42 protein-coding genes (1 of these 42 running past the window's edge) are annotated in these 57,671 nt (G+C 42.9%); 24 read left to right on the forward strand and 18 right to left on the reverse strand.

What is annotated here, in order from left to right:
• Nucleotides 1–257: 257 nt before the first annotated feature.
• Together FQ608_RS12105 and FQ608_RS12110 are read left to right on the forward strand one after the other, a co-directional pair.
• On the forward strand, nucleotides 258–569 hold the full coding sequence (locus FQ608_RS12105) for a hypothetical protein (RefSeq protein ID WP_158858502.1): 312 nt from the start codon (nucleotides 258–260) through the stop codon (nucleotides 567–569).
• A 113-nt stretch (nucleotides 570–682) separates the two neighbouring features.
• Nucleotides 683–2,581 (forward strand): ABC-F family ATP-binding cassette domain-containing protein, encoded by a 1,899-nt coding sequence (locus tag FQ608_RS12110; RefSeq protein WP_158858503.1) that lies wholly within the window; start codon nucleotides 683–685, stop codon nucleotides 2,579–2,581.
• Here FQ608_RS12110 and FQ608_RS12115 read toward each other — a convergent pair whose 3' ends face one another.
• The 11 genes from FQ608_RS12115 to FQ608_RS12165 form a co-directional block, all read right to left on the reverse strand.
• On the reverse strand, nucleotides 2,582–5,008 hold the full coding sequence (locus tag FQ608_RS12115) for a TonB-dependent receptor domain-containing protein (protein WP_158858504.1): 2,427 nt from the start codon (nucleotides 5,006–5,008) through the stop codon (nucleotides 2,582–2,584).
• Nucleotides 5,009–5,290: 282 nt separating this feature from the next.
• Nucleotides 5,291–6,151 (reverse strand): nucleoside phosphorylase, encoded by an 861-nt coding sequence (locus FQ608_RS12120; protein ID WP_158858505.1) that lies wholly within the window; start codon nucleotides 6,149–6,151, stop codon nucleotides 5,291–5,293.
• Nucleotides 6,132–7,127 (reverse strand): oxygen-dependent tRNA uridine(34) hydroxylase TrhO, encoded by a 996-nt coding sequence (trhO, locus tag FQ608_RS12125; protein WP_158858506.1) that lies wholly within the window; start codon nucleotides 7,125–7,127, stop codon nucleotides 6,132–6,134. Before trhO ends, FQ608_RS12120 begins: the two co-directional genes overlap by 20 nt.
• Nucleotides 7,128–7,183: 56 nt before the next feature.
• On the reverse strand, nucleotides 7,184–7,822 hold the full coding sequence (locus tag FQ608_RS12130; RefSeq protein ID WP_158858507.1) for an acetyltransferase: 639 nt from the start codon (nucleotides 7,820–7,822) through the stop codon (nucleotides 7,184–7,186).
• Nucleotides 7,823–7,873: 51 nt separating this feature from the next.
• Nucleotides 7,874–9,196, reverse strand: a complete 1,323-nt coding sequence (locus FQ608_RS12135) for a DUF2851 family protein (protein WP_158858508.1) — start codon at nucleotides 9,194–9,196, stop codon at nucleotides 7,874–7,876.
• A gap of 112 nt (nucleotides 9,197–9,308) precedes the next feature.
• Complete coding sequence (gene pyrF / locus FQ608_RS12140) at nucleotides 9,309–10,127, reverse strand: orotidine-5'-phosphate decarboxylase (RefSeq protein WP_158858509.1); 819 nt, start codon at nucleotides 10,125–10,127, stop codon at nucleotides 9,309–9,311.
• Between the two features lie 38 nt (nucleotides 10,128–10,165).
• Nucleotides 10,166–10,822, reverse strand: coding sequence for a LolA family protein (locus tag FQ608_RS12145; protein ID WP_158858510.1), 657 nt, complete (start codon nucleotides 10,820–10,822; stop codon nucleotides 10,166–10,168).
• A 19-nt stretch (nucleotides 10,823–10,841) separates the two neighbouring features.
• Nucleotides 10,842–13,316, reverse strand: coding sequence for an FtsK/SpoIIIE family DNA translocase (locus tag FQ608_RS12150; protein WP_158858511.1), 2,475 nt, complete (start codon nucleotides 13,314–13,316; stop codon nucleotides 10,842–10,844).
• A gap of 60 nt (nucleotides 13,317–13,376) precedes the next feature.
• Complete coding sequence (locus tag FQ608_RS12155) at nucleotides 13,377–14,417, reverse strand: quinone-dependent dihydroorotate dehydrogenase (RefSeq protein ID WP_158858512.1); 1,041 nt, start codon at nucleotides 14,415–14,417, stop codon at nucleotides 13,377–13,379.
• Nucleotides 14,418–14,567: 150 nt separating this feature from the next.
• Nucleotides 14,568–15,467, reverse strand: coding sequence for a site-specific tyrosine recombinase XerD (xerD, locus tag FQ608_RS12160; RefSeq protein ID WP_158858513.1), 900 nt, complete (start codon nucleotides 15,465–15,467; stop codon nucleotides 14,568–14,570).
• Between the two features lie 67 nt (nucleotides 15,468–15,534).
• Nucleotides 15,535–16,671, reverse strand: coding sequence for a Gfo/Idh/MocA family protein (locus FQ608_RS12165; protein ID WP_158858514.1), 1,137 nt, complete (start codon nucleotides 16,669–16,671; stop codon nucleotides 15,535–15,537).
• Between the two features lie 192 nt (nucleotides 16,672–16,863).
• Here FQ608_RS12165 and FQ608_RS12170 point away from each other — a divergent pair, with 192 nt between their 5' ends.
• Both FQ608_RS12170 and FQ608_RS12175 read left to right on the forward strand, forming a co-directional pair.
• On the forward strand, nucleotides 16,864–17,805 hold the full coding sequence (locus FQ608_RS12170; RefSeq protein ID WP_158858680.1) for a glycosyltransferase family 2 protein: 942 nt from the start codon (nucleotides 16,864–16,866) through the stop codon (nucleotides 17,803–17,805).
• On the forward strand, nucleotides 17,798–18,652 hold the full coding sequence (locus FQ608_RS12175; protein ID WP_158858515.1) for a lysylphosphatidylglycerol synthase transmembrane domain-containing protein: 855 nt from the start codon (nucleotides 17,798–17,800) through the stop codon (nucleotides 18,650–18,652). The genes FQ608_RS12170 and FQ608_RS12175 overlap by 8 nt, the downstream gene beginning before the upstream one ends.
• Nucleotides 18,653–19,300: 648 nt before the next feature.
• Here FQ608_RS12175 and chrA read toward each other — a convergent pair.
• Nucleotides 19,301–20,518, reverse strand: coding sequence for a chromate efflux transporter (gene chrA / locus FQ608_RS12180; RefSeq protein ID WP_158858516.1), 1,218 nt, complete (start codon nucleotides 20,516–20,518; stop codon nucleotides 19,301–19,303).
• Nucleotides 20,519–20,661: 143 nt separating this feature from the next.
• Nucleotides 20,662–21,642: an isopenicillin N synthase family dioxygenase gene (locus tag FQ608_RS12185; protein WP_158858517.1), complete on the reverse strand. Its 981-nt coding sequence runs from the start codon at nucleotides 21,640–21,642 to the stop codon at nucleotides 20,662–20,664.
• A 79-nt stretch (nucleotides 21,643–21,721) separates the two neighbouring features.
• Between FQ608_RS12185 and FQ608_RS12190 the strand changes: the two genes are divergently transcribed.
• Nucleotides 21,722–22,468, forward strand: a complete 747-nt coding sequence (locus FQ608_RS12190; RefSeq protein WP_234364181.1) for a hypothetical protein — start codon at nucleotides 21,722–21,724, stop codon at nucleotides 22,466–22,468.
• A gap of 262 nt (nucleotides 22,469–22,730) precedes the next feature.
• On the opposite strand, the gene recO is transcribed toward FQ608_RS12190, so the two are convergent.
• The 3 genes from recO to FQ608_RS12205 are packed head-to-tail and all read right to left on the reverse strand — an operon-like array spanning nucleotide 22,731 to nucleotide 26,159.
• Nucleotides 22,731–23,417, reverse strand: a complete 687-nt coding sequence (recO, locus tag FQ608_RS12195; protein ID WP_158858518.1) for a DNA repair protein RecO — start codon at nucleotides 23,415–23,417, stop codon at nucleotides 22,731–22,733.
• Nucleotides 23,417–25,618 (reverse strand): PorZ beta-propeller-like domain-containing protein, encoded by a 2,202-nt coding sequence (locus FQ608_RS12200; protein ID WP_158858519.1) that lies wholly within the window; start codon nucleotides 25,616–25,618, stop codon nucleotides 23,417–23,419. The genes recO and FQ608_RS12200 overlap by 1 nt, the downstream gene beginning before the upstream one ends.
• Nucleotides 25,575–26,159 (reverse strand): thymidine kinase, encoded by a 585-nt coding sequence (locus FQ608_RS12205; protein WP_158858520.1) that lies wholly within the window; start codon nucleotides 26,157–26,159, stop codon nucleotides 25,575–25,577. The genes FQ608_RS12200 and FQ608_RS12205 overlap by 44 nt, the downstream gene beginning before the upstream one ends.
• Nucleotides 26,160–26,305: 146 nt before the next feature.
• On the opposite strand from FQ608_RS12205, the gene FQ608_RS12210 reads away from it, so the two are divergent.
• The gene (locus FQ608_RS12210) at nucleotides 26,306–27,364 is read left to right on the forward strand and encodes a hypothetical protein (protein WP_158858521.1); all 1,059 of its coding nucleotides are present in this window, start codon (nucleotides 26,306–26,308) and stop codon (nucleotides 27,362–27,364) included.
• Nucleotides 27,365–27,374: 10 nt separating this feature from the next.
• The gene (locus FQ608_RS12215) at nucleotides 27,375–28,052 is read left to right on the forward strand and encodes a 2'-5' RNA ligase family protein (protein WP_158858522.1); all 678 of its coding nucleotides are present in this window, start codon (nucleotides 27,375–27,377) and stop codon (nucleotides 28,050–28,052) included.
• A 310-nt stretch (nucleotides 28,053–28,362) separates the two neighbouring features.
• Here the strand turns inward: FQ608_RS12215 and FQ608_RS12220 are convergent, their stop codons facing one another.
• Together FQ608_RS12220 and FQ608_RS12225 are read right to left on the reverse strand one after the other, a co-directional pair.
• A complete protein-coding gene (locus tag FQ608_RS12220) occupies nucleotides 28,363–30,243 on the reverse strand; it encodes a hypothetical protein (RefSeq protein WP_234364182.1) in 1,881 nt (626 codons plus the stop codon).
• A 10-nt stretch (nucleotides 30,244–30,253) separates the two neighbouring features.
• Entirely contained in the window at nucleotides 30,254–31,348 is a 1,095-nt protein-coding gene (locus tag FQ608_RS12225; RefSeq protein ID WP_158858523.1) for an acyltransferase family protein, read from the reverse strand.
• A gap of 77 nt (nucleotides 31,349–31,425) precedes the next feature.
• Between FQ608_RS12225 and FQ608_RS12230 the strand changes: the two genes are divergently transcribed.
• From FQ608_RS12230 to FQ608_RS12310, 17 genes are all read left to right on the forward strand, one after another.
• The gene (locus tag FQ608_RS12230) at nucleotides 31,426–34,020 is read left to right on the forward strand and encodes a family 20 glycosylhydrolase (RefSeq protein ID WP_158858524.1); all 2,595 of its coding nucleotides are present in this window, start codon (nucleotides 31,426–31,428) and stop codon (nucleotides 34,018–34,020) included.
• A gap of 534 nt (nucleotides 34,021–34,554) precedes the next feature.
• Nucleotides 34,555–35,082, forward strand: a complete 528-nt coding sequence (locus tag FQ608_RS12235) for an RNA polymerase sigma factor (protein ID WP_158858525.1) — start codon at nucleotides 34,555–34,557, stop codon at nucleotides 35,080–35,082.
• Between the two features lie 459 nt (nucleotides 35,083–35,541).
• Entirely contained in the window at nucleotides 35,542–37,185 is a 1,644-nt protein-coding gene (locus FQ608_RS12240) for a neutral/alkaline non-lysosomal ceramidase N-terminal domain-containing protein (RefSeq protein WP_158858526.1), read from the forward strand.
• 1,057 nt (nucleotides 37,186–38,242) lie between these two features.
• Nucleotides 38,243–41,305, forward strand: a complete 3,063-nt coding sequence (locus FQ608_RS12245; RefSeq protein WP_158858527.1) for a SusC/RagA family TonB-linked outer membrane protein — start codon at nucleotides 38,243–38,245, stop codon at nucleotides 41,303–41,305.
• 14 nt (nucleotides 41,306–41,319) lie between these two features.
• Complete coding sequence (locus FQ608_RS12250; protein ID WP_158858528.1) at nucleotides 41,320–42,951, forward strand: RagB/SusD family nutrient uptake outer membrane protein; 1,632 nt, start codon at nucleotides 41,320–41,322, stop codon at nucleotides 42,949–42,951.
• 106 nt (nucleotides 42,952–43,057) lie between these two features.
• Nucleotides 43,058–44,116: a Gfo/Idh/MocA family protein gene (locus FQ608_RS12255; RefSeq protein ID WP_158858529.1), complete on the forward strand. Its 1,059-nt coding sequence runs from the start codon at nucleotides 43,058–43,060 to the stop codon at nucleotides 44,114–44,116.
• A 33-nt stretch (nucleotides 44,117–44,149) separates the two neighbouring features.
• The gene (locus FQ608_RS12260) at nucleotides 44,150–45,172 is read left to right on the forward strand and encodes a Gfo/Idh/MocA family protein (RefSeq protein WP_158858530.1); all 1,023 of its coding nucleotides are present in this window, start codon (nucleotides 44,150–44,152) and stop codon (nucleotides 45,170–45,172) included.
• A gap of 4 nt (nucleotides 45,173–45,176) precedes the next feature.
• Entirely contained in the window at nucleotides 45,177–45,971 is a 795-nt protein-coding gene (locus FQ608_RS12265; RefSeq protein WP_158858531.1) for a PIG-L deacetylase family protein, read from the forward strand.
• A gap of 26 nt (nucleotides 45,972–45,997) precedes the next feature.
• Nucleotides 45,998–46,930 (forward strand): sugar phosphate isomerase family, encoded by a 933-nt coding sequence (locus FQ608_RS12270; RefSeq protein ID WP_158858532.1) that lies wholly within the window; start codon nucleotides 45,998–46,000, stop codon nucleotides 46,928–46,930.
• Between the two features lie 63 nt (nucleotides 46,931–46,993).
• The gene (locus FQ608_RS12275) at nucleotides 46,994–50,017 is read left to right on the forward strand and encodes a PVC-type heme-binding CxxCH protein (RefSeq protein WP_158858533.1); all 3,024 of its coding nucleotides are present in this window, start codon (nucleotides 46,994–46,996) and stop codon (nucleotides 50,015–50,017) included.
• Between the two features lie 60 nt (nucleotides 50,018–50,077).
• Entirely contained in the window at nucleotides 50,078–51,001 is a 924-nt protein-coding gene (locus tag FQ608_RS12280; RefSeq protein WP_158858534.1) for a Gfo/Idh/MocA family protein, read from the forward strand.
• A 33-nt stretch (nucleotides 51,002–51,034) separates the two neighbouring features.
• Complete coding sequence (locus FQ608_RS12285) at nucleotides 51,035–51,874, forward strand: class I fructose-bisphosphate aldolase (RefSeq protein ID WP_158858535.1); 840 nt, start codon at nucleotides 51,035–51,037, stop codon at nucleotides 51,872–51,874.
• A gap of 1 nt (nucleotide 51,875) precedes the next feature.
• Nucleotides 51,876–53,000 (forward strand): Gfo/Idh/MocA family protein, encoded by a 1,125-nt coding sequence (locus FQ608_RS12290; protein ID WP_158858536.1) that lies wholly within the window; start codon nucleotides 51,876–51,878, stop codon nucleotides 52,998–53,000.
• A gap of 45 nt (nucleotides 53,001–53,045) precedes the next feature.
• The gene (locus tag FQ608_RS12295) at nucleotides 53,046–54,095 is read left to right on the forward strand and encodes a carbohydrate kinase family protein (protein WP_158858537.1); all 1,050 of its coding nucleotides are present in this window, start codon (nucleotides 53,046–53,048) and stop codon (nucleotides 54,093–54,095) included.
• A gap of 36 nt (nucleotides 54,096–54,131) precedes the next feature.
• Nucleotides 54,132–55,487: a purine-cytosine permease family protein gene (locus tag FQ608_RS12300; protein ID WP_158858538.1), complete on the forward strand. Its 1,356-nt coding sequence runs from the start codon at nucleotides 54,132–54,134 to the stop codon at nucleotides 55,485–55,487.
• The gene (locus FQ608_RS12305) at nucleotides 55,484–56,989 is read left to right on the forward strand and encodes a neutral/alkaline non-lysosomal ceramidase N-terminal domain-containing protein (protein ID WP_234364183.1); all 1,506 of its coding nucleotides are present in this window, start codon (nucleotides 55,484–55,486) and stop codon (nucleotides 56,987–56,989) included. Before FQ608_RS12300 ends, FQ608_RS12305 begins: the two co-directional genes overlap by 4 nt.
• A 106-nt stretch (nucleotides 56,990–57,095) precedes the next feature.
• Nucleotides 57,096–57,671, forward strand: the beginning of a protein-coding gene (locus FQ608_RS12310; RefSeq protein WP_158858539.1) for a neutral/alkaline non-lysosomal ceramidase N-terminal domain-containing protein. It continues 1,713 nt past the right edge of the window; the window shows 576 of its 2,289 coding nt (coding positions 1–576); its start codon is at nucleotides 57,096–57,098; the stop codon falls past the right edge of the window.

Consider the following 57,671-nt stretch of genomic DNA (forward strand, 5'->3'; position numbering starts at 1 on the left):
CTGGGGTTACACCCGGGAGAGTAGGTCGCCGCCTTACCTATCACAAGCCCCGAACTTACGTTCGGGGCTTTTTTGCGTTTATATCGCATGCTATACAGGTTCTATTTTTCCCCTGGATGAACGGATCTTCATGATTTTTGCTATTTTTAATTTACCATTAGTAAATTATACATCCTGATATTCGGATCTTTCTAAAAGCTTGTTCAAATTGTAAGGTATTTTTTCTATATTACATATTCTATTATACAAATTTCACCATGACTAAAAAGGCCAACGCATTCGATGATATTGAAAAGATTTTGCAGGATATTGGGAGCAAAATTGAAGAGCTGATAGAAACTGGAGCTGAGGCTTCCGTTGAATTGAGGGATGATATCGAAAAGAAAATACAGCAGTTAAAGATTGAAAAGGAAAAACTCGAAAAAGAATTTGAAGAGAAGAAATCAAACTTTGAAGAAAAATATAAGGGCAAGAAAGAAAAAATGGAGCCTAAATTTAAAGAGTCCATGAAACATGTTAAAGAAGCAATTCAATCATTAGCCAATGCAATTAATGCATTGATGAAATAGTTTCTTCCCTTAATTTATTATCTAATAGTAACACTTTTATATTGGGATACATTTTTTGCAGTTGCTTTTTTTTATATGACTGATTCCTGATAAAGTTTTGGTAATTTTGCGGCATGAATTACTTATCCGTAGAAAACCTCAGTAAATCCTTTGGGGAGCGAAAACTTTTTGAAAAAATTTCCTTTGGTATAGATCAAGGCCAGAAAGTTGCTTTAGTGGGCATCAATGGTGCTGGAAAATCTACCTTGATGAAAATTATCATGGGATTGGAGGTTCCCGATGAGGGAAAAGTTGCCATCAACCAGGCGGTCAAAATCACGTATGTTCATCAAAATCCAGTTTTTGAAGGACATCTGTCTATTTTCCAAACGATTTTTGAAGATTCAACCAATGAAACCCTTCAGGTAATTAAAGAATACCAAAAGGCTATGTTGGATTCCCAGCAGGGTAAGGATAATGGAAACTTGCTTCAGCAAGTTTTTGAGAGAATGGATCAGCTTCAGGCCTGGGATTTTGAGTATCAGGTCAACGAGGTGATGGGAAGACTTGGACTGGACGATACAAGCATACCAGTTGGAGAACTGAGTGGTGGCCAACGTAAAAGGGTGGCGTTGGCTAAGGCAATTCTCGAAAAACCCGATTTGATGTTATTGGATGAACCTACCAATCATTTGGACTTGGAAACAATAGAATGGTTGGAGGACTATTTATCTAAAGCAAACCTTTCATTACTAATGGTCACCCACGACAGGTATTTTCTAGAGAAGGTTACCAACCAAATTATAGAATTGGACGATTGCCAGATCTTCCGCTATCAGGGAAATTATGGGTATTTTTTGGAGAAGAAAGCTGAGCGGAAAATTATAGAAGCTACGGAACAGGACAAGGCCAAAAGCCTTTATAAAAAAGAGCTAGACTGGATTAGGCGGCAACCTAAAGCAAGGGGAACAAAAGCAAAATATAGGGTAGAAGCCTTTGAGGATACAAAGGATAAAGCCTTAAAGAAGAAAGAAGAAAGGGAAATAACCCTGGAAGTTAAAACTCAACGGCTTGGTAACAAAATAATAGAAATAGACGGTCTCTATAAAGCTTTTGACGATAAGGAACTGGTCAAGAATTTCTCATATACGTTTAAAAAAGGGGATAAAATCGGGATTGTAGGGCCTAACGGAGCTGGAAAAACAACGCTTCTTAAAATGATTACAGGCGAACTAGAACCAGACAAGGGAACAGTGGTAGCTGGGTCGACTACCGCTTTTGGATATTACAGACAGGAAGAAAGCGGGTTCGATGAGACAAAAAAGCTTATCGACATTGTCAAAGACGTTGCAGAAGTAGTTACCGTCGCCGGTGGAACTGTCCTTACAGTCAGTCAATTCTTGACGCAGTTTGGATTTCCTCCAAAACAACAACATACGCCAGTAGCCAAATTAAGTGGTGGAGAAAGGAGAAGGCTTCAGCTCTTAATGGTTTTGATAAAAAGCCCGAATTTTCTGATCCTGGATGAGCCAACCAATGATTTGGATATTGTTACTCTGAATACGCTGGAAGAGTTTCTAGATGTATTTCCTGGCTGTCTAATCATTGTATCCCACGACCGATATTTTATGGATAGATTGGTGGAGCATCTTTTTGTTTTTGAAGGAAACGGTCAAATCAAAGATTTTCCGGGAAACTATACTGATCTACGGGAATGGGAAAAAACCCAAAAATCGACTGAAAAAGAGTTGAAACCCACGCCAACTCCCAAGCCTAAGGAAGAGGTTGATTTGTCGGACCCAGCTATAAAAACTAAAGCTTCGTTCAAAGAAAAACAAGAGTTTGAAGACTTGAATAGAAAGCTTTCCAAGCTGGCTAGTGAAAAGGAATCACTGGTTTCCAAGATTAATGCAGGCACAGACAATCATGAAAAACTGACCGAATGGTCCTTAAAAATTCAAGCGCTTGATGCGGACATCGAAGCGCTTGAGTTGCGTTGGTTGGAACTAAGTGAATTGGATGGTATTGGATAATTAATCCCCGTCGTCATCAAAATCCATATCATCACCATCATTTCGGCCATTATTTCTGTCAGTAAACCCGCCAAACCGGTAAGTAAAAGCGATTGTACCTATTCTGGTTTCCCGATTAAATACTCGGTCCTGTACAAAACGGGTATCCTCGTTTCTGATCCGAAATATCCGGGTGTTGAAAATATCACTGACATTCAAGCTTATCGTGGCATTGTCATTCATGATGTTTTTTCTGATACCAGCATTGATCCCCCAGAAGGGTTCGATCTCACCTTGGGGAAAAACTATTGGCCCCCTATAGTTACCCTGTACCTGAAAGGTAAATAAGTTGGGTATGGCCATGTTTGACAAGAGGCTAACAGTCCAACTGTAATTGCTGTTGTTGAATCCTTCTTCGATATTGTCTCCAATGATTTCAGAGTAAAAGAAATTTCCTGAGACTGTGGCATCCCACCAGTTGTTGACCTGTACTTGGTTGATAAGTTCTAGTCCGGTGCTGTTTCTCCTTGCCGCATTTTCCCTGGTTTGAATAGCTACGTTGTTTTCTGCAAGCCGGATTACACGGGTATGCACGTTGGTAGACGCCCGATGGTATACGGTTGCGTTAAAAAGAAATCTTTCCCAACCTTTCATATATCCTACTTCGTAGCTGTCAGTAAACTCCGGCTGGAGGAATGGGTTTCCCACACTCAAATTTAAGAGGTCTCTTACGCGATATAAGGGTGATAGGGACCACATATTAGGTCTTGATATCCTTCGGCTATAGTTGGCGGTGAACTCATGTTCCACCCCCAAATCATAGGATAAATACATACTGGGAAAAAGGTTGAAGTAGTTATTTATGACAGGATTGTCATTACTCGCCAATTGGCCAATTGTTTCGGTATATTCCGCTCGTAATCCGCCCTGGTAGCCAATTTTCCCGACTCGGTTTCTATAGCTCATATAAGCAGCATAGACATCTTCTTTAAAAATAAAGTTATCACTTATGGAATCGATGGGAACCGGATTAAAATTATTACCTAAATCACCCTGGGAAAATTCCTGACTTCTGTCCCATATCGAATAGGTCCCTTTCAAGCCGCTTTCCAAGCTGCCTCCGTTCGCAAATGGTTTTGTATAATCCAATTGAAAAACGTACATATCACTTGTCTGTGGGACTGTATTCAGTTGAATTAAATTGTTATCGGGAACCGCTTCATTTGCTTCGTTAAAAAAGAACTGCTCATAATTCTCCAATTGGGTTCTTTCATCTCTTGAGTAGGAAAGGGACGTAAATAATTGTTGACCTAAGGTATCTATTTCCCAATTGTAATTTAACCCCGTTTCCGCATTGAAACTTTCCCTGGTATCATTTTGATTTCTTACATATAAACTGTCTTGGTTTCTGAACGAATCAAGACTTCGCTGGTTGAGATCGGTGAACCCTTCTCTGTCCCTAAAATTACCTTGCGCGTAAAAGCCGAAAGTTTGATTTTCCGTGATGTTATAGTCAAAGCCACCACGAATTAGATGGGTTATATCTGTCCGTTCTCCATAAGAATCCTGATCCAAAAATGGGGAAGAATTACCAATTCGGTTTTCTCTGAAAACATCTGATTCCCGAAAAAGTCTTCTATTCTGGTAATTATAAGATGCGTAATAATTGACTTTTCCCGCACCGTAATTTAAATTTACACCCGCATTATATTTGTCTCTAGTACCCACAGAGACATTTGCCTGGCCATTAAAACCTGTTTTCTCGTTTTTCTTCAAAATAATATTGATAATGCCACCAACTCCTGCAGCGTCGTAGCGGGAAGAAGGATTCGTTATCAGTTCTACACTTTTAATACTATTTGCCGGAAACTGGGATAGAATCGATTCCGCATCATCCCCGGATAGGTTGGATGGTCTACCATTAATGTAAATAAGTATTTCCCCGCTTCCACGCATGGTAATTCCCCCTTCATCATCCATCTGAATGGATGGAAGTGTTTCGAGCAATTCACTTGCTGTGGCCCCTTCCGCTACGACGCTATTTTCCACATCATATCTTCGTTTGTCTATGTCCGATTCAAAGATGGAGGTTACTCCCTCCACTACGACTTCCTGAAGATTGGCCGCATCCAATGCTAAAGCTATTGTTCCCAAATTTAAATTTCTGCGATCACCCAAGTCAAGGTCTCTGAAATAACTTTCATAGCCTATAAATCCTACCCTTAAAATGTATTTTCCGGGCTGTGCGATGAAATCAAAACCTCCATCTAATCCGGTCATGCCACCTCCTACTACGGAGGAATCACTTATTGAAAGCAGGGCTACATTGGCAAATTCTAGTGTCTTTTCACTACCTCTTTCTTTCACCTTACCCTTGATACTGACGTCTTGGGCAAATCCCTGAGCGGTGACAAAAAGTAAAATCAGAATGGTTGATAGATGTTTCATACGTTGGTTCAAATCAAAATTACTATTCAATGAGCAAATGGGTTTTTCTAAACGGTGGAGATGTAGAAGTATCCCAATCATTCAAAATAATATCCTATAAAAGGACACTATCAAATCTAAAATGATATAGTTTATGATAAAACTGGCTCATTATCAAAATGTTTCACGGTATATGTATATACAATTAATATACCTAACTGCCTAAACCATTCGGTTTTTATGTGAGCTAAACAGACATTGGATGAATGGTGAATAAGGAAAAAGAAAGGTTGATCTTGGGTTTTAAAAATTATTTAATGCGTGAAGAATTAAATTTTCCACAATCAAATCGGGATTTTTTGAAAAAGTTTGGGAAATTCGATTCCCTATAATGGCATTAAGGCTAAGAACCTCATGTCCCAACAACCGACCCATCGCATAATACCCGGCTGTTTCCATTTCAAAATTGGAAAGGCGGTTTCCATCTGCCTGAATACTGCTTAAAGTATGGATAATTCCGGGAATGGCAGGTTCAAGGCGTACCTTTCGGCCCTGTGGAGCGAAAAAACCAGGACAGGTAACTGTGATACCGGACATTAACTCTTTCCCCAACTTTTTTATTAATCGAGCGGAACCGGTTACACAATATGGTGTAAATGGGAGCTTCAGTTCGTTCCTCACCTGTTCCATCAGATTGGTTTCGAATAAAGTATGGTCTAAGGAGTAAAAAGTCATTAGGCTATCCAACCCTACGGCATGAGTGGAAGCCAAAAGTGAATCTATAGGGATATCTTCTTGCATACTTCCGGAAGTGCCTACACGGACTATTTCCAAAACGGTATGCGTTTTTTTTGGTATTCTAGTTTCAAGGTCGACATTGACCAAAGCATCAAGTTCGGTCATGAAAATTTCAATATTGTCGGTTCCCATACCTGTGCTGATCACACTGATTCTTTTGCCTCTGAAAGTACCGGTATGGGTTATGAATTCTCTTTTTCCGCCTTGGTATTCAATTTTATCAAAATGCTTTGAAATTTTTGCTACTCTATCGGGGTCCCCAACAGCAAGGATAGAGCCAGCCAAATGCTCCGGCTTTAAATTGAGGTGGTAGATACTTCCATCGGGGTTTATTATCAGTTCGGACTCAGGAATCACTTGACTCATATCGGACTGGGTCGGGTTTAGCTTGATCAGACTTTCTGTAAAACCCTTTATAGGGATTATATCCGTTGCTATTCTTTTGATAGTACCCGGTGCCGTCATAGGGGCGCTTTTCAGGATGTCCTTTACATTCATCTGAGCAAGCCCCTTCAAATTCCCAACCACAGGAACCGCAAATGGGAACGTGAATGTTGCATTCTGAATTGGCACAGTTAACCATACGGTCAGATTTTGTACCGCAGATGTAACATTCGGAAACCACCGTTGGGTTAATCTGATTTACATCAATGGCCACACGGTTGTCGAACACATAGCATTTGCCCTCGAAGTCTTCTCCTCCGGCTTCCAGCCCGTATTTGATAATACCCCCGTGAAGTTGATATACGTCTTTGAATCCCTGATCCAGCAAAAAAGCTGACGCTTTCTCGCATTTGATGCCCCCGGTGCAATAGGTTAAAACCTTTTTGTCCCTCAGGTGATCGAGCTCTTTCACCTTATCTGGGAAATCCCTGAAATTTTCAATGTCTAACCTCAGCGCATTTTTGAAATGACCCAGTTTGTGCTCATAGTCGGATCTTACATCTAGAATAACCACATCATCTTGATCTTTAAGGGCCTTAAATGCAGAAGGCTCGAGATGTTTACCTGTTTTTTCTCTAGGGTTGATATGGCGAAGGCCAGAATGGACAATTTCTTCTTTAGCCCGTACATTTATTTTGGCGAATGCATGGGTATGGTGAGTGTCGATTTTAAATTCGGTATCTTCGAACCTGGCATCACTTTTCACATAGGCCATGTATCTTTCGCAGTCTTCAACGAGACCGGAAACCGTGCCGTTTAGTCCTTCGGACGATACTATAATCCTTCCACGGATATTGTTTTCGATACAAAAAAGGTGATGCTCTTCCCGATAAGCCTCGGGGTCTTCAATTGCCGCATAACAGTAGTACAGCAAGATTTGGTATTTTTCGTTTTCCATGACGTAAGCCCTGTTTCAAGCAGGGTGTTTGGTGAATCGATTTATACTGCGTAAACTTATTTATTTATAACTTGGGCGGGATTTCCAAAGACAGTGGTGTTTTTCTCTACATCACTTATCACTAGAGAACCTGCTCCAATTCGTGCATTTTTCCCAATACTCACTCCAGATACAATGTTTGCACCTGATCCAATGAAGGCACCTTCGCCAATTTTAACTCCTGAATTAATTATGGCACCCGCGCCTATCTGAACATAATCCCCAACCTCGACCAAATGCTCCAGAATAGCGCTGCTATGGAAAATCCCGTGATTACCCACACTTGCACCGGCGCCAATGGATACGTTCGCATTGATGAAGTTTCCATGCCCTATTGCCGCATCTGTAGATAGGTAGGCTGTACTGTGAACGGCATTAATAGGTTGAATTTTACGGCGGTCATTCAGCATTTCTACCAAATATTTGCGGTAGGTGGGATCATCAACGGCTACGAAAGCCTCACATTTTTTACCGATTAATTTCAGAAATCCCTCATCTTCCGTACTTCCCAATACCACTACGTGGTTGATTTCCTTCTGGTGCAGCGTTTGGTCATCATCCAGTAAGCCATAAACAATGACATTATGACTGTTAAAGATTTCAAGCGCTGGGTGGGCGATGCCTTTCGCTCCTAGGATGATTACCGGTTTTTCCATTTATTCGTAATTAGGTTGCAAAATTACGCAAAATACCCGTGAATGCAATATTCATCGCGAACTCGGCCGCAGGAGGTTTTGCCCTATTTTACACGTAAGACATTTTCGGGGCTTGCAATAATTGTTAAAAAGGCCGATCATGGCCTGACTTTCGAATGCTTGGGCTGGTTTCCAATCTACAGCCTCAAATTTGCCGAGAATGTTGTTTGACTCAGGGGGGATTTGCTGCAGGAAATCAAAGCACTTTTCCTGCCACACCATGGAGTCTATAAACGTACCATAAGCATACCATATTGGTATTACATAATTGATGCCCAATAGATCCAATGTTCCTGTACTGACCTTCCTATTCGAAAACTTCTCCGATGGCTTGCCAAACTGGTAATGGCGGTGCCAGTACGGACTTACCTTCACTTCAAAAAATTTATTAAATTGTTCCCTGGAGTTCATATCATAGAGTACGGAGGAAAGAAAGTTGGGACTTTTCGCAAGTATTGCAGCCGCCTGAGATAAACGTATCGTGGGATAATTTGAGGGTCTTACCCCCATGAACTTCCATTCGGAGAGATAAATTTGAGGTTTCAACTGATATTTTTTTTCAAAAAACAGGTACTCATCCAGAAGCTGTTTCACGTACGGTTCTGATGAAGTAGGTTCAAAAAGGCCATGAATGAGTTTATCCAAAAAGCCTGCTTGACCAAAAATTAGGCTTTCCTGTGAGATCCGCTGGTTTCCATGCTTTTTGAGCAGTCGATAGGGCAGGCTTTTAGCCAGCTTTAGCATGACTTGGCTATTTACTTTAAATCCAAGACTATAAAAAAGCCACTGATATGCGGTCTCCTCCCAATCTTGGTTGTTTCCCTCCAACAGTTGCAGCACAAGTTTACTTTTCTCGTATAAGCGCTCTATCAGAGACTTTTCAAGCATGGAAAACTTTAGAATTTCTGATGTATTCGAAAGCTCGTTTCCACAAAGGATTTGACTTGATGAGGAAATTAACCGCTCATAATTGCGCACTACTTCCAAAAACACCTTTCCTTTCAGTTCCAAGGTTGGAATTACAGTCCCGTCCATGCGTTGGATAAGCTGATCATGTTCCCATACTACGTGTAGAACAACGGTGTTGTAAGCTGGATCTGATTGATGGTTGTGTGCATTCCAGTCAGACGATTTGAGATGAATTTCCACATGGCCTATATGGTCTATCTCATCCAGCCGAATATGAGCTTCTTTGAAATCTGGCCCTTCGTGATGATTATGGTAGCCAATTTTCACCACTTGCAGTGGTCGATCTTCGGTGGTGATAGCTTGCTTTTTGTCGTAGTACTGATATTTCCAGACTAGATGCAGAAAATTTTCCTGAAAACTTATCATAAAAAATGGGATAAAAGTGAGCCATTAAAATAAAAAAAGAAAAGCAGAAAAAAAAGATACTTCTGAAATATTTACACGTTAGGGAATTTGCAAGCTGTTGGCAGCAAATAGCTTATTTCAAATACCTATACAGCAGGTGAGACATTTCCAGTTGAAGTTTCTTCGCTTCAGTGGCAGCAGCATCTGCAAAGTTCCTGTCGCTTGACGCATATATTATACCTCTCGATGAATTTACCAAAAGACCACAGCTGGAATTCATACCGTATTTTGCCACATCCTCCAGATTACCTCCCTGTGCCCCCACACCTGGAACTAGGAGAAAGTGTTCCGGTACGATGGTTCTAACTTCCGAGATTTTTTCTCCACGGGTGGCACCTACCACATACATAAGGTTATCCAATGATCCCCACTGTTGACTATTTTCCAAAACTTCCTTATATAACTCCTTTCCATCAGCATTACTAAAAAGCTGGAAATCATGACTTCCCTCATTGGAAGTCAGAGCCAATAAAATCACCCATTTGTCCTTGAATGCTAAAAATGGAGTGACACTATCCTTGCCCATGTACGGTGCTACAGTGACGGCATCAGCGGATAAGTTTTCAAAAAAAGCTTTGGCATATAGTGTTGACGTATTACCAATATCTCCACGTTTTGCATCAGCTATGGTAAATATGCCCTCCGGAATATAGGCAAGTGTTTTCTCCAAAGATTCCCACCCTTTAGCTCCCAATGCCTCATAGAAAGCCACATTGGGTTTGTAAGCTACGGCATAATCAGCGGTGCTATCGATAATTGCCCGATTAAAAGCAAATATAGGGTCTGGCTCATTCTTCAAATGAGATGGTATCTTGTCAAGTGATGGATCTAAACCAACACAAAGAAAAGATTCCTTTTGCTTAATAAGAGAAAACAATTCTTGTCTGTTCATAAAACAATGGGATACTCAAATCAGGAAAAAGTGATTAATTATCTAAGGTCTATAATTTCAATATTTTTATGCTCGCTCGTATTGAACACAAAATAGTTGTCCAGAATTGGCTCATTTTTTTTGACTTCTTTGAATTTATACTGAAAAATACCTCCTACATCATCTTGAATTTCCCAAGCGACAAGGTCTTTTTGTGTTTTTTCGACAAAAAGTTTTATTTCTTTAAACTGGGCTGATTTTTTATCCGTGGTTAGAATAATCTCGTACACCGTCTTACCGTCCATCTTCTTTTCGCCGTTCAATTTAGAGTTGTACCCCCTTTGGTAGATGTTATAAATATTGGAAGGGGTAAGTTCGTCACTTTCGGGATCAACGCTGTTGATGGTAACTTCTTCGTATCGGGATGATTTGATATAGGTCCAAACTGTACTTCCGTCATTGAAGATTTCCTGATCATCCAATACCAACCGATATCGGTCACCCTTGACGGCAACTTCGCCAGTATTAGTCTGTATTACGCCCTCGGTATCGGTCGAATAGGTATATTCAAAGGTAGCTTTGAATCCGTCTAATTGCTTATAGCGGTCACTAACTTCAGTTAATATGGCCTGGGCGGTCAGTCCTGCTTGTGCAAAGGAAATACTATCTATTCCCACTATAAGGAATGTTGCTATCAAAACTCTCTTTAAGATCATGGTATGTGTACTGAATTTTTTAGAGATTATTCAATAATTGTTCCAAATTTGTTTCGTCTTGAATTAAAACTTCCCGGGCCTTACTTCCTTCAAAAGGCCCTACGATTCCGGCGGCTTCCAGCTGATCAATTATCCTGCCTGATCGGTTGTAACCTAACTTTAGCTTTCTCTGGATTAAGGAAGTACTGCCCTGTTGATGGCGGACAATAAGCCTAGCAGCGTCATCGAACAGGGGATCCCGGTCAGCCAGATCAACACCTCCAATTCCACTGTCACCCTCTTCTCCTACAAATTCCGGTAAAAGATACGCATCGCTATATCCCCGCTGTTCACCAATCCAATCACAGACAGCATCCACCTCGGGTGTGTCTAAAAAGGCGCATTGGAGTCGAATTACATCGGATCCCATAGAAAGAAGCATATCACCCATTCCGATTAGCTGCTCTGCCCCGCCGGCATCCAAGATCGTACGGCTGTCAATTTTAGAAGTAACCCGAAAGGAGAGCCTTGCAGGGAAGTTGGCTTTGATTATCCCCGTGATTACGTTGACAGATGGACGCTGTGTAGCTACCACTAAGTGGATACCAATTGCCCTTGCCAACTGGGCAAGCCGGGCGATTGGTGCCTCGATTTCCTTTCCGGCAGTCATCATCAAGTCGGCCAATTCATCTATCACTAGAACAATGTATGGCATAAATTTATGGCCATTTTCAGGATTGAGCTTTCTGGCAACAAACTTTGCGTTGTATTCTTTTAAGTTTCTACAGCCGGCATCTTTTAGCAGGTCATACCTGTTGTCCATTTCTATACACAGAGAGTTGAGTGTATAGATTACTTTTTTGGTGTCCGTGATGATCGCCTCTTCGGAATTGGGAAGCTTGGCTAGAAAATGTCTTTCTATTTTGTTGAAAAGGGTTAGTTCCACTTTTTTTGGATCCACCAACACCAATTTAAGCTGTGAAGGGTGCTTTTTGTAGATCAGGGAAGCCAAAATCATATTGAGACCCACCGACTTTCCCTGACCTGTTGCGCCCGCCATCAAGAGGTGAGGCATTTTGGCCAGGTCCATTACAAAGACTTCATTGGAAATTGTTTTACCCAAGGCCACGGGTAGGTCCTTGTCACTACGCATAAACTTTTCCGTTCCTAGCACAGAACGTGCGGCTACCAGCTCCCGGTTTTTGTTAGGAACTTCAATGCCGATTGTACCCTTACCGGGAATTGGGGCAATGATACGAATGCCCAAAGCAGCAAGGCTAAGCGCAATATCATCTTCCAAATTCTTTATTTTGCTGATCTTAACTCCTGGATCAGGAATAATCTCATATAAAGTGACGGTAGGGCCGATCGTGGCCTTTATTTCCTGTATGCCGATTTTAAAATTGACAAGCGTTTCGACGATTTTGTTTTTGTTTTCCTCCAGTTCTTGCCTGCTAACTGTCACCCGCTGCTGATCGTATTCATTCAAAAGATCCAAAGTGGGGTATTTGTAATGAGGAAGATCCAGGGTCGGGTCATAAGGATCTAAATTTTCAACTTTATCCGCTGTTTTTTCTTCTCCTGGACCCGTGCTAACTTCAAAACTTTTCCGATCTGGAATGGCAACATTCGGGATTTCATCTCTGGCAACAGTATTGTCTTCTATCGTGAATTCCGGTTCGGAAGTTTCTTTTTTAGAGGTTGTTGGAGGGTTATTGATACGCCAACTTGAACCATCCTCTTCGTTATCTTCTTCATCCAGAGTCTCTTCCGTATCAGCTATAACTGCCCGACTTTTGTTGGATATTCTGCTGGATTCTTCATCAAGTGGGTATGGTGAAGTTTCGTCCTCCAGTTCATCCTCGGAATTGGATTTCTCTGAAAACCAGCTTAGCTGCTCGATATTGAAGAAAAATACTACAAAGATAAAAAGCGAGGCGAAAATGAGGATTATGGTCCCCCATCCAATGAAATTACTTGCCAAGACAGCAAGCTCGTAGCCCAGCCCACCGCTTAAGAAACCCAGATAATGGAAGGTGTCAAGTTGCAGCACCACATATCCGAGGATTAGTCCCAGCCAGATCATGAAGAAAACAGCAAAGCTGCTAAACCGGGTAATGGAGACCAGGGATTTTTTAAATGAAAGTCGGAATCCTATAATAAACAGAAAAGGAGGAATAAAAAGGGCTCCAATCCCAAACCATCGGAAGATAAAATATTGGGATAATAATGCGCCGGAATAACCTAGCCAGTTTTCAACTTCACTCGCCTTTTTTGTCAATGGACCTGCGGAAGGGTCTACTACTAGACTTTGATCTGCCTGACCTGAAAAAAGGTAGCTTAAAAAAGCCAAAAAGAGAAAGACGGCAGCCATCATTAGGAAAATCCCAAAGGAAAGACCCCAACGCTTATCTTTTAAAAAAGCAAACGAGAATTTCCTTCGCTGCCTTGTTGGAGCTTCCGGTGCTTTACTGGTTTTTTTGAAAGTACTCTTTTTATATGTATTGGCAGCCATTTTTACTTTTTCGATTGCAATGTCCGGTCAAGATAAGTGTTTTGGATAATATTGAAAAACTCAAACCCTGTAAAACCGGGCCAAACCCTTATTCAGGCGTTTTACTAAACTGGGACCCTCATAAATCATTCCAGTATAGACCTGAACCAAACTGGCTCCAGCTTCCAACTTTTCGATGGCGTCTTTGACGGTGAAAACTCCCCCGACACCGATAATGGGAAAGCTGTTCTGGGACTTTTTGGCCAAGTAACGGATTACCCCAGTGCTCTTGTCTTTCACAGGTTTTCCACTGAGGCCACCAGCTCCTATTTCACTAACCTCCTGTTCAGAAGTAACTAGATTACCTCTATCCAAAGTAGTATTAGTGGCGATGATTCCGGAAATACCTGTCTCCAAAACAATATCAACAATATCATCCAACTGGCCCTCGGTGAGATCGGGGGCTATCTTTAAAAGAATCGGCTTTGGAGTAGCCTTAGCGTCATTTGCTTCCTTTACTGCGGTGAGGAGTTTTTTAAGCGGTTCCTTTTCCTGCAGTTCCCGAAGATTTGGTGTGTTAGGGGAACTAACATTCAGTACGAAATAGTCTACATAAGGATGCAAAGCTTCTAGGCAAAAGAGGTAATCTCCTACGGCCTCTTCATTGGGTGTATCCTTGTTTTTGCCGATATTTCCTCCAATTATAACAGTTGATTTTCGGTTTTTCAAACGTTCCACAGCTGCCAGAACCCCCCCGTTGTTGAATCCCATGCGGTTGATTAGGCCCTGGTCTTGGGGTAGCCTAAAAAGTCTTGGCTGGGGGTTTCCAATTTGAGGTTTGGGGGTAAGGGTTCCTATCTCAATAAAACCAAAACCCAAACTAGCCATTTCGTCTATAAGTTTCGCGTCTTTGTCGAACCCAGCAGCCAATCCAACCGGATTTTTGAAAGTAAGTCCGAAAACTTCCTGTACGAGGCTCGGATCGTCAAATTTGAAATTATAATGAATGGCGGCGCCTAGGAGAGGGAGATTAAAGGTTCTCTTTATCCAAGAAAAAGTGAAATCGTGTGCCTTTTCAGGGTTCTGACGAAATAATATGGGTTTTAATAAGGACTTATACACGGGGAGCGGGGTAAATTTCGATCTGCTAAATTATGCTTTTAATATGAAAAATGAATAGATAACTGTTCAAAATAAAAAGAATCCGCAAACCTTAACCTCCTAATAATTCACCTTATACGTTTGGTAATCTTTATGTTGAAGGAAAAGTTTTTACTTTCTAGGATGGTATTCGGTCAGCACCTGCCGCAGGTAATCCCGGTCAAGGTGGGTATAGATCTCTGTAGTAGTGATACTCTCATGTCCCAACATTTCCTGCACCGCCCTGAGGTCCGCTCCCCCTTCGATAAGATGGGTGGCAAAACTGTGTCGGAAGGTATGGGGACTGATGTTCTTAGTGATTCCAGCTTCAGTTGCAAGATTTTTTATAATTATAAAGACCATCACCCGGGATAGTTTTTTACCTCGTCTGTTCAAGAAAACTATATCTTCGTGACCCGGAGCAATCACCTGTTGATTTCGGACATGTTCCAAATAAAGTCGAAGGTACTTGAGCGCATCGGAACCAATGGGAACAAGACGTTCTTTATTCCCTTTTCCCAAGACTCGAAGAAAGCCAATTTCCATAAAAACATGACTAATCTTCAGATTAATCAATTCAGATACTCTTAGCCCGCTACTGTATAGAATCTCCAACATGGCCCGGTTGCGGTGACCTTCGGGGCTCCCTAGTGAGATAGTCTCCAGTAGTTTTTCAATTTCAGGAAAACTCAACGTGTCAGGAAGCTTTCGGGTAAGCTTTGGAGCTTCCAATAGTTGGGCTGGGTTTTGAAATATTTTATCCTCATATAACAGATACTTAAAGAATGCCCTTATGCCAGACACAATCCTTGCCTGGGTGAATTCGGAAATTTCCAGCGAGGAAAGGTCAGTGATAAATTTTCGCAAATGACCGAATTCCACCGCCTCGGGAGCTAGTTCTGGAAAGGCCCTTTTTAGATAGTTGCTAAGTTTTTCAATATCTTGGGTGTAGGCCAAAATGGAATTTTGGCTCAGTGAACGCTCGATTTTTAGGTGGTAGGCAAAGGCTTTGATTTCTTTTTCCCAAGACATGGTAGTTGGAAATTTCCAAGATATAATGAAAACGAACAGAACTTATGTCCTGTTCGTTTAAAGGTATTTATAGTGCTACCCTTTCGCCAGTTTCGGCACTTTTCAGGATGGCTTCCACAATTCGGATATCTCTCAACCCTTCCTCCCCGGGAACCAGGACAGGTTTATCTTCCAAGATTGCCAGAGCATCGTTGTCCATTTGCATGGCCTGCTGCATCGGAACTTCGTAAGGATGGTTGATTTCGCCGAGAGGGCTTTTGCCTTTTACTCCCGCATAGGCTGAAAAAGGTTGCATTTCCAACTTACCATCTGCGCAGTCAACCGTGAGGAAGTTGATGTTTTCTGCAAAGGAGGTCTTGATTTCGGCCATCACACCTCCTGGAAATTCTAAAGTCGCCTCTACCACATCAGCAAGACCGTCCTTGTAGATGTCTGGACGGGTAGAGGTAGTCTTGGCGGAAACCACGGCAATAGGCTCCATGCCAGAACCACATCTGGCACCTTGTATGGAGTACACTCCCATATCATAGATGACTCCGCCTCCCATTTCTTTTTTCTGTTTCCAATGGTCGGTCCGGTTTTCCTGATAGCCTGCGGCACATTGAAGCCCTTTAATCTCTCCGAGTTTTTTCTCATCAATAATACTTCGGTATTCCTGGGTGTTTGGTTCATGGTGAAGCCGATAACCAATAGATAGTTTAACCCCGTTTCTATTGCAGGCATCAATCATATTTTGGCATTCTTGTTCTGTAACTGCCATTGGCTTTTCACACCAGACATGTTTGCCGGCGTTTGCAGCCCGGATCACATACTCCTCATGCATGGATGGCGGGAGCACAATATATATCGCATCGATATTCGGGTTGTCTTTTATGGAATCAAAGTTCTCGTAGTTGTATACGTTTTCTTCAGGAATGGAGTATTTTTCTTTCCAGGTATCGGCTTTGGAGGGAGTGCCTGTTACGATGCCTGCCAGGTAGCAGTTGGTGGTATGCTGTAATGCAGGGGCTAGCAAATCGGTACTGTAGTAGCCCAATCCAACAAGGGCTACCCCGATTTTGTCTTTTTTGACATCTTGGGTTTCAGCCAGCTGTTCCTGATTTCCCTTTTGGGAGCAGGCAAGCAAGGTAGTGGGGGCAATAAGCGCCAAGCCACTACCTAGGGCCATGTTTTTTAATGCATCTCTTCTGGAGTTTGAGTTCATTTTGGTGGAGTTTTTATGGTTTATAAAAGGTTTGATTGAATGGATTGTAAAGGCAGGTGGCCTGAATACAAACTTGAAGATAGGGAAATTATCTTTCTTTTCAATGGGCAACCAAATTCAGAGGAATTGAATCTTTCGGTAAGGGATTTGTCAAGTGGGGTAAAATGGCGTATTTTTGGCCAAATTATTCTTATGCCAACGCCGGAACTGTCAGTAGTCATTACCGTTTTCAACGAAGAAAAAAACATTCAACCCTTGCTTGCAGCCATTTATGATTCGCTGCAACATTTAAATTATGAGGTTGTTTTGGTGGATGACGGCTCTACCGACCTGACTGTGGAAGAAATCAGACAACATGCCAACCATCGGACCAGCGTTCTAATTTTCAACAAAAACTACGGACAAACTACAGCCCTATCGGCTGGAATCGACAATGCAAAAGGCGAATTTATCGCCACCATGGACGGTGACCTTCAGAATGATCCCTCTGACATTCCCATGATGCTGGAAAAAGCAAAACTGGAAAATTGGGATGTTGTGGCCGGAAGGCGGGCGAACAGGCAGGATGGGTTTGTATTGCGCAAAGTGCCCAGCAAAATCGCCAATTGGGTGATACGAAATACTACGAAGGTTTATATGTCAGATTATGGATGTAGCCTCAGAGTTTACAAAGCCCACATTGCGCAAAATCTAGGTCTATACGGTGAGCTTCACCGCTTCATTCCTGTGCTGGCGAAGCAGGAGGGTGCTAAGATGACCGAGGTGGATGTCAAGCATCATCCCCGTATTCACGGTGTTTCAAAATATGGCATCAACAGGACCTTCAAAGTGATTGCTGACCTGATTTTGATGCTGTTTTTCCAAAAATATTTTCAGCGCCCAATACATATCTTCGGTACGGCAGGTTTGTTGGCCTTTGGTGCCGGTGTGATAATTAATATTTATATGCTTATCCTAAAGATAATGGGTGAGGACATTTGGGGTCGACCTATTTTATTGGTCGGTTTTATTTTCCTTTTGGGAGGGATTCAACTAATCACTACCGGCATTGTGGCGGAAATCATTGTGAGGACCTATTACGAGTCCCAAAATAAAAAAACATACCGCATCAAAGAAATCCATCGAGGTGAATAGCAAAGCCCTTAAGCTGGCACTGAAAATCATTCTGACTGTAGGAGCCTTATATTTGGTATTCAGCAAAATCGAAGTCGACACCACCTGGAGGGTCATCCGAAACTCCCATCTTGGTTGGCTGGCATTGGCCTTGGTTTTGTACGTTGCTTCCAAAGTATTTTGTTCCTATCGGTTAAACGGCTATTTCAGGAATATAGGTATTTTTTTAAAAGACAAAGAGCACCTGCGATTATACGCAATCGGAATGTTTTATAATCTTTTTCTTCCCGGCGGGATTGGTGGTGATGGGTATAAGGTGTATTTGCTTCGCAAAACCCATCAAATCTCAGCCAAAAAACTAATTCGGGCAGTTGTATTGGATAGAGGTAACGGGCTCGCCGTCTTGCTTTTTCTAATGTTTGCCCTTGCAATTTTTATGCATGTGGATTGGCCCTTGCCGATCAACATAACGTGGATAGGAATTATTGGATTGATATTGATCCTTCCTGGTTTCTATCTGGTAATGATTCTTTTCTTCAAAGACTTCCTTGGGTCACTCCTGCCGACAACAGGATTTTCATTTTTGAATCAGGTTCTTCAGGTTATCAGTGCGTATTTTATTCTGCTGGCCTTGGGGGTGACGGACCATTTTATTGCTTATTTATTTGTCTTTTTGGTGTCCAGTGTAGTTTCTGTATTGCCCTTGACAATTGGCGGCGTGGGGGCGAGGGAACTAGTTTTTGTATATGCTTATGAATATGTTGCCATTGACAAAAACACCGCCGTGGCATTCAGTCTGATGTTTTTTGTTTTTACGGCGTTGACTTCTTTAAGCGGGGTATTTGTGAAATTTGAACCAAACAGATAACGGATAGGGAAATTCAGATGTAAGTCAGCCAATCGCCGACTTCGCTTAAGTCCGCCAATAACGAGTGCCAAAGACAGACGTGTTTGGGATTAATTTCACAAATGTTTTTAAGTTGAAAATTTTTCTATAAAGTCACACAAATATATTAAAGTGACAAAATCTAGTGGCGTAGCCCTGGCTTCCGAATTCAGGAATAAAGCTTTTTTGGTTTTTTATTTTGTATCCACCGTAGAAAGATTTCAGGCTACGCCCCTCTGTTTCCCACCCACAATTTTTTTCTATTAGGGAATCAGGCTAATGTCCCTATGGTTCGTGATTTAATTTTCGGTCTGAGAGGATGCAGGTCCGAGGCTTTTACGGATTATTGTTCAGTAGTTGCAGCAAAAAGATTTCAGGGCTAACGCCCCTCGGTTTCCTGAACCTATTTCGTTTCTAATAAGATATCAGGGCTACGCCCCTACGTTTCCTAACCACGATTCTGTACTATTAAGGTATCAGGGCTTACGCCACTTTGATTTCTGAATTAATTTGGGACTTATAGTGCCATGCCGTTCTTTAGATCTTTATTATTCATACGCCTGATGACACCTTGAATTATTGTTCCGTATCATTGATAGGGTTTATGGCTAGATTTGCGATAAATGCGAGTTAAAAAAACCAATCAATATGCCGGATTATCCAATGATAACCGATACCCGCCACTACACCAATTACTATGATTAACGGGGATGGTATGCGGCTGAACTGTAGCAAAAGGTAAGTGCCGATTATTGCCAAAATATTGAAAAGATTACTTTCCATTGGCTCAAACAGCAAATAGGCCGCAGCCATAAGCATCCCACAGCTAACTGCGTTGATTCCTTCCAAGGCAGCCCTTACTGGGCGGTACTTTTTTAGCTCGTCCCAAAACCGGATTACAAAGAATATTAGGAATGTGCCGGGAAGGAATATACCGGCAGCGGCAATGGATCCTCCAAGTATAAATCCCGGGATACCCCATTCCCGCATGGATAAAGCACCGATGTAGGAACTTATGCTAAAAGTTGGACCCGGGATGCTTTGGGAAATGGCATAACCGGTCAAGAATTCCTCCGTACTTAGGTATTTTTTATATTCCACAAATTCTGTAAACAAGTACGGGACTAAGACCTGTCCTCCACCGAAGATAAGACTGCCGTTTCTGTAAAAATTTTCAAAAAGCCGAATTGGTAAAAGCCTTGTGTAATGTCCAAGTACTGCCGCTCCGACCAATACTCCTCCCCAAAGGATAAAATTTCTCCATTGTATTTTTATGCCTATTTTTTCATCGATAATAGGTTGCTTTTTATAGTTGTGGGTGGTAATAAGTCCGCCTACAAGAAGCATAACTGGGAAGATAAATGGAGAATTGTAAAAGAAAGCCACAAAGGCCGCAATCATCATCAGGATCGCAGCTTCGGCGGTATGAATCATTTTACGGATAGTAATCTGTGCCGCATAGATGATGTAGCCGATCGCCATGGGTTGGATAAATTTGGCGAAATTAAGCGAACCCGGGGTGTTTTCCTGTAGGTATTCTATAAGAATGGCCGTGCCTATCATCAAGATCGTCGCCGGTAAAATCCAAACTAAAAGTGAAAGATAGGCAAGGAAAGGGCCCCCGATACGGTACCCGATGGCAGAGATGGTCTGGGTCGAGGTAGGTCCCGGAAGTACCTGACAAAGGGCGTTTAACTCCAGTAGGTCCTTTTCTGTAATGAAGCCCCGCCGTTTGACCATCATGTCGATAACCATGGCCAAAAAAACCTGCGGTCCCCCAAATGCCGTTAGGGAAAGTACCAATACATCTTTGAGATAGATATAATAACGTACTCTCCTAATCGTCATAGGCTTGGTTTTTACAAGTTAATGTTATTCTGATATTGCTTACCAGATATCCAATCGATCATTGCATCCATGGGTTGATAGGGCCATATTTTTTCAGTTTTTAAATTTGGGGAATTTCCCCGGGTTATTTATGAACTGAAATCCTATTTCTTCAAACCCAATTCCCGAAGTCTTTCGTCAAGAAATTCCCCCGCAGTGATATCCTCGTACTGTTTAGGATTGTCATCATCCACACAGCCTATTAAACAAGATAAATCCATTTCTGAGCGTGGGTGCATGAAAAAGGGAATAGAATATCGGCTGCTGTTCATTTTGTCGCGGGGCGGATTGACTACCCGGTGAATAGTTGATTTTAGTGTGTTGTTCGTAAGCCGCTCCAGCATATCGCCGACATTAACAACAAGCTGGTCAGGCAGGGCAGTGATCGGAATCCATTCTCCATCTCTTCGGAGTACTTGGAGTCCATCCGCACTGGCACCCATCAGGAGGGTGATCAAATTGATGTCACCATGCTCCGCAGCCCTCACCGCATCAGCGGGTACGGTATCTGGATTTTCTATGGGGAAATAATGGATAGAACGAAGGATAGAGTTACCAAAAAGAACCTTTTGCTCAAAGTAATCCTCCGACAGATCCAAATGCAAAGCAATGGCTCTCAGCATGTTTTTTCCGGCATTTTCAATAGCGGAAAACACTTGCAAGGATATTTCCCTGAATTCTGGGATTTCCTCCGGCCACACGTTTGCCGGATAGCTGGATTTTACGGAATCGGTATCTGGAATTTGGGATAGATCCTGTCCAACATGATAAAATTCCTTCAAATCTCCGGTATTTCTGCCTTTCGCATGCTCTTTACCTTTTCCCGTATATCCCCGTTGATAACCTATTTCTGGATATTCATATTTGGATTTAATATCGTCTGGCAGCTTAAAAAACTTCTGTATGACTGCATATAACTTATCCTGAAGGGATTGGGAAAGTCCGTGGTTTTTGATTGCGACAAAGCCGATGTTTTGGTAGGCGTCTCCCAACTGCTCGACAAAAGCAGCTTTCTTTTCCTCATTGCCGGAAGTAAAATCGGCCAAGTCCAAGGAGGGGACCTCTTGATATAAAATATCGCGCATATCTTGGTTTATTTATCCCGCAAGGTAAATTTTTTTAGGGTATTTTTAAATACCTTTGATCCATAATGCACCAAAACAAATGATTAAAATCCCATACTACCTTTTCATTTTTGCCACAGTATGCCTGATAGCCTGTTCACCTAAGTCTTCTCAGGAAGAAGTCCTGAGTGAGAATTTGGAAGAAGAGGAGACTCCCGAGGTTCCTATCACTGTCACTGTTTTGAGATCGGAGGGATTTCCCGACGCCATGATCGAACTATACAGACCATTTGGAAATGAGACTTTCTCCCCCGGAAAGGTGCCTTTTGAATTTAATATCAAGAATTTCCCCTTTGGTCAGGCGAGACCCCTGATGATTACTATTAATGGGGGAGATCCGCAGGCATATCCGCAGGCTGTTTTTTCTAAGGAATTTAATGCGGGGACCTATAGGGCAGTGGCATTTTTGACGGATGAAAATGGGATGGCGCTGAAGGAGTTTGGTAATTTTGTGGATCGGGACTTTTTGGTGGGGCAGTCACGACCTTTTCCCGCTGGGGATGAACCATACTTGATGGTCAATTTTCCACGCCAAAACCAAGAATATGCTGTTGGAGATTCAGTTGTTGTGGATTTTCTGGTAGTAGGGGGAGATTTAAAGCTTGATGGGCTAGGTGTAGAAGTGAAGGTCGGTGACTTAGTTTACAAGGCCTCAAGTACTGATGCTATTCAACTCCAAAACCTGTCAGTGGGAGAACATGTTGTGCGAATAGATTTGATTAAAAATGACGGCACAGAGTTATCCAATATCTTTGCATCTGCTAGTAGGAGAGTTGTTGTGAAGTAGGCTAATTAGGTAGTTAGTACGAATTTTAGCCAAAATCTGCTCAGCGGCGGGGTTTTTTGGTCACTCATATGTTTTTTGACCTGCAGCAAAAAAGTAACAAAGTAAGATGTTGCCATAAATGCTCTGGACTATCCAAATGACTGCTAAATATAAAAAAAGTCAAAATAACGTCTTATTAATAGTAATATCCGGCTCTACAAAAATTATAGAGGGATTTCCACCTGTAAAAAGTATGTAAAATGAAAAACGGATTTAATTCATTTCACTCCACCAAACTCCTAAGCACCGCCAGCGATTTTATTTCTGTAAAATTCTCTAGATGTAACTGATAAAACAGCAACACATCTTCCAGAAGAGCCTTTCGAATATGCTTTGGGATAAGCTCAGTGGATATAAAGCGCTCCCGAATCAGCCGGTCCAAATGGGATTCCTTTGCCTGATGTGGAAGACTACCCCGGTTTACTGGTAATTGGTCATAAAAATTCCCGGCATCTTCCGGATCGAAGCCCAAATACCTAGTCATTTGGATCAAAAAGCTAATCGGATAGGTTCCCAGCGATACCTGTTCCTTGTCCAACAATTCAACTGCTTGAAATAAAAAATCAAACAGGTCCTCATTTTGATAGTCATCATAGATGCATTTCCCCAACACTTCTCCCATAAATAGCGCTATCCCCGACCGGTGAAAATCAAAGGGTACCCGCTGAAAGGCATAATCCAGCTTGGCTTCGGATATATGGTGGAGGGAACGGCCCTCCCGATCATAGACGACCAATTCAAGCAGCGTTAGAGGTTGGTAAAGCGCCATTTTGGGTTTGGATTTGCTGCTGCGGATCCCATTGACGACATAGGATTTTAGCCCCAGATCCCGAGTAAATATCCGGGTAATGATCGAGGTATCCCGATACTTGATATAGCTGATGACGATTCCTTTGGTTTTCTTTAACATCAGTGTACCAAAAAATTTCCGGCAGTCCGCTCCCTTCCGGCCTCATCGACGACATATACCAAGTAGACTCCCGGACCAATACGGTTTCCGGATGGATCCCTCAGATTCCAAGTGACCTTGCCAGCTCCCACAGCCATAGAAGCTACCACCCTACCCGCTGTGGTGGCGATTTTCAGCGTAGAAAAATCGGTAGTTCCCTCTATGCTTAGGACTCCGTTAAAGTCATTACGGATTGGGTTGGGGTAAATTTTCAGTACACCCAAATTATCCGCAGGGCGAATGCTTTCCGCCCTGAAGGAAAGGCTTCCCTCAGAAGTGCTGATAAACAGTTCCCCGCTTTTTTCATTTAATGCCAAAGAACGGATCTCCGGGGAAGGTAAGGGACTGTTTTGAACCGTGAAGTTCCGTATCAAGCCTTCGAAGTCGGGGCCGAAATGCCATAGACCTTGGTTTTCTGTTCCTATCCAGATACTTCTGTCCGGTGCGAGCAGAATCTGTGTGGCGGCTGTGTTGGCCAAAGCCAGTCGGTTTTCAAAGATGGGCAATACCGCATTTACAGCTGCTGAGGCATCAATTCCAGGAGCATTGAAGAAATAGGCAATCCCCTGATTGGTAGCTATCCAAAGGTTTTGTTCGCTGTCCAAATAAATGTCCCGCACCCACTGCCCGGGTAATGCTCCGTTATTTATTTGGGTTCCAAAGGTTCTGTTTAGTCCGTTTTCAGGGTTGTATACCCTTAATCTTCCACCGCCCTGCTGAGTTTCCAATATCCAACAATTACCAAACCGATCTACCAGAATCTTATCAAAGCGCTGCAATCCGGCTACTTCATATCCAATAAATTGATCTTGATTATCCCCGACAAATAAGCGTGGGGTTGGTGTGTTGGTTCCGATATACACTTTTCCAGCAGGACCTCCGGATATGGCTCCTATTTCCACACCGTTGCCTAGTAATGGATGAGAGACGTGCGAAAGCTCGTCATCATCTTGTCTGAATAATCCATTTTGAGTGCCGATGTAATTGATCCCATTTATGTTGGCAACGGTTTGAATTTTGTCTGGGGCCTCCCAGTTTTCCCAGTTTCCAGACGAAAAAACACCTAACTGCCGTTGGGTTTTTTTATCACCTGAATTTAACAGACCAGAAGCGAAGGCGGCTGTTTGACCGTTAAGTTGTGCAAAGTTGACCAACGAACTAGGTGGCCCAGGTGGATAAACTCCCTCAGCATCTCCCAACTTATAAATGCCTCTATCTGATGTGGCGAGGAAAATATCCTCTTGGGTTACCAGAAAGTCGTTAAACTCATTACCGACATTGGAAGAAATGATTTCCAGGTTTCCGTTAGCGTCCAAGCTATAGATGGCATTTTCCATGGAAAAATTCACCCTTTCTCCGGACAGTTTCAAATTCTCTACTCCAAATGTACCTACCACCCAGTCGAATGAACCGGAATTCCACTGATAGACTTGCTGATTTTGGCCTAGGAAAAAGAGCTCCTCCTCTAAGGCAATTAATTGAATAAAGGGAGTTGTTGTTCCTAGATCCAAGCGTTCCCATTGGTTTAAATCTCTAAGGTTTGCCGATAGGCTTGCCCGAATCACCCCTGACTCAGTAAGGGCATAAATCTCATTGGATAAAATAGCCACATCAAGTATAGGCACTTGGCTTCCGCTGGGGCCTAGATTCAGATAGGCGGATTCGATAAATCCTTCTGTCAGATTTACCCTTGCCAACCCAAAGTCAGCCGCCAACCAGCCCGCTCCATTGATTATACGTACTTTCCTTATGGTTTTTTCCGTGATTAGGGCATTGGTTCGGATGTCATTGATACGTCGGATAGCACTTTCCGTGACCAAATTCATCGTGCCGTCAGTATAGGTGATCAGGAGAGTTTTGTTAGCTAGGTCAAAAGTTATCGATTCGAAATTATGACCGTAGAGTCCATCTAGTTTACTCAGTGTTTTTGGGGTAGGTTCGGATGTGGAGAAATAGAATAAGCTATTCTCTCCTAATGCAAATACTGTCTCGTCTGAGCCGGTTAATTGTTTGATATATTGATGGGAAAGGTGAAACCGCCAACTGCCTACGGCAATATCTCCCTGTGCCATACTAAAGTTCACCGTAGAAAGCGAAAGCAAGCAACCAAAAAGCAGTTTAGGGCTGACCATCAAAAAAGCATTTTCTGCACCTTGCTTCATACGATTCTTTTTCACCCAACAATACCTTCCCCTTGTCCGGCGACAGCCGGAAACTGAAAGCTGCCAAGTCCCCACATTTCATGCAAATGGCATGTACTTTGGTCACATATTCAGCCATCGCCATCAGTTGCGGCATGGGGCCAAAGGGGTTGCCTTCAAAGTCCATATCCAATCCAGCCAAAATGACCCGCTTGCCGGAACGTGCCAAGTTTCCAGCCACTCTGACAATTTGTTCGTCAAAAAACTGAACCTCATCTATGCCCACTACGTCGCAGTTTCCAGTCAGCAATAGGATATCCTCCGCAAAATTCACAGGTGTAGAACGTATGGAATTCGAATTATGGGAGACTACCTTTTCCATTTCATACCGAGTATCTAAACCAGGCTTAAAGATCTCCACCTGCTGCCTTGCAATCAGGGCTCGGTTGAGACGTCGAATCAATTCTTCTGTTTTTCCTGAAAACATGGACCCACAGATGACTTCTATCTGTCCTTTTTTTTCCTGGTTCCTGGATTTTCCCAGTGAAGGTTCAATAAACATGTAGGCGCTGTTTTCCCTTAATACGGATGTGTTGAATATTGTTTAAAATTATTCAATAACTTTACTTTCAATTCTAGGACTACTATCATGCTTGGCATGGGGATTGTCCGCTTGGTAATGTGCACCATCATTGAAATATAGAGAAAATGAGTCAAAGTATTGATCAAAGTTACTTAAAAGAATATTCACTACAATTTACTAAAAGGATTTGTTCGGCCTATTTTGATACGAAGCAGCACCTGGTAGGTGAAGACATCATGCAGTTGACGCCAAGCAAGCAGGTGAATCTGATGATAATCAAATCATTGTTCATGGCTTGGCAGACGGAGTTGGAAGCATTGAAAGGAAACCCCTATTTTGACTATTCAGACCCAGAAGTGGAGGCTGTGCTTCAAGAATTCATGAATGTACTATCAAGGGCAATAAGAATTGAGCGGTCAAATTTTGAACCGCTGCTTCGGCAAGCCGTGGAGGATTCCATTACCCTTGCGGCTGATCCGGTGGAGTTTTTGGAAAATGAATTGGAATATAGTGCAGGGTTGGACTTAGAGGTGTATTTTAAGGGTAATAAAAAATACATCAAATGGCATAAAGCACTCTGGGAAGCTTTTGTGCAGACCACGGAAAAATTCACCATTCCGGAAAGTTTATCCATGGCTTTTGATGAGTTGATGGATGATTATGGTAAAAATCTCGAACCAGCAGATCAACTGCTTCAGCCCCTTCAGGAGGTATATCCACTTGAAATCGAAAGACTTTTTATCCGACAACGCGAAGAAAAGAAGGAAGAAATCCCCGTTTATAGACCTCTTCCCGAATTAAAGATCGGTTCTACTTCGGAAGTTAAAACGCCAGTCTATGAAGAAGCAGCTAGATCAATCCGGACTGAGAATAATGTCATAGATCCGGCTTTAGCTTGGGAAAGATTTGAACAGGACGAATACGGGTTTGTAAGGGGAAGTGTGCGAAGGCTTTCCGAAGATATCGGAATCAATCAGCGGTTTATGTTTACCCGCAAACTCTTTTCCGGCAATCCGGAATTGCTAAACGAGGCGTTGGCTAAGTTGGATTCCAGCGAAAGCTTTTTTGATGCGGTTGAACTTCTAAACCAAAATTTTCTACCAGAATTGCAATGGGATATCGATTCCGAAGAAGTCCATGAGTTTCTGTTTTTGATCTTTAGCAAATTTGAGGACAAAGAATAATTTGAGTGAATTGCAGCAACATTACGACACGCTGCATGATCAAGCGCTGGAAAAAATACAAAATTCTGGGTTCGAATTCGATCGCCTAATTGATGATGAATCCGATACTCGCCGTGGACTTACTTTGTTGTTTCGTCCAGAAGAGCATGTTTTAGAAAATGTGCGGGAATTTCTCCGAAAAGTCAGCGGGTTAGAACCTTACCATTATTTTTACAGGAATTCTGATGTACATATAACAGTGATGCCCATTATTTCCTGTTATGATGGGTTTACTTTGGACAAAGTGGATCCTCAAGCTTATATACAACTTATTGGACGGTGTGTGGAAGGGATTAGTCCATTTGAGGTAAGTTTTAAGGGGGTGATTTTTTCACCCTCCTGCATTATCATAAAGGGGTATCCGTTGGATGATTCCTTAGATCAACTAAGGGAAAATCTACGCGGAGAATTTCCTAAAGTTTCGTTGGAACAATCGCTGGACAAAAGATATTTGTTGCGTACTGCACATAGTACTATTGTGCGTTTCAAAAAACCTTTACTTCACCCCGAAAAAATGGTTGAATTCGTGTCTGCCAACGGAGAATTGAACTTTGGAGTTTCGACCGTCAGAAAACTCTCCTTTGTATATAACGACTGGTACCAGCGTGAGGAGAAAGTCACTGTTCTTAGTGACTATTTATTGCAATAGATAATAACCACAGGGAACACCGAGGTAACACCGAGGACATCAAGAATTTTCTAAAAAACTCAGAGTTCTTTGTCTCTTCTTAGTGAATCTGTGTCCTACTTAACGACCTAGTTTAATTTGCCACAGATGCACAGACGGTATTTCTCTCGAACGTGATCATATGTTCATCTTCCTATATCTGTGAATCTGCGGCCTACTTATCCACCTAGTTTAATTTGCCACAGATGCACAGATGGTATTTCTCTCGAACGTGATCATATGTTCATCTTCCTATATCTGTGAATCTGTTTTTTTGATAGACTGGGAATTATTAGTTTTTTCCAGATATTTTTACTTCGTCAATAAGAAAGATCCCCATCGATACCTTATCGTCTGCTCCTTTAAGTGGAGGCTCCGGATCCTCGTTGGGGGTTTTTCGGTTTGGTAAATCCCGGTAAGGGCCTGTGCGGAAAGACAAACGTTCCACTGATTTCACTCCTTCTGCCAAAGCAGCCTTGCCGACGAGTTTTTCGCCATTCAGGGAGAGACTAAAGTGACCAAAATAGGATGCATTTACTTCAAGGGTAATGGTTTGCCAAGTTCCTTTTTTGTATGTGGAAAGGGTCTTTTCTACAGCGCCGTCTTGGGCGATCAAGTTGCCGTTTTCATCAAATCGCAATCTAACCGGCCTATTTCCATATTGATCTACCACATCTACTTCCAGCATACCTGCATTTTCATTCGGGATAAACAACTTGAAGGCTATGGATGATTCAGTACTTTCCTCAAAAATACGTATGGCTCGAGCATAGTCATAGGGGTCCTCATCTTTTAGTTCTAATGAGTTCCCTGCTTGTTTTGGACTTTCCACAATTGTTATGGGTGCCCAAAGAGGAGCGTAAATGTTCCAATCCGGTACTGAACCTCCTTTTTCGAGCTTGTCAAAATTGTCATTTACAGGTCCTTGAACCGAATGTTTTACGGGAGTTGGAACACGGCTAACCCACATATCTTCCTTATTCATGCTGTAGGTGAGCCACATGTCATCCCCGGGAGGAGTGCCGTTACCGGGTACTATTCCACGAACGTAACAAGGTCCAAAATCTTTCCATCGGCCAAAATATCTCCTCGGCGGAACCTCACCCTGTACTAAAACCATATCATCAAAAATTACCCCGTCATCTCCCGTGACCGTTATCAATGGATAGCGGTATTCATCAAGGTCTATGGGGTTATAAACCAAGGCATAGCGGTCGTCCGGTGTTTGTTGACCCCAGACTTTACCGCCAGCCATGGTTAGGGTAGGAACTTTTATGGACTTGGAAAAGCTTTTATCGCCATCGGTGGATAGGGCGGCGTGAGACCTTTTCCAGAGTCCCACCATGTTTCCGTCTGTACGCTTATAGTATGAAAAGGCTGATCCGCCATATTCGTCACCATCATAAAACCCATCTAATCCCCGGTCTTCATCCCTCCATTGCAAGGTGATCAACCGGTCCTGCAGCAGAGCAGCACAGGCATCTAAAAAGCCTTTATCTTGGGAGGAAGTATGAGAAGGATAGCTGGTGTTGGATTCGTCCCATTCAGTATGGGTGCTATACCGGATAAAATAGATAGGACCAAATGTGCCGTCCTTATATATTTCTCGGACCACCCTACCGATTCCCCCTTCGAGAAAGGGATCTTCGGCATGCGCATAGAAGGCTAAGGTAAGCAGTCGGCCATTTGGCGCCACGTAAAAACCCATACGCTGATGCATCATATATCCAGAATAGCCTTCCGGTACGTCAACTCCTTTCGGAGCCTCATAAGGTGGGAAGATTACGGTGGGTTTGGTCCAGTTTCTGCCATCGGAAGAGCTTAAAAGTAAGGTTTGTCCGGGAGCGATATGCTCGTCCACCGGATTGCTAAGGTATTGTTGGTAAAATTTCCCTTCCCAATAGGCCAAGCTGGAGGCATGGTTATAGGTCCAACCATGGTCATCTGCAAGTTCAGGTTTTGACCGGTTTACCCGAAGCGTTTGTCTGCTTTCCACCCCCACAGCATACCGCAGTCTCCCTTCATGCAATGCCGGGTCTATCGTGACTCCCCCTACATACCTCACCGGTTCGTGAATGCTTCCCGTTTGCCCACTAACAAAAAACGGAAACCCGAAAGTTAATATCATAAACAAACAGAAATACAAGTTCGAAGCCGGAAGAAAAGGTCTCATGCGAATGCGGTTAGAGTTTGATAAAGATTTTTTTCCTGAATAGGATATAAGCAGGGATAAAGTTTATTGCGACAAATAAGATGGCGTAGCACATACTCGCAAATTTTATAGAAAATCCAACCCCTGTCATTACTGCCAAAAACTGATTATTTAAGCCGCCAAGAATGCTGTCATTGTAGAAAATTATGGAAAGGATATCTGCCAATACGTAGACGGTTATGGCATTGGCACCGAATATGATGCCCACCGATGTGCCTTTTTGTTTGCCAAGGATATCTACTAGGAAATAAGTGGCTCCCAAAACGATAAATCCTGCACCTCCCGTAACCAAAGTAAAGGAACTGGTCCAGAGGTGTTTGTTGATAGGAAAGGTTAGGTTCCAAAGCAATCCTATCAAGATCAAAGGAACACCGATAGCCATCAGGTAGTTGGCTTTTTCGTTGGGAGTCTTGGGGCTGAGGAGGATTTGTCCAGCCAGCAAACCCAATATTCCTGTGACAATAGCTGGTAGGGTGCTGAAGAATCCTTCGGGATCCCAGGTTCCTTCCCACATTTTCCCGGGAAGTATATAGGTGTCCATCCAGGCGGCCAGGTTTACACCGGGTTCCAGCATAGGAGTACCCACCCCGGGAGTAGGGATTAAGGTCATGGCCAGCCAATAAGCGACAAGTATACCAATACCCAAAATCGCCTGCGTTTTCCACTTGGAGTTCAGAAATAAAAATGCACAGGCGAGGAAAACAATGGCAATACGTTGCAAGACACCTGCAATACGCATATCCGAAAAGTCGAAGTAGGGAATGAGATTTAAAAAGATGCCTACTACAAAAATTTTAATGGACCGTATAATTATTTTTTTGTACATGCCTCCTTTTGGAGCACCTGTCTGTAGCCGTTTGGTATAGGCAAACGCAATTGAAACCCCCACAATAAATAAAAAGAACGGGTAGATAAAGTCCGTGATGGTAATACCGTTCCATGAGGCGTGTAATAGTGGAGAATATACATGGTCCCAAGTTCCCGGGTAATTGACCAAAATCATAGCCGCAATGGTAAACCCCCTCATGGCATCAAGAGAGATCAGGCGGGTATTTTGTACTGTCATATGTTTTTTTAAAGTGATGGATAGTCCCTTTATTACTGGCATGCGTATTATTAAGGCTATTAAACAAGACTGATTTTATGCGTAAAATATATATAGGATTTCTGAGTGCCATAACTTTTATTTTTCACTCCGGATGTCAGCAAACTTCTTCGTGGGAAGACCAAATTGACGAAATTGATATTTCGTGGGAGTTAATCAGCAATTTTGTTGGAGAATTCGGACAGTTTGATGCGAAAATAACGTTTGAGAACAATTCAGATAGAGATCTGGGGAATACCGGTTGGAAGCTTTTTTTCAATATGTCCCCCCGGCCCATCTTACCCTATTCGGAGGAGTCAATAGCCAAAATCACCCATATCAATGGAGACTGGTATTCACTGACTCCAGGTTCCAGTTTTAAACTACCAAAAGGTGAATCAATAAGTATAACCTATAGAGGTTCTGAGGGAGTCATCAAGGAGACAGATGCACCTATGGGTCTATATTTTGTCTTTAACGATGATCAAGGAGAAGAAGAGGAAATTCTTCCTTTTTCTAACTTTACTGTTATCCCCTTCACAAGGGAGGATCAGCTATTGAGAGGGGACATGGATCATGAGGTCCCGTCATCGCCTGCCAAATGGTATGAGGAATTCTCAGGCATGGAATTGGTGTCTGAAGATCAGCTTCATTTAATTGTTCCCACTCCTTTTGATATAATTAAAGGGGTAGGTACTTTTTCCCTTCAAGCAGAGACGGACATTCATTTTGATAAGGGATTGGAGGCGGAGGCCAGTTATCTAAGCGATAAGTTACGAGAGATTTCCGGGGTTTCTTTTGATGCCAAGGAAGGCGTAAAGGCAGATGCAATCATCCACCTAAGGCTCGGTTCCATTCAGGTGGGAGGCAAATCGACTGAAGCCTATGAGTTGGCGGTAAATGAAAATGGTATATCCATCGTAGGCGCAGATGCCGCTGGTGTGTTTTATGGAGTTCAAAGCCTGTTGGCATTGTTTGGACCAGTAGCCTACCTGAATCCAGTTCTGCCCTTAAAGATACCACATGTAAGAGTAAAAGATGCACCCAGGTTTCATTTCCGGAGCTTGCATTTAGATGTTAGCCGGAATTTCCAAAACAAGGAAACGATTCTTCGAATGCTCGATATGATGGCCCATTATAAGCTTAACCATTTTTTGTTTTATACTACAGAGGATGAGGGATGGAGGTTGGAAATCGATGGACTTCCGGAGCTTACTAAAGTAGGAGCACAGCGTCAGCATGTGTCTGATATGAATGAGCCGGCATTGCACCCGGCATATGGTTCCGGGCCTTTTCCGTATATGGAGGGTAAAAATGGCAGTGGGTTTTATAGCCGGGAGGACTTTATAGAAATATTGACCTACGCCAAAAAAAGACACATTACCGTCATTCCCGAACTTAACTTTCCTGGGCATGCCCGGGCGGCAATCAGGTCCATGGAGGCTAGGTACGAAAAATACATGAAGGAAGGTGATGAGGAAGCGGCCAATGAATACCGCCTAATCGATCCTGATGATACATCTGTTTACCTTTCTGCCCAGGCCTTTAAAGACAACACGGTATCAGTAGCCAGAGAGTCAACATATCGCTTCTATGAAAAAGTGATGGACGAAATTGCAAAGATGTATCAAGAAGCAGGCTTGACACTTACCAAGATCCACGCCGGTGGTGACGAAGTACCAGAGGGAGCCTGGACGGCATCTCCCATGGCAGCCGAACTGCTTATGGAGCTACCGGATATTGACGACCCTAAAAATTTACAGGCCTATTTTTTCCGGAAACTACTGAAAAGACTGGAGAAATTGAATGTGGAAGTGCATGTGTGGGAGGAGATGGCCTTAAAGAAAACACCGGAAGGAGGTTATGTGCCCAATCCGGAATTTGTGGGGAAAAAAGTCGTACCTTATATATGGAACAACATGTTTGACTACCCGGATTTAGGCTATCAGTTGGCCAATGCGGGTTATGAGGTAGTTCTCTGTAACGTGTCAAATTTCTATTTCGATCTTGCCTATACGAATGATCCCAAAGAACCCGGATTGTATTGGGCCGGGTTTGTCAACACCAAAAACGCCTGGACATTTGCTCCCTTCGACTGGTTTAAAACCACCTTTCGTACATCCATGGGGGAACAGATTGATACGGAAGAGGCCTCCAAAGACATGGTGCAGATCCGATCAGATGCCCGGAAAAACATCATCGGCGTGGAGGCACAGCTATGGAGCGAAACCATCAAAGGGCGTGAAATGGTCGAATATTATACCTTTCCAAAGATTATCGGCTTTGCCGAAAGCGGATGGGCAAGAGAAAGGACATGGGAAAACCAAACCGACCTGTCTTTAAGAAATTCACATATTCAGGAAGGCTGGAATACGTTTGCCAATACTATTGCCCAACGGGAATATCCCAAACTGGCCAAGTGGAATGAGGGATATACATACCGAATTGCAGCACCTGGCGCCAAGATCGACAATGGACTTCTTTATGCGAACGTTGAGTTTCCCGGTTTGGAGATTCGGTATACTGTAGATGGGGCTGAACCAGATATTAATTCCCTCATTTATAAATCCCCTTTTTCCGTAGAAACAGTTGTAAAGCTCAAGGCATTTGACAAGAGCGGTAATTCAAGCAGCACTGTCCAAGTGCGTCCATAGACTTTCGTAATTTCAAAAAAATTACTGTCTAGCAATCGTTTGCAACGCCCAATGGAATAGTCTGCCTGAATATTTTTGGATTGAAGTCATTTGGGGTGAACTAAAGGTAACCAAACAAAATAGACCGATCGATTCGTTAATTTCTACATTTTTTTCAGAATATTATTTTTGTTACTCGTTGTCTGAAATCCAAGATAGTCACCTAGGCAACACAAAGATAATGCAGTAACTATACATTAAGAATCCTTAATATCAAGCAGGTTTTATTAACAGTTATTTAATTTCGGGGCGATTTTTAGGGTTAATGTTTAATTTTTCGTGAAGTTTTTGTTGCCGGATTTATAAGCTATTCATTTTCAAGGCGGAGGTAAACTTGCCGTTTCGCAAATTGAAGATTAATATACGTGATTTGCGCAGATTATATTTCACAAAAATAGGATATTCATAAAATCATTTGCGCACACCCAACGTCTAATTGGTAGGTAGAGGAGTTTGGATGTGTCGGTTTTAAATAGAATACTAAACATGTAGTTTATGGAACAGCCTGACAAAAGTTTATTGGAAGATTTTCGAATGGGGGATAATAAGGCCTTCGAAAAGATTTATCAGTATTACCGGGTACCGGTTATTCGGTTCAGTATATCCATTATCAAGGATGAACAGGAGGCGGAGAATATCTATCATGAGGTATTTATGAAAATCCTGAAAAAGCGAAAGAACATCAAGCCTGAACTCAATTTCAATTCCTATGTGTTTACCTCTGTAAAAAATGAGATTTTTGACTACCTGAAAGCAATGAACAGGAACAATTCTCTCAAAGAGCGTTTTTGGGAAAAGTTGCAACACATGCAAAATGATTGTGACCAGGTAAAAGAAGACAATCTCAACAAACTCGAGACGGTCATAAAATCCCTATCTCCTAAAAGAAGGCAGATTTTAGAGATGAATTATTTCGAGAAGAAGTCTTATAATGAGATTGCCGATATTCTGATGATTTCAAAAAACACCGTTAAAAATCAGTTGGTAAAAGCCAAGTTTATTATCAGGAAAGAAATGGAGTAAAGGCATCTTGAAAGGAGTTTGAGTGAAAAAATATCTTGGATTAAACGGATTTTAGTAAGAGTTCCTTATTCCATTTTTTTATAATCTTGGGATATTTTATCGCGGCCTGTTTTTGGCATCGTCCCTAGGTAAGCAGCAAAATTTAATCCCTCTATGGGAAAATGCTGGTTTTATTTTGCACGTATTGCAAAGCAAACTAACTTTTTACGGTACTGGAGATCCATTACCCCACATTCTCTTTTTCCAATCAATCCAAAATGGCATTTAATTTAGATACAGGTTTTCTGAAAGATAATATTAGGATTCCATATTTAAATAGAAGCCAAAGATAAAATAAAGATTTATTTTTGAATGAATATCCAAATTCCGATATTGTTTTGACCAGCTTGGAATTTGGCAGCGGTTTGAAGGGTTCTAGTCCTATCAATAAATTTAATGATGATGCAAATTCAATTATTTATGAAGAACTTACAGAATAGTAGGGTAGGCATAAAGAATCCGGAGATTGATTATTATTGGATTTTTCGGGGCTCAATGGCTCCCTTATGCCGGTTTTTTACCTTTTGGACTACATTTATCCTCCCACCAATGATTCTTAATTCAGCGTCAGATCCAAAGAATATTAATCTGCTTTTAGGTTTTAAAAGCCTTCGCATCCTGTCATGCATTTACCTTTCTATTTTATGTCTTGGGTTTCCCCTACAAGCCCAATCTAAACCATTTTTCGAAGATCAGGTTTTAAAGGCCGGAGCAGCAGACTCCAAAATCACCCCACCAATAGGAAGCATAATGGGGAATTCTTATGGAATAACAGTGTCTGAGGGAATCCATGACGATTTGTATGCCAAAACCATTGTTTTTGAAAAAGATGAAACCAAAGCCGTATTCATTGCTTTAGACCTAATCAGTTTACCCCATCAGGTGGTTATGAGGACCAGGGAACTGATTTTCCAACGAACAGGAATACCTAGGGAAAATATTATCATGACCGCAACCCATGTTCATGCGGGTCCTCAGATGAATCCATTATTTTGGGACGCAATTGGAGGTTTGCCCAAACAAAAAAGTGAAGAATACCTAAGCCGTTTGCCTGAAATGATTTTTGAAAGTGTAGGTACGGCAATTCATCTACTTCAACCGGTCAGGGTTTCCATAGGCAAAACCAAGCAGATTTCGGTAAATTTTAACCGACGGTTTTTAATGAAAGACGGTAGTTTCAGAATGAACCCGGGAAGATTGAACCCAAATACAATACGACCTGCAGGGCCCGTAGATCCAGATCTTTCCATAGTACTGTTTGAGACCCTGGATGCTAAACCCATGGCCATTCTGGTTAATTTTGCCCTTCATGTTGCAGTAGTAAGTGGAGATCGGTTCTCTGCGGATTTTCCCGGAAAAATTTCCGACCTGTTGAAGGATGTTTATGGTGAGGATATGGTGAGTGTCTTCACCAATGGCACTTCTGGAAACATTAACCATATCAATGTCAATCTTAACAGTGCACTGGACGGCTACGAAGAGGCTGCGCGCATAGGAACCATTCTGGCGGCAGATGTAATGAAGACGTTGCCTACGCTTAGTCAAATACCGATACATGATCTTAAAGTCAGGACTGAACCTGTGATTTTGCCAGTCGCATCTGCCTCTGAGGAGGAGTTGAAATGGGCTGAGGGTATCATTGACCTTTACGGCAGTTCCTCACCACCACCATTCAATGATGTTGTAAAAGCCTGGCGAATTCTAGATGTGGCAAGCATGGCAGAAAGAGAAAGGATACCAACTACTACCGTGCCATTGGTCAGTGACGGATCTGCCCTGCAGAGCGAGGTTCAGGTCATTGCCTTTGGGGATGAACTGGCCTTGGTGGGCTTCCCCGGGGATGCGTTTGTGGAGCTTGGTTTGGGAATCAAATTAAATTCCCCATTTCCATTCACCATTGTGAATGAGCAATCTGCCAATGGCACCATCAGCTATGTTCCTAACAGTAAAGCTTTCCCAGAAAGCGGGTATGAAGTTATCAGTACACGTTTTGAGCAAGGTGGCGGAGAAATATTGGTAGATACAACAATACGCATCTTAATGGAGCTTTATGGAGTGAAATAATTTTTAGGTCAAATGTTTTACTCATTATGTTCGAGGCATTGCGAGGATCAGAAGGGATTTAATTAACATGAGCTGATTATAGCAGCCCTTCCTTTTGGTTTTTATTTCTTGATCGGAACCGATTTATACAGGAGTTTGTACTCCTTCCCTGGCTTCTATCATGACAGGCTGCTTTAGCGAGTGGGTATGTATTCCAATCCAAGGGATGGGTCGGTTTTGTCACCCATTTTCCCTTAAGGCATGTATCCAGATACAATTACCATAACTAAAGCGCTGAAGAAGGAAGGATATACAGCTGGAATTATAGGGAGGTAGCACTTGGGAGATCAGCATGAATTTTTTTCAAATGCAAACGGATTTGGCTATTATTTGCATTCCCTTTAGTGGATAAGATGCGATGTGGCAGAATTGCAGGTATTTCCATGAATAAACAATGTCCTTCATATTTTTAAATCAACAATTTTACCAACTTAGATTCGCTGCTTCTTATAATCTCATTTCAAAAGCCTAGTTCAATAGTACCAACAGGTAACAGTCTATCAACTGTCCGAAAACTGACGCTCAATCCAATAGAGGTAGTAAGGTATTGATTTAGATGTCTTAACAGACGTTTATTTTTTAAATGATCTTTTTCGGGATGTCGCAGGGTGCCATGGTGCGAGCGAATAGATGATCTGATTGTAATAGTCCGGCAATTTGGGGAATTCCGAAAGATAGTACTTGCCTTACGAATAAAAATATAGGAATAATAGCAATGGAATAGATAATTTTGAAATATATAATTAATTAACCACCAACCCCAAGATGGGTCAATTATGAAAAAGAAAATCAATTAAAATGAACGTCAAACAGACAAAAATGCCGGGGATAATTCCAGTTATCCCCGGCTTTTAGCGAAGTTTCTACCCAACAGGTCCTAAATCTGTATATGATAGAAGTAAAAATGATATTAGAATCATTTCTCATCCACAACAACAATAATATGAAAAAATCCTTTTACAAACTACTTAATGGAATAATACGGTATTCTTGCCTCGTTATTATAACTCCATTATTAATGCCAGTATCTGGCTTTGCAAACGGTAAGGTGCCGGAAACTCCACCTATAGAGGTTTCCGAGTCATTATTAGAAATAGAAAGGGATAAGCCCTTATTTATCAATGTAACCGGAAAAATTATTTCTTCAACGGATAGCCAGGGAATACCCGGTGTCAGTGTCTTGGTCAAAGGTACTTCAATTGGTACAGTTTCCGATGTTGAAGGTAATTATGCCATTGACATACCACCTGGGGAAAATATTTTGGTATTTTCATCCATAGGATATGTTCCACAGGAAATCGAAGTGAATGAACGGACCGTAATCGATATCATTCTATCCGAGGACCTGTTAGGTCTGGAGGAGGTCGTTGTAGTTGGATATGGTACCAGAAAAAGGGTAAATTTAACCGGGTCCGTTGCTTCGGTAGGCAGCGAAGCTTTAGAGAAGAGAACTGTACCCAAATCTTCTATGGCATTGCAGGGCCAAATGAGTGGTATCTCTGTGCGACAAGGCTCAGGTAATCCCGGAAAAAACAGTGCCTCCTTATTAATAAGGGGTCAGGGTACGTTTAGCTCGGCCGGAAACGCCCCACTGGTGCTTGTGGATATGATAGAGGCTTCATTGGATGATGTGGACCCAAATGATATTGAAAGTGTTTCCGTCCTTAAGGATGCTGCATCAGCGGCTATTTTTGGATCCAAAGCTGCCAATGGGGTCATCTTGATTGAAACCAAAAAAGGCAGATCAGGTACACCTGTATTTAGATACAATGCTTATGTAAGCACCCAGTCACCCACAATGATTCCCGAGATGTTGAATTCTTGGGAGTATGGGCTAGCCGTGAACGAAAATAACCGGAACCTAGGCCAACAGCGAAGGTATACGGATGAGGAAATCGAGTTGTTCCGATCAGGAAATGATCCAGCATACCCCAATTTCGACCATATCGGATATTTGTTTGGATCCGGAAGCGGTGTGGAAACCAAACATGACCTATCTGTCAGTGGCGGTACCGCCGAAACCCAATACATGTTCTCTCTTGGTTACTATGATCAACAGGGCATCATCAAAAAAAACAATGCTGACCGGATTAATTTACGGTTGAATCTGGACAGCAAGTTGAGCGATAGGTTAAGTGTAAGTGTCAAATTGGCAGGAAATAAAAATAGCACCAATGAGCCATCAGCTCCATATGGAAATGGCGGTATAGGTAATATCATTGCAGGCGCCATGAGAAATGCCAATGCCATTCCCGGATTTACAGAAGATGGACTTTATGGGAGAAACGAAACCCTTCATCCAGAAGCGGATTTAAATAGCCAATCATTCGTAAGCGGGGAACTCACCAGCATCTATAGCAACGGCAGTCTGATTTGGCAAATTACAGATGATTTGAAGATTACAGGGCAGGCAGGCTACACTCAAAATTTGGCAGAATCCAAAACGTTTATTGCCAAGTATCCCATTACTTCCTCCTATGCTATCCAAAGAAACAGCCTAAGGTCCGCCTGGAACCAGAGTACAGCCCTGACGCTGCAATCCTTTCTGGAATACAATAAAACATTGGACAATCATTCCATACAGGTTTTATTGGGTAGGTCGGCTCAGGCTTTCGGTTCTAAATATTTGGGTGGATTCAGGGATGAATTCCCTAACAATGAGATTTATGAACTGGATGCAGGGGCAACTGTACGGGCAACCAATTCCGGTGGAGCGGCGAGAAATACCCTTTCCTCCTATTTTGGAAGGTTAAACTATGGCTTCCAGGATAAATATTTGTTAGAGGCCAATTTCCGGTATGATGGTTCCTCGAGATTTCCAGAAGACAGAAGATGGGGTTTATTTCCTTCTTTTTCTGCAGGATGGAGGGTATCCCAAGAGGGATTTTTTCAGAACGCCCTTCCTTGGGTATCTGACTTGAAAATCCGTGGTTCCTGGGGAAAACTGGGTAACCAATCTGTTGCCAACTATCCTTACCAGGACCTTATTACCCTTGGGCAGAATTACCCATTTGGAGATGTTCTGATGGCGGGTGGAGCGGTTACGAGAATCGCCAATAGGCAAATTACCTGGGAAACCACCACGATGACCAATATAGGGATCGATTTATCCCTATTGGAAAACAGATTGGCGTTTTCTGCAGAATATTTTGTAAAGACCACGGATGATATTCTTTATCCGGTATCTGTTTCCACCTTATTGGGGGCAACTCCCTCTGAATCCAATGCAGCAAAGGTGGAGAATAAGGGCTGGGATTTTGACCTGAGCTACAGGAATTCCATAGGAGAATTTACATACGGCGTATCCGCAATTTTTTCAGTAGTAAGGAACCAGGTATTGGAACTGGCCAATCTGGATAGAGATATACCCAGAGGCTTATTTGTGGGCCATCCTATCGGGAGCAGATATGGTTTTGCGAGTGATGGTTTGTTTGTAAATGAGGAAGAGATCCTAAACTATGCCACCCAGCCATTTAATAATCTGGCAATCCCCGGAGGGATCAAGTATGTAGATATCAGTGGACCCAATGGGGTACCTGACGGAGTGGTGAATGCCACCTATGACCGGACGGTTATCGGCCAACCTCTACCCATTACTACTTATGCATTAACACTGAACGGTGCATTCAGGAATTTTGATTTCAACGTGATGGTGCAGGGAGAAGGCGGAAGGAATGCTTTTGTGACACTCGGTCAATTCTTCTTCCCGCTGGAAAACAACAGCAATGTTCAAAGAGACATGTACGAAAACCGATGGACCCCGGAAAACCCTGATCCCAATGCCCTTTATCCAACCATCATTGCCACTGCTGCTGGATTTTATAATTCTAACCCAGTGGACTTCTGGAACAGGGATGCCACTTTTCTGAGATTGAAAAATGCTCAGATCGGCTACACTTTGCCAAGGGGGTTAATTGGAGATTCGTTCCTGGACAATGTACGTTTCTATCTAACCGGTGAAAACCTTTTCACCATCACCAAATTTTATAAAGGTTGGGATCCGGAAATGCAGACTGGTGGAGCAGATTGGTTTTATCCACTTGTCCGGTCCTATGTGGCAGGGGTAAATGTAAGGTTCTAAAACAGAAGATGATTATGAAGACATATAGAAAATTAAGTTTAATTGGTGTTCTGTCCATCCTGATTTTGTTGGGACAGACTGGTTGTCAGGACTGGCTGGATGAGCAGCCCTTGGTCCAATTGTCCGAGGGATCCTTTTGGAACAGTGAAAGTGATGGTTTACTGGCCTTGACTGGAATTTACAATGGCAGCAATGTGGGTATAAACGCTTATACCAACGAACTGCTGATCTTGTCCAGTGCGACGGATGATTCCAGTTATAAGTTCGGTGCCGTTGGGAATATTTATAGTGGCTACCTCAGGGCGGCTGATACCCAGGTGGTATTGGCCATTTGGCAACGGGCGTACAGGACTATTTTCAAAGTCAACTACTTTCTTGAGAACATTGACAGGGTGGAAATGGATTCAGGACTTAAGGCACAATGGATAGCTGAGGCCAAATTTTTACGGGCTTACGAATATTTTTACATGTCCATCCTTTACGGTGGGGTACCTTTAATAACAAGTGTGCTAACCATCGAGGAAGCCAATTCCCAAACACGTAATTCCCTTTCCGAGATTGTTGAATATTCCATTCAGGAACTCACGGCGGCTGCTCAGGACCTTCCTGCCACCAGGCCGGCCAGTGAAAGGGGCAGGATTGTAAAAGCTGCTCCATTGGCCATAAAAGGGAGATTGTTAATGATCCATAATAGATGGTCTGAGGCAGTAAGTACCTATGAGGAAATTATTGGACTAGATGCACATCAAATTGACCCTAGGTACAAGGCAATTTTTGAGGAGGAAGGGGAAACCAGCAGTGAGATTATCCTTGCTACCAATATGATTGCAGGCCTGTATGGAAATACCCATAATCAGAGAAACCACCACCCGGAATTCTATGGGGGATATTCAGAGGTCAATCCCTTTCAGGGAATGGTGGATGCTTTTTTAATGACGGATGGACTTCCTATTGAAGAGTCCCCCTTATATGATCCCCAAAATCCTTTTGACAACCGCGATCCAAGGCTTTATGCGAGTGTTTTTCTGCCGGAATATACGGAATTCAGGGGTCGGTTGTTTTTGGCCCACCCCGATAGGACAGGCGATAACATCGCTGCTTTACCCGGGGCAACAGGTTATGGTTGGAAAAAATATGTGACCGAGGATTTTGCAGGTGATTTCGGAAGTTCCGGTGATGACAACATTCTGGTACGCTATGCGGAAGTTCTTCTAAGCTATTTGGAATCGAAAATCGAGAATGGAGATAATATTACCCAAGAGCTCCTTGACCAAACCATCAACCAGGTGAGAGGAAGACAGGAGGTGGGAATGCCTCCAGTTACAGAAACGGATCCGGCCCAGCTTACTGAAATCCTGCGGCGGGAACGGAGGGTGGAATTCTGTATAGAAAGAATCATCAGGTACATGGATATCCGGAGGTGGGGAATATTTATGGAAGTAATGAACAGACAATTCTACGGAATGAAGCTAACCGATGATGCGGATAATTATTCAGATTATACGGTGGAGACAACTGGGCGATTCCGGGGTCATTACAAAGTAATAAATAAAACAGGATCTGTAACCGAGGATATGGCCCTGATCCCAATACCCTTGTCCGAAATTGATCTCAATCCGTCCCTGGAGCAGAATCCCGGCTATTGAACAGGATACGCTTAGTGTAAATTATGAAACATTGGGGAGGAGGAACATCGGTTTTGTTTCAAAAAACAGGATTCGCATTACACTCCCCCTCTTAAACTAAAACCGTTTGAAAAGTCATAAGCTTAAAAATCAATCAATTCAAGTGGCAGATAACAACAAGTTAGTAAGAAGAGATTTTGTCAAAAACCTGACCTTTGGAGGCTTTGGACTGGGTTTATTGGGGCAGTCAGCATTTACCATTGCCAAAAACATTCCTCCCGATGACCTTAAAGTTGGACTTGTTGGCTTATCCGTCCACAGCGCAGCCTTTTCCCGGATATTGAACGATCCCAACAAAAAGAGCGATTTGAGCGGATGCAGAATGGCCGCTTTATACCACCCACCCGGTAATCCAGATGTGGATTTTACCCAAGAACAGCTTGAGGGCTTTCAAAAGGAAATTTTGGAAATGGGGGTTAAAGTTGTGGGTTCCATGGAAGAACTGATTGATCTAGTGGACGTTGTGATGATAGAAACTAATGACGGTAGACCGCATATGGAGGAAGTACTTCCGGCCTTGAAAGCGGGCAAGCCTGTATTTGTTGACAAGCCTGTTGCAGCCGATCTGAAAGGAGTAATAGAAATTTACAGAACTGCCGAAGAATATGGGGTTCCTATCTTTTCGTCTTCGGGTTTGAGGTACTTGGAAACTGCGCAGCGCATTCAGCCCTCCCAAGTATTAAGTGCCCACACTTTCAGTCCTGCTGCTTTGGAGCCAAGCCATACAGACCTTTTCTGGTATGGGATCCATGGCGTAGAGCTACTCTATACTGTGATGGGCCCAGGATGTAAGGAAGTGCAGCAAGTGAAACATAACGATACAGAAGACCTAGTGATCGGGTATTGGAAAGACGACAGGGTAGGGGTTTTCAGAGGGATCAGAAAGGGGAAGCGGGATTTTGGCGGTACGGTTTTTACGGAAAATGAAATTGTAAGCTTGGGCACTTTTACAGGTTACCGGCTATTGGTAGTGAAAATCGTGGATTTTTTCCTTCAAAACAAATCACCGGTGCCGGTAGAGGAAACCTTGGAGATTTATGCTTTTATGCAGGCTGCCCAGGAAAGTAAGGAAAAGGACGGGAAGAAAATCAGTTTGGAAAAAACATTACAGAGAGCATACAAATAAAACCATTGAACTTTTAACTATATATTAAAGATTATGAAAAAATTGAATGTTGGGATTATTGGATACGGCTGGGTAGCCACCGCGCACATCAAAGCCATCAATTCAGGTGAGGGTGCACAGGTTTCTGCGATTTATTCCTCCAGAAAGCAGGATGATGCAGAATTAAGTAAAACGTGGGGAACTGAAATAAAATCCTATACTGACTTGGATGAGATGTTGAAGGATAGCAGTATAGATGCTGTCTCCATTTGCAGTTTTACTTATCAACATACCGAACATGCCCTAGCTGCGGCGAAGGCTGGCAAACACATCATATTGGAAAAACCAATGGCATTGTCCTGGGAGGATTGCCTAGAAATAGAAAAGGCTGTAAAGGAGGCCAATGTCAAATTCTGTATTTGTTTTGAATGTAGGTATTCTAACCAATTTATTTCTACAAAAGAAGTAGTGGACCAAGGACTGATCGGTGACCTACATTATGGTGAAATAGATTATCTCCACGGAATTGGACCCTGGTATGGACAGTTTGAATGGAACGCCAAGAAAACAGGAGGAGGAAGTTCCCTGCTTACTGCGGGTTGCCATGCACTGGATGCTTTGCTGTTGTTTATGGGGTCAGATGTTGAGGAAGTTACCAGCTACGACACCAAAACCAAAAGCGAGATATTCAAGCCTTATGAGTATACTACTACTAGCGTAACGATCCTAAAATTTAAAAGCGGGAAAATTGCCAAATGTGCAGCTAGTGTGGATTGTCTTCAACCCTATTATTTTCATACCCATCTTTTTGGGAGTGAGGGATCCATTCTGGATAATAAATTCCACTCCAACAAATTAAAATCCGATAAGACTAGGTGGAGTGAACTGTCCATGAAAATGCTGGACTCAGGAGATGTGGCAGACCATCCGTATCAGTTGCAGTTTGAAACTTTCTTTGAGTCCATTCAAAATGGTACCGAAATGCCCTTGACAGGATTGAAAGAGGCAATGAAAACCCATGAAATAATTTTTGCTGCTGACAAATCTGCATCAACAGGAAAAAGTGTAAAGCTTTAAATGCATGGATAAAATAGCTATGGCAATTGCTGCACATCCTGATGACATTGAATTTATGATGGCTGGTACATTGGTATTGTTAAAAAATGCCGGATATGAAATACATTATATGAACCTTTCTACCGGAAACTGTGGTAGCACGGAAAATGACTCCATTACCACTGCCCGGATAAGATTGGTGGAGGCGCAAAATTCTGCCCAAATTTTAGGGGCGGAGTTTCATCCTCCGATATGTAATGATTTTGAAATATTCTATGAGTTAGAAGCTCTTAAGATATTGTCGGGAATAATCCGTAAGGTAAAACCTAGTATAGTTCTGACCCATTCTCCCTTGGATTACATGGAAGATCATATGAATGCTTGTCGATTGGCTGTTACCGCTGCTTTTGTAAGGGGAGTGCCCAATTTTAAAGCTCCTTTTCCAGCTGTTACAAATTATAATTGCGCAGTATATCATGCCCTACCACATGGGCTTATGGATCCATTGGGCCAAACAGTAAAACCTGAAATTTTCATAGACACTGAATCGGTGCATGCTATCAAAAGGGAGGCTTTAAATGCCCACAAAAGTCAAAAAAACTGGTTGGAGGACAGCCAGAAAATGGATTCATATATAGCGGCCATGGAGGATTTTTCCATGAAAACAGGAAGAATGTCCGAGGGTTTTTTCCATGCGGAGGGTTGGAGAAGACGAACCCATTTTGGGTTTTCTGAGCCTGGTTTTGATCCACTAAAAGGTTTGGGAAAAGTGTATTGGCCAAGTATTAATAGCATTGGGATTAAAGGATCTAAAATTTAAATTCAGTCATTAAAATTTATAAAGAAATGAGAAAAAGAAGTTCGATTGCTCCTGACTGGTGGGATTATACCACGCTGGATCTTGGAAGTAAAATAACAGATCAAATTGCCAGTATGACACCCCAAGATATGATCCAGCTTTCCAGGCCGGGTTTTAAAGTAGTCTTCTTTGATACGATCGAGGAGTTTTACCTGGCTGAGGCACTGGAATACATCACTGTCTGGAAAAAAGCCACAGCGGATAATCCGGTTGGAATCTGTGGTCCCATCGGCCCGACGGAACAATTGCCATTGGTGGCGAGGATTGTAAATGAGCTGGGTATTTCACTGAAGCATGCCCATTTTTGGAGTATGGATGAATGGGTTGTGGACGGGAAGGAAGTATCGGCTGACCATTCACTTTCCTTTAAAAAAGCTTTTAGGGATCTGTGTTACAACAGGATAGATAAGTCCTTGGCAATGCCGGAGGAGAACATCCATTTTCCGCAATATGATACTACAAAATTCACGGAAAGCTGGAAGCTGGCCAAATGTCTCATCATGCAGGGAGGACAGGGAGACGTAAAACACTGGGCATTTAACGAGCCTCCCAAGCGGGAGGGAGCCTATAAAGACAACCCCCAAACCGTGGAGGAGTACAAAAAACTTCCGACCAGGGTTTTGGACCTGCATCCCATAACCATCCAACAAAATTCCAGGTTACATTGCGGGGGTAATGTGCCTTTGATCCCTACCCAGGCAGTGACGGTCGGTCCCAAAGAAACATGGGAGACGGAAAAAGTCTCTATTTGGCATGCGGGGGCTCATGATAACCCATTTGGTCAACGCCTGACTACCTATATGATTTCCAATAACATTCCGGATACCTCAGTGCCAATGTCCGTTTTGGCAGACCATCCCAATGTACAATTTAATTTTTATGCCCCGGGACTTGGTACCTGTTCTGTTGAAATGCATTAGGAGTTCCTAATAGTGTATAAAGGAAATATGAAATTGATTTAAATAAAATTATAAATGAGATTAATGACCGATTCCATAAACTCCATTAAATGGGTCCAGGCAGTATTCCTCCTGGTTAGCCTGATTTATTTGGGAGCATGTTCCAAAGGGCCTGATTTTTCTTTTGGTGAGGGAGATAGAATTGCCATTGTCGGCAATTCCCTTGCCGAAAGATTCCAGCATGATGGCTGGTTGGAAACCTATTTTCAGGCAACTAATCCCAACCATAAGCTGGTTTTCAGAAATTTGGGCTATTCAGGAGACCAAGTGCATTACAGGCCTCGGTCCCATGAAGGCTTTGGGGATAGCGATAGTCATTTGTCCAATGTCCAAGCCAATGTTATATTTTCCTTTTTTGGCTACAACGAATCCTTTAACAACAAACCGGAAGAGTTTAAAAATCAGCTATCAAAGTGGATAGATCACGTACGTACTCAGAAATATGATGGGGTTAATGTACCTAAAATAGTGTTATTCTCACCTATAGCCCATGAGGACCTGGAAACCCACAATCTTCCTGACGGATCGGAAAACAATCCCAGATTAGCCGCTTATACCCAAGCCATGGCAGAGGTTGCAACGGAAAAAGAGGTGGTTTTTGTTGATTTGTTCAATGCAACTAAGGACATGTATAATGCGACGGAGGAACCCTTGACCATCAATGGAATACATTTAAATGAATTGGGCAACAGGGAAGTGGGGAGATACATTGCGGAATCCCTGCTGGGGAAGACTTTGAACAGGGATGAGGTAGAAATCGATTCCATCCGCTCCTCCGTAAAGGAGAAAAACCTTTACTGGTTTCACCGCTACCGTGCCATCAGCGGTAATGATGTTTGGGGGACACGCTCGGTGCAAGACGGGAATTATGAAACCCTCCAGAGAGAACTAAAGATGCTGGATGTCATGGTGGCCAATAGGGATGAAAAAATATGGGCAAGGGCCAAGGGGGAAGATTTGGAAGTAGATGACAGTAACATGCCTGAACCCCTAATAGTAGGCACCCATATAGTAAGGGATATAAAGTATGTAGATCCTGAGGAAGCCATTGATAGAATGACTTATCCTGATGATCTTTCAATAAATCTCTATGCTTCCGAGGAGCAGTTTCCGGAAATCATCAATCCGGTTGCCCTGCAAGTGGATACCAAGGGGAACATATGGGTAGCATCTTGGTCCACTTACCCAAAATGGGAGCCTGGAAAACCTATGAACGATAGGTTAGTATATCTAAGCGATGAAGATGGGGATGGGAAGGCAGATAAGGTCACCACTTTTGCCTATGTTCCGCATCCTACCGGATTCGAATTCTGGAATGGGGGAGTTATTGTCATTTCTGCTCCGGATGTATGGTTCCTTAAGGATACGGATGGTGATGGAGTGGCAGATTATAAAGAGCGGATTTTTGGTGGATTGGGCTCAGATGACACCCACCATACAGCCAATAACCTCATTTATGCCCCGGATGGTAATATTTATTACCAGAGAGGGATTTTTATACTTGAAAATGTGGAAACCCCTTACCGCAGAAGTGAGGAATCTGGGACACCGGGACTTTATCGTTTTAACCCACGGACATTTGATTTTTCTTTCATGGTAGAAAATACACCCAATCCACATGGAATTAGTATTGACAAATGGGGTAACCCGCTCATTACAGATGGCACCAGCGGAAGAGCTTTCCAGGTTTACTATAAAAGGACGGTTACCGCATCTTCAGATACCAATGAATTTGACAAAAGGCCATTGTTCGAACAAACAGTCAGACCACTAACCTCCAACCAGATTTTGTCTAGCGAACATTTTCCGGACAAGTACCAGAATAATTTCCTGATCTATAATGCGATCGGTTTTCAGGGAATAAAGCGCTATCAATTGGAATACAAAGAGTTGGGCGTGGTAGAAGGCAGGGAGGTCGGAGACCTTGTTTATACAGGAAATGATCCCACCTTCCGTCCTTCATCTGAGGCAACACCTAGGACTCTGCCTCCAGGGTATACAGGGGATCCCAATTTCCGCCCTTCAGATGGGGTAATAGGTCCCGATGGTGCCCTGTATTTTGGAGATTGGCACAATCCCGTAATTACCCATTCCCCCTATAACCTCAGGGATATTAACCGGGACCAATCCCATGGTAGGATATACCGGATTACTGCCAAAAACAGAGCACTTCAAAAACCGGTATCCATATTTGGTGAACCGATTGAAAAGCTACTGGAATTGTTTCGTAGCCCTGTGGATGGTATCCGACACAGTGTCAGAGTGGAGTTGAGCGGAAGGGAAACGGATGAGGTGATTTCGAAAGCCAAAAAATATGCAGAATCACTTGATCCCCAAAATATAGAGGATGCCCTTCCCATGTTGGAAATTTTATGGCTGCATCAGCAGCATAATGTGGTCAATAGGGATTTGCTTACCCTGGTTCTGAAGTCTCCGGAGGAAAAGGCCCGGATAGCAGCACAGAAGGTTGCCTGGTTTTGGAGTGACAGAAATTCCCACCAGATTGGTGGTTCGTCCTCTGAAATTTCCGGCATGCAGTTTCGGACCTTCTATGAAAAATTTTGGGACAATTCTGATTCTACAGTAAATGAGGAAACCCATGCCCATGTTGGATCTCCATCCCATGCGGCCCCAGCCCAAAATGCCTCTGGAAAACGGGTATTGGAGCTCCAAAATGAGCCTGTGGCGATATTGTCCATTGAAGCTGCCCAAATGGCATTTGATGTATCTGAATTTACCGTAAAAGCCAACCAAAAGGTGGAACTGACCCTGGACAATACCGATTTAATGGAACATAACCTCCTTATTGTTGAACCAGGATCGGCAGATGAAATTGCAAGTTTGGCTATAGCATTGGGTGAAGAAGGACCGACCAAGCAGTATATTCCAGAAAGTCCCAAAATTTTAGTGGCTTCTAAAATGTTGGCCGGAAAGACAAGTGAAACCTTAAAATTCAATGCCCCTGGAAAACCTGGAAATTATGAATTTGTATGCACCTTTCCCGGACATGCTCCGGTGATGAGGGGTATCATGAAGGTGCTTCCATAACTATCAGTTACCACCAAGTTTAGCTTAAATTCATTCAACAAAAGCAAAACAAAACAGCATATGGTCAAACCAATAATTAGGGTAGGTATTATTGGTCTTTCGGTTCACAGTGCGGACTTTACTGAGGTTCTAAATGCTGCGAATGCCCAATCAGAAGGCTTTCATAGCAAGGTAGTGGCAATTCACCACCCTAAAGGTAATGAGGATGTCGAATTCTCTGAAGAACAGCTCCGCAATTTCTCCGAAAGGATCCGCGATAAAGGTGTATATACTGTGAATTCCATAGCCGAAGTCCTTGAGGGTGTAGATGCTGTCATGTTATTGACCAATGACGGCCGTCCTCACTTGGATCAGCTCGTTCCTGTACTAGAAGCAGGAAAACCAGTCTATATCGATAAGCCGTTGGCGGAAAATCTGCAAAATGTGCTTCGGATTTTCCACGCAGCTGACAATTACGGGGTGAAGATTTTCACTTCTTCTGCCCTGCGTTATGGCCCCCAAAACCAAAACTTCAAGGATGGGAAAGTGGTGGGGACAGTATTGGGGGCACACACGTATGGCCCTGCACCACTTCAAAAAGACCATACCGATTTGTTCTGGGATGGAATCCATGGGGTAGAATCTCTTTTCAGTGTGATGGGAACTGGTTGCAAAACGGTGTCCAGAATCTGGAGCAATGAAACAGATCTGTTGGTTGGGGAATGGTCGGGAGATCGGCTTGGCAGCTTCAGAGGAATCCGAAAAGGTAAAAATGGTTTTGGAGGGACTGTTTTTGGTGAAGAAGGAATTCAGCCAATTGGAAAATTTGAAGGCTATAATAAATTGGTAGCCGCCATTGATCAGTTTTTTTTGACGGGTAATTTGCCGGTTGAAGCAAGGGAAACAATTGAAATTTATGCGTTTATGGAGGCAGCCGATGAGAGTAAAAGAAAAGGTGGAAAGCCAATCCATATCCAGGATACACTGAACCGATTTAAATTATAATTCAATCAGTATTAATAAATAAATCATAATAACATGAAACTAAGTAGAATTAACAGACTTTTTAATGAAAAATCAGGAAAATGTTTTGATGTAGCCATCGATCATGGGTTTTTCAGTGAATTTACCTTTTTGAGCGGGATAGAGAATATTTCACAATCCGTAAAGGTATTGATTGATGCCGATCCGGATGCCATACAATTGACAGTTGGACAGGCCCGGCATTTACAATCTGTTCCGGGTAAAAGGAAGCCGGCCCTGGTGTTAAGGACAGATGTTGCCAATGTTTACGGCCTTGAATTACAAAAGGTGTTGTATAGCAGGATGATAGAAGAGCCAGTATTACAGGCCATCCGACTGGATGCGGCATGTGTGGTAGTCAATTTATTCAATATACCAGGGGCACCGGAAGTCACTGATCATTGTATTCAGAACATTTTGAAATTAAAACCAATGTGTGATTATTACGGGATGCCTTTAATGATAGAGCCCTTAGTGTTTCAGCCAAATGAAAAAGCTGGTGGCTATATGGTGGATGGCAATATCAAGTTGATTACCCCCATGGTAAGGCAGGCTGCAGAATTGGGTGCGGATTTGATCAAAGCTGATCCCACAGATGATGTGGAAGAATACCATAAAGTGATTGAAGTGGCAGGAGACATTCCAGTTTTGGTGAGAGGCGGTGGCCGGGCAAGTGATGATGAGATTTTGGACAGGACCTACCGATTGATGAAGCAGGGAGCTAAAGGAATTGTGTATGGCAGAAATGTGGTCCAACATGCCAATCCTGGAGGAATGACCAGGGCACTAATGGCTATTGTACACAATGATGCTAAGCCGGAAGATGTCATTGGTTTGTTAAAATCCAATCGTTAGAATGAAAACAGTTAGCGTTGGAATAATTGGTGGGGGCTTAATGGGGAAAGAGGTAGCAAGCGCATTTGGAAGATGGTTTGCATTGAATGACTACCCTTTGAAGGTGGAATTGAAAGCGGTTTGTGATATTAATGAAGATACTCTAAATTGGTATAAGCAGATTCCTTCCATCGGATTATTGACTACTGATTATAAGAAATTGCTTGACGCTCCGGATCTGGATGTGATTTATGTTGCGCTTCCCCATCACCTGCACCAACAGTACTATTTGGATGTAATTGCCTCAGGTAAAGATTTGTTTGCTGAGAAGCCCTTCGGAATTGATTTGGAAGCTGCTAACGCCATTAAGGAGAAAATTGACCAATCTAGTTGTTTTGTTAGGTGCAGTTCTGAAATGCCCTTTCTTCCTGGTGGGCAAAGAGTCATTAAGGAAATTTTATCCGGAAGGCTTGGTAAAATCATCGAAGTTAGGGCGGGGTTTTGCCATTCCAGTGATATGGACCCACTCAAACCGATTAACTGGAAAAGACAATCCGAGTTTTGTGGTGAGATTGGGGTGATGGGCGATCTGGGAATGCACGTGATGCATATTCCGCTGAGGATGGGCTGGGTACCTAAAAGGGTATATGCCCAACTTCAGAAAATAGTAACCTCTAGGCCGGATGGAAAAGGCGGATGGAGTGAATGTGATACTTGGAACAATGCCCATCTCTCTTCCACACTCTCCATCGAAGACGAAGATGTGCCAATGCTGTTGGAAATGAAACGCCTTGCCCCAGGGGAAACCAATTCCTGGTACATTGAGGTATTGGGGACAGAAGGTGGAGTGAGATACAATACAAAGGATACCAAAGCTTTATGGACCTTCAAAAGGGAGAAAGAACAGGTTTGGCAAAGGTTGGACTTGGGTTTCCAGGTAGCCTTTCCCACAATTACCGGAGGGATATTTGAGCCTGGTTTTGCGGATTGCTTTATGCAGATGTTGGCTGCCTATTTCGCGGAAAGAGATGGGTTTTTGGGAGAAAGATTTGGTTGTGTTACCCCTGAAGAAGCGGTGTTAAGTCATAAGTTATTTGCTGCTGCCTTAAAGTCTCATGTAACAAAAACGGTTATTGAAATACCTTAAAACAACTTGGATGAAAAATCAACTTCATTTTAAACCCCGGTAGGTTTGAGCAGGACGACAGATATATCGGCAGAAAAAGAAAGAACAGGTATATTGGCGGGTGGAAATTGGATTCTGGATTTTATTAAAATGATTGATGTCTATCCGGATGAAAATGCACTGGCCAATATTACTGCCCAGAAATCAGGCAACGGAGGTGCGCCATTTAATGTACTGAAAGCGATTTGGAAAATGGGTTTTTCCATACCACTGGAAGGTGTGGGTGTCTTGGGAGATGACGACATTGGAGGGGAAATACTGCTTCAATGTTTGCAAATGGGGATCGCAACGAGACAGATGAAAACTCTGCCCGGGATTGGTACCTCCTACACCGATGTGATGACGGTATGTGCATCAGGAAAACGCACCTTTTTTCATTTCAGGGGAGCAAATGCTTTGTTGGAGGAAAAGGATTTTGATTTTCCGGTTTCCCAGGCAAAGATCTTTCACTTGGGCTATCTGCTTTTGTTGGATCATTTGGATATGATCCATCCCGATGGGTTTTCCGGTGCTGCCAAGGTTCTGAAAAAGGCGAAGGAGGCTGGTATGATTACTTCCTCAGATATTGTAAGCGAGCAATCCGACCGGTATCATCAGGTCATACCCCCTTCCCTGCCGTATATTGATTACCTTTTTATCAATGAATTGGAAGCGTATAAACTTACAGGAATTCGGTTACTGGATCAGGAAGGGGAGGTTCTAGTTTTAAATGCCTACCAGGCGGCAGACAGGATATTGAAAATGGGAGTGCTGAGCTGGGTGATCATCCATTTTCCCAAAGGCGCATTGGCAGTGGACAAAACCGGGGCACAGATCCTTCATCCCGGCGTGGATTTGCCCACTCATCTGGTCAAAGGGACAGTGGGTGCAGGAGATGCTTTTGCAGCAGGGGTTTTGGTCGGGGTTCATGAGGGTTGGGAAATGAAAGACAGTTTAAAGCTTGGGGTCTCCGTTGCTGCCAGTAGCATTATGGATAGCACTGCATCGGAAGCCATATTGCCTTGGAAAGACTGTCTTCAGTTGGTAAATAAATTTGGCTATCGTGAAATAGGATAAAATTTAAATCTCAATGTGAAAATAAATTAAATCACCATGGAAGAAACACTTATTGAAAATCAAGCCAAAAAAGGCGATGAGGTCCGGTCAAGATTACCCCAATCTAAGCGCTTAGGCTTTTGGAGCAATACCTTTATCCTTTGGGGTCTGGTACTTACGGTGACCAGTTTGCTGGTAGGGGGCCTGGTAGGATCACAGCTTTCCTTCAGAGAGGCAATCATTGTTATAGCGATGGCAGGTGTATTTAATACAGTCATAGCCATGTTAATCGGAATAATCGGAGCAAGGACCGGATTCACCAGTGCAATGATTTTCAGGTATTCCTATGGTAATAAAGGTGTTTTGCTTCCGAATTTTATCATTGCGATTACCACCGTGATTTGGTTTGCGGTGATATTAAACCTTACCAGGGATTCCTTTGTAGGAATCATAGGAGTTACCATTGAATCTTCCGTGTTTTTTTGGGGAATAACCCTTTTAATGGCCATTTTATTTTTGATACCTGCCTACAAGACCATGAAATGGATTGCTTACGTGGATTATTTGGCCGTACCTGCCATAGTTTTTATCTTAATAATCACCGTTTGGGGAGCACTGGATACTGGCGGTGGTTTGAAGGCTATCATTGAGAAATCTCCCATAGCTTCTGCTTCCGCCTTCGTGGTATTCACCTCTGCTGCCGGGGGCTGGTTGCATGCCAATACGGTCATTTCGGATTTTACCAGATTTTACAAAAATGGGAAACAGGCAGCTATTGGATTGTTTTTGACTTTTGGCGTGATGATGGTTTTTCAATATATCGGTGCCACTCTTGGGGCACTAGCCACCGGGGAATGGAATATCTTCCTGATTATGGACCAGTTTGGACTGTTGGAAATTTCCTTCTTTGCCATATTTCTGGGATCTTGGTCCACAGCCATGGCAGCAATTTATTTCGGTGCAAATATGATGGCCACGCCGCCAATGCCCAAGTATAAAACCGAAGAGAAAAACAGAAAGTTGGTTCTGTTGATTTCCTGGGGAATAGCCCTTTTTTTTGCATGGTACGGCCCAGATCAGATTTTTAACTTTTTCCTTCAGTTTTTAGCCTGGTTGATCGGACCCATCGCCATAACCGTTATCATAGATTATTGGCTTTTTCCGGAGAAGAGGCAGCTTTATGAAGATAAAAATGGTCAGCCGGATATGGTCATCAATCCCGCAGCTTTTTTGGCCTGGATAGTCGGGTTTTTAGTAGGGTATTTTAGCCAGGAGTTTTTGATATCTTTGATAAATGGTATGGTAACCACCGGGATAATTTATTATACTTGGATGCGTATCGCTCTCAATCAGGGAATTACTCCCGAACTTCAAATTAAACGATTGTTTTCTTCTAATAATAAATCCAAATGAAAAATTCATTGCTTCGAATGGCCATGATGACAAGGAAGGGTATTCTACCTTGCGTAAAGTGGCAGAGTTGGGTAATGGTCCTATTGGTTTTGATGCTGGGACATTCAACTCTATTTGGCCAAAATGGGAAAAACCGCTTCTTTCAGGCTGGTGCGTCCACAAGCAACATTACTCCCCCCCTTGGAGAGCCGATTGTGGGAAACTGGGATTCTCCTCCTGCCGATTATATCCACGACGAGCTTTTTGCCCGCTGTTTGGTGCTTGATGATGGGGAAACTAGGCTCGGGTTTGTGCTGGTGGACAATGTAGGGGTAAAGCAAGAAGTATTGGACGCTGCCAAGGAAATGATCCGTGAATCAACGGGAATCCCCACTACCCATATAATGATTGCTTCCACCCATACCCATTCGGCCATTAGTGCCGGAGGAACGGGAGCAAAAAGAAGGGGATGGACGGAGGGCGAGCCCTTGGATGCCTACCAGTCGTTTATAGCATCTCGCATCGCCGATGGAGTGCGGATAGCCTTAAAGAATTTGGAACCTGCCCGCATAGGTTGGGGATCCGGCAGCGTTCCGCAGCATGTTTTTAACAGGAGATGGAAAATGAAACCGGGAACGCCCATCCCCAACCCACTGGGAGGGGATGATCTTGCCGTAATGAACCCCGGCGTTGCCAATCCCAATCTTTTGGAGCCAGCGGGTCCAACGGATCCAGAAGTATCTTATCTGTCGGTTCAGGCAGTTGACGGCAGGCCCTTGGCCCTTCTTGCTAATTACTCCCTGCATTATGTAGGTGGTGTACCCAAGGGCCATATTTCGGCAGATTATTTTGGGGTGTTTGCTGACCGGATTCAGGAAATATTGCAGGCAGATGGACAGCATCCCCCATTTGTGGCCATGATGTCCAACGGTACATCCGGGGATGTCAACAACATCAATTTCAGGGGGCCATCGGTGAGCCATCCTCCTTATGGAAAAATGAAACTGGTGGCCGGGGATGTAGTCAGAGAGGTTTTAAGGGATTATCATGACATTGATTATCAGAACTGGGTAGAATTGAAGGCCAAACAAGAAAAAATTTCGCTTCAGGTCCGGAAGCCCGCACCTGAACTTTCAAAATTTGTAAACGAAGTCATGGCAAGACCCGAATCCGCGTCAGGTAGGCACGGGCTGGAGAAAACCTATGCTGAAAGGGTCATACAAATGGAAACGTGGCCGGATCAAATAAGTGTCATTATCCAGGCTTTCAAAATAGGGGATCTTGGGATTGGCGCGATTCCTTTTGAGACCTTTGCCGAGACCGGACTGGAGATCAAAGATAAAAGCCCCATGGATAAAACATTTACCATTTCCTTTGCCAACGGAAGTTTCGGTTACCTTCCCACTCCCCGGCAACACCAGTTGGGCGGGTATGAAACCTGGCTTTCTACCAGCAGGGTAGAAGAATCGGCATCAGAGAAAATTGTTGCCCAATTGTTAAACCTAATGTCTTCCATGGATTGAACCAAAATTTAAATACCTTATTCCCTAAGGGAAATCTATTTTTCCGATAAGTATGATAAAAAGATAAATTGAAAAATCGGATTTTGTTAAAATTTAATATACACCAATGAGACGTCCCAATTCCCTCAAGAAAAACGATCAGCTTGAATTTTTCATACTTTCCCTGCCTGCTCTCCGGTTAAGGGGTATAATTGCTTTCCTATTTTGGATTTCAATTGCCAATTTGGAAGCCTTTAGCCAACAGGCAGGTACGGATATGGAATCCTCCATTAAGGTTTTCCGTGCGGGTGCCGCATTGAGTGTTATTAGCCCCAAAATAGGTTCTTCGATAAACGGGAATTTTCAGGATGGACAGGTAAGGCATATCCGTGATGACACCCACGCAAGAGCGCTTGTACTGGATGACGGGGAATCCAAAGTGGCCTTTGTCACACTGGATTTGTGCATGGCCTACAGGGAGACCATGGATGAGGCCAAAATAAGGGCCCGTGAATTCACCTCCATACCAGTAGAAAACATGCTGATATCCGCTACCCATACCCATTCGGGCGGTACCGCCTGTTCGGTGTTTCAGAGTGACCCCGATCCCGATTACCTTACTTTTTTGGCAGAACGTGCCGCTGATGCCATCATCCGGGCCAACAACAACCTGGAACCCGCCAAAATCGGATGGGGTATTGGT

The organism is Lunatibacter salilacus (assembly GCF_009797935.1).
GTDB classification, from domain to species: domain Bacteria; phylum Bacteroidota; class Bacteroidia; order Cytophagales; family Cyclobacteriaceae; genus Lunatibacter; species Lunatibacter salilacus.

What these genes read in the sequence shown, in the direction of transcription:
- FQ608_RS12105 (WP_158858502.1), top strand. Translation starts at nt 258, where the DNA reads ATGACTAAAAAGGCCAACGCATTCGATGATATTGAAAAGATTTTGCAG.
- FQ608_RS12110 (WP_158858503.1), top strand. Translation starts at nt 683, where the DNA reads ATGAATTACTTATCCGTAGAAAACCTCAGTAAATCCTTTGGGGAGCGA.
- FQ608_RS12115 (WP_158858504.1), bottom strand. Translation starts at nt 5,008, where the DNA reads ATGAAACATCTATCAACCATTCTGATTTTACTTTTTGTCACCGCTCAG.
- FQ608_RS12120 (WP_158858505.1), bottom strand. Translation starts at nt 6,151, where the DNA reads ATGAGTCAAGTGATTCCTGAGTCCGAACTGATAATAAACCCCGATGGA.
- trhO (WP_158858506.1), bottom strand. Translation starts at nt 7,127, where the DNA reads ATGGAAAACGAAAAATACCAAATCTTGCTGTACTACTGTTATGCGGCA.
- FQ608_RS12130 (WP_158858507.1), bottom strand. Translation starts at nt 7,822, where the DNA reads ATGGAAAAACCGGTAATCATCCTAGGAGCGAAAGGCATCGCCCACCCA.
- FQ608_RS12135 (WP_158858508.1), bottom strand. Translation starts at nt 9,196, where the DNA reads ATGATAAGTTTTCAGGAAAATTTTCTGCATCTAGTCTGGAAATATCAG.
- pyrF (WP_158858509.1), bottom strand. Translation starts at nt 10,127, where the DNA reads ATGAACAGACAAGAATTGTTTTCTCTTATTAAGCAAAAGGAATCTTTT.
- FQ608_RS12145 (WP_158858510.1), bottom strand. Translation starts at nt 10,822, where the DNA reads ATGATCTTAAAGAGAGTTTTGATAGCAACATTCCTTATAGTGGGAATA.
- FQ608_RS12150 (WP_158858511.1), bottom strand. Translation starts at nt 13,316, where the DNA reads ATGGCTGCCAATACATATAAAAAGAGTACTTTCAAAAAAACCAGTAAA.
- xerD (WP_158858513.1), bottom strand. Translation starts at nt 15,467, where the DNA reads ATGTCTTGGGAAAAAGAAATCAAAGCCTTTGCCTACCACCTAAAAATC.
- FQ608_RS12165 (WP_158858514.1), bottom strand. Translation starts at nt 16,671, where the DNA reads ATGAACTCAAACTCCAGAAGAGATGCATTAAAAAACATGGCCCTAGGT.
- FQ608_RS12170 (WP_158858680.1), top strand. Translation starts at nt 16,864, where the DNA reads ATGCCAACGCCGGAACTGTCAGTAGTCATTACCGTTTTCAACGAAGAA.
- chrA (WP_158858516.1), bottom strand. Translation starts at nt 20,518, where the DNA reads ATGACGATTAGGAGAGTACGTTATTATATCTATCTCAAAGATGTATTG.
- FQ608_RS12185 (WP_158858517.1), bottom strand. Translation starts at nt 21,642, where the DNA reads ATGCGCGATATTTTATATCAAGAGGTCCCCTCCTTGGACTTGGCCGAT.
- FQ608_RS12190 (WP_234364181.1), top strand. Translation starts at nt 21,722, where the DNA reads ATGATTAAAATCCCATACTACCTTTTCATTTTTGCCACAGTATGCCTG.
- recO (WP_158858518.1), bottom strand. Translation starts at nt 23,417, where the DNA reads ATGTTAAAGAAAACCAAAGGAATCGTCATCAGCTATATCAAGTATCGG.
- FQ608_RS12200 (WP_158858519.1), bottom strand. Translation starts at nt 25,618, where the DNA reads ATGAAGCAAGGTGCAGAAAATGCTTTTTTGATGGTCAGCCCTAAACTG.
- FQ608_RS12205 (WP_158858520.1), bottom strand. Translation starts at nt 26,159, where the DNA reads ATGTTTATTGAACCTTCACTGGGAAAATCCAGGAACCAGGAAAAAAAA.
- FQ608_RS12210 (WP_158858521.1), top strand. Translation starts at nt 26,306, where the DNA reads ATGAGTCAAAGTATTGATCAAAGTTACTTAAAAGAATATTCACTACAA.
- FQ608_RS12220 (WP_234364182.1), bottom strand. Translation starts at nt 30,243, where the DNA reads ATGAGACCTTTTCTTCCGGCTTCGAACTTGTATTTCTGTTTGTTTATG.
- FQ608_RS12225 (WP_158858523.1), bottom strand. Translation starts at nt 31,348, where the DNA reads ATGACAGTACAAAATACCCGCCTGATCTCTCTTGATGCCATGAGGGGG.
- FQ608_RS12230 (WP_158858524.1), top strand. Translation starts at nt 31,426, where the DNA reads ATGCGTAAAATATATATAGGATTTCTGAGTGCCATAACTTTTATTTTT.
- FQ608_RS12235 (WP_158858525.1), top strand. Translation starts at nt 34,555, where the DNA reads ATGGAACAGCCTGACAAAAGTTTATTGGAAGATTTTCGAATGGGGGAT.
- FQ608_RS12240 (WP_158858526.1), top strand. Translation starts at nt 35,542, where the DNA reads ATGAAGAACTTACAGAATAGTAGGGTAGGCATAAAGAATCCGGAGATT.
- FQ608_RS12245 (WP_158858527.1), top strand. Translation starts at nt 38,243, where the DNA reads ATGCCAGTATCTGGCTTTGCAAACGGTAAGGTGCCGGAAACTCCACCT.
- FQ608_RS12250 (WP_158858528.1), top strand. Translation starts at nt 41,320, where the DNA reads ATGAAGACATATAGAAAATTAAGTTTAATTGGTGTTCTGTCCATCCTG.
- FQ608_RS12260 (WP_158858530.1), top strand. Translation starts at nt 44,150, where the DNA reads ATGAAAAAATTGAATGTTGGGATTATTGGATACGGCTGGGTAGCCACC.
- FQ608_RS12265 (WP_158858531.1), top strand. Translation starts at nt 45,177, where the DNA reads ATGGATAAAATAGCTATGGCAATTGCTGCACATCCTGATGACATTGAA.
- FQ608_RS12270 (WP_158858532.1), top strand. Translation starts at nt 45,998, where the DNA reads ATGAGAAAAAGAAGTTCGATTGCTCCTGACTGGTGGGATTATACCACG.
- FQ608_RS12275 (WP_158858533.1), top strand. Translation starts at nt 46,994, where the DNA reads ATGACCGATTCCATAAACTCCATTAAATGGGTCCAGGCAGTATTCCTC.
- FQ608_RS12280 (WP_158858534.1), top strand. Translation starts at nt 50,078, where the DNA reads ATGGTCAAACCAATAATTAGGGTAGGTATTATTGGTCTTTCGGTTCAC.
- FQ608_RS12285 (WP_158858535.1), top strand. Translation starts at nt 51,035, where the DNA reads ATGAAACTAAGTAGAATTAACAGACTTTTTAATGAAAAATCAGGAAAA.
- FQ608_RS12290 (WP_158858536.1), top strand. Translation starts at nt 51,876, where the DNA reads ATGAAAACAGTTAGCGTTGGAATAATTGGTGGGGGCTTAATGGGGAAA.
- FQ608_RS12300 (WP_158858538.1), top strand. Translation starts at nt 54,132, where the DNA reads ATGGAAGAAACACTTATTGAAAATCAAGCCAAAAAAGGCGATGAGGTC.
- FQ608_RS12305 (WP_234364183.1), top strand. Translation starts at nt 55,484, where the DNA reads ATGAAAAATTCATTGCTTCGAATGGCCATGATGACAAGGAAGGGTATT.